General features: G+C 68.9%; 45 protein-coding genes and 1 pseudogene (1 of these 46 running past the window's edge). 27 read left to right on the top strand and 19 right to left on the bottom strand.

Annotated features, from left to right (window positions below):
• The 3 genes in view from WC493_RS00280 to WC493_RS00290 are tightly spaced (at most 39 nt apart) and all read left to right on the top strand, a layout consistent with a single transcriptional unit that may run on beyond the window.
• Positions 1-922: the 3' portion of a potassium/proton antiporter gene (locus WC493_RS00280; RefSeq protein WP_373061297.1), read on the top strand. It extends 884 nt beyond the left edge of the window; 922 of the gene's 1806 nt are visible here — the last part of the coding sequence; its start codon lies off the left edge, out of view; its stop codon occupies positions 920-922.
• A gap of 39 nt (positions 923-961) precedes the next feature.
• A complete protein-coding gene (corA, locus tag WC493_RS00285) occupies positions 962-1936 on the top strand; it encodes a magnesium/cobalt transporter CorA (RefSeq protein ID WP_373061299.1) in 975 nt (324 codons plus the stop codon).
• Between the two features lie 4 nt (positions 1937-1940).
• Positions 1941-2744: an undecaprenyl-diphosphate phosphatase gene (locus tag WC493_RS00290; RefSeq protein WP_373061301.1), complete on the top strand. Its 804-nt coding sequence runs from the start codon at positions 1941-1943 to the stop codon at positions 2742-2744.
• A gap of 60 nt (positions 2745-2804) precedes the next feature.
• Here WC493_RS00290 and WC493_RS00295 read toward each other — a convergent pair whose 3' ends face one another.
• Complete coding sequence (locus WC493_RS00295) at positions 2805-4418, bottom strand: methyl-accepting chemotaxis protein (protein ID WP_373061303.1); 1614 nt, start codon at positions 4416-4418, stop codon at positions 2805-2807.
• Between the two features lie 112 nt (positions 4419-4530).
• Between WC493_RS00295 and WC493_RS00300 the strand changes: the two genes are divergently transcribed.
• Positions 4531-5460 (top strand): glutaminase, encoded by a 930-nt coding sequence (locus tag WC493_RS00300; protein WP_373061305.1) that lies wholly within the window; start codon positions 4531-4533, stop codon positions 5458-5460.
• 410 nt (positions 5461-5870) lie between these two features.
• Here the strand turns inward: WC493_RS00300 and WC493_RS00305 are convergent, their stop codons facing one another.
• The 7 genes from WC493_RS00305 to WC493_RS00335 all read right to left on the bottom strand — a co-directional run bounded on the left by WC493_RS00305 (position 5871) and on the right by WC493_RS00335 (position 11924).
• Complete coding sequence (locus WC493_RS00305; RefSeq protein ID WP_373061307.1) at positions 5871-6650, bottom strand: succinate dehydrogenase iron-sulfur subunit; 780 nt, start codon at positions 6648-6650, stop codon at positions 5871-5873.
• Positions 6651-6676: 26 nt separating this feature from the next.
• Positions 6677-8464 carry a succinate dehydrogenase flavoprotein subunit gene (gene sdhA / locus WC493_RS00310; RefSeq protein WP_373061309.1) on the bottom strand — a complete coding sequence of 596 codons (1788 nt, stop codon included), beginning with the start codon at positions 8462-8464 and terminating at the stop codon, positions 6677-6679.
• An 8-nt stretch (positions 8465-8472) separates the two neighbouring features.
• The gene (gene sdhD, locus WC493_RS00315; RefSeq protein WP_373061311.1) at positions 8473-8862 is read right to left on the bottom strand and encodes a succinate dehydrogenase, hydrophobic membrane anchor protein; all 390 of its coding nucleotides are present in this window, start codon (positions 8860-8862) and stop codon (positions 8473-8475) included.
• Between the two features lie 10 nt (positions 8863-8872).
• Complete coding sequence (gene sdhC, locus WC493_RS00320) at positions 8873-9253, bottom strand: succinate dehydrogenase, cytochrome b556 subunit (protein ID WP_373061313.1); 381 nt, start codon at positions 9251-9253, stop codon at positions 8873-8875.
• Positions 9254-9448: 195 nt separating this feature from the next.
• Complete coding sequence (locus tag WC493_RS00325; protein ID WP_373061315.1) at positions 9449-10486, bottom strand: MaoC family dehydratase; 1038 nt, start codon at positions 10484-10486, stop codon at positions 9449-9451.
• Positions 10487-10490: 4 nt separating this feature from the next.
• The gene (locus WC493_RS00330) at positions 10491-11360 is read right to left on the bottom strand and encodes a CoA ester lyase (protein WP_373061317.1); all 870 of its coding nucleotides are present in this window, start codon (positions 11358-11360) and stop codon (positions 10491-10493) included.
• A gap of 111 nt (positions 11361-11471) precedes the next feature.
• Entirely contained in the window at positions 11472-11924 is a 453-nt protein-coding gene (locus tag WC493_RS00335; protein ID WP_373061319.1) for a DUF29 domain-containing protein, read from the bottom strand.
• 38 nt (positions 11925-11962) lie between these two features.
• On the opposite strand from WC493_RS00335, the gene pdxY reads away from it, so the two are divergent.
• A complete protein-coding gene (gene pdxY, locus WC493_RS00340) occupies positions 11963-12808 on the top strand; it encodes a pyridoxal kinase (protein ID WP_373061321.1) in 846 nt (281 codons plus the stop codon).
• On the opposite strand, the gene WC493_RS00345 is transcribed toward pdxY, so the two are convergent.
• The 7 genes from WC493_RS00345 to htpX form a co-directional block, all read right to left on the bottom strand.
• Positions 12795-14003, bottom strand: a complete 1209-nt coding sequence (locus tag WC493_RS00345; protein WP_373061323.1) for a serine/threonine-protein kinase — start codon at positions 14001-14003, stop codon at positions 12795-12797. The genes pdxY and WC493_RS00345 overlap by 14 nt on opposite strands.
• Positions 14004-14048: 45 nt before the next feature.
• Positions 14049-15149 (bottom strand): alpha/beta hydrolase, encoded by a 1101-nt coding sequence (locus WC493_RS00350; RefSeq protein ID WP_373061325.1) that lies wholly within the window; start codon positions 15147-15149, stop codon positions 14049-14051.
• Positions 15150-15408: 259 nt separating this feature from the next.
• The gene (locus WC493_RS00355) at positions 15409-16437 is read right to left on the bottom strand and encodes an aspartate-semialdehyde dehydrogenase (RefSeq protein WP_373061327.1); all 1029 of its coding nucleotides are present in this window, start codon (positions 16435-16437) and stop codon (positions 15409-15411) included.
• Between the two features lie 129 nt (positions 16438-16566).
• A complete protein-coding gene (locus WC493_RS00360) occupies positions 16567-18321 on the bottom strand; it encodes a heparinase II/III family protein (protein ID WP_373061329.1) in 1755 nt (584 codons plus the stop codon).
• Between the two features lie 25 nt (positions 18322-18346).
• Positions 18347-19009 carry a ribulose-phosphate 3-epimerase gene (rpe, locus tag WC493_RS00365; protein WP_373061331.1) on the bottom strand — a complete coding sequence of 221 codons (663 nt, stop codon included), beginning with the start codon at positions 19007-19009 and terminating at the stop codon, positions 18347-18349.
• 39 nt (positions 19010-19048) lie between these two features.
• Entirely contained in the window at positions 19049-20371 is a 1323-nt protein-coding gene (locus WC493_RS00370) for an RsmB/NOP family class I SAM-dependent RNA methyltransferase (protein WP_373061333.1), read from the bottom strand.
• Positions 20368-21240 (bottom strand): zinc metalloprotease HtpX, encoded by an 873-nt coding sequence (htpX, locus tag WC493_RS00375; RefSeq protein WP_373061335.1) that lies wholly within the window; start codon positions 21238-21240, stop codon positions 20368-20370. The genes WC493_RS00370 and htpX overlap by 4 nt, the downstream gene beginning before the upstream one ends.
• A gap of 181 nt (positions 21241-21421) precedes the next feature.
• On the opposite strand from htpX, the gene WC493_RS00380 reads away from it, so the two are divergent.
• Positions 21422-22438: a YeiH family protein gene (locus tag WC493_RS00380; RefSeq protein WP_373061337.1), complete on the top strand. Its 1017-nt coding sequence runs from the start codon at positions 21422-21424 to the stop codon at positions 22436-22438.
• A 12-nt stretch (positions 22439-22450) separates the two neighbouring features.
• Here the strand turns inward: WC493_RS00380 and WC493_RS00385 are convergent, their stop codons facing one another.
• A complete protein-coding gene (locus tag WC493_RS00385; protein WP_373061340.1) occupies positions 22451-22963 on the bottom strand; it encodes a DUF2199 domain-containing protein in 513 nt (170 codons plus the stop codon).
• Positions 22964-23111: 148 nt separating this feature from the next.
• On the opposite strand from WC493_RS00385, the gene WC493_RS00390 reads away from it, so the two are divergent.
• Positions 23112-23978 (top strand): LysR substrate-binding domain-containing protein, encoded by an 867-nt coding sequence (locus WC493_RS00390; protein ID WP_373061342.1) that lies wholly within the window; start codon positions 23112-23114, stop codon positions 23976-23978.
• Here WC493_RS00390 and WC493_RS00395 read toward each other — a convergent pair.
• A complete protein-coding gene (locus tag WC493_RS00395; RefSeq protein ID WP_373061344.1) occupies positions 23975-24847 on the bottom strand; it encodes a LysR family transcriptional regulator in 873 nt (290 codons plus the stop codon). The two genes, WC493_RS00390 and WC493_RS00395, sit on opposite strands and share 4 nt — an antisense overlap.
• Before the next feature lie 96 nt (positions 24848-24943).
• On the opposite strand from WC493_RS00395, the gene WC493_RS00400 reads away from it, so the two are divergent.
• Together WC493_RS00400 and WC493_RS00405 are read left to right on the top strand one after the other, a co-directional pair.
• Positions 24944-25348 (top strand): CidA/LrgA family protein, encoded by a 405-nt coding sequence (locus WC493_RS00400; protein ID WP_373061346.1) that lies wholly within the window; start codon positions 24944-24946, stop codon positions 25346-25348.
• Complete coding sequence (locus WC493_RS00405; RefSeq protein ID WP_373061348.1) at positions 25338-26027, top strand: LrgB family protein; 690 nt, start codon at positions 25338-25340, stop codon at positions 26025-26027. The genes WC493_RS00400 and WC493_RS00405 overlap by 11 nt, the downstream gene beginning before the upstream one ends.
• 45 nt (positions 26028-26072) lie before the next feature.
• On the opposite strand, the gene WC493_RS00410 is transcribed toward WC493_RS00405, so the two are convergent.
• Both WC493_RS00410 and arfB read right to left on the bottom strand, forming a co-directional pair.
• Entirely contained in the window at positions 26073-26654 is a 582-nt protein-coding gene (locus tag WC493_RS00410) for a PadR family transcriptional regulator (RefSeq protein WP_373061350.1), read from the bottom strand.
• A gap of 68 nt (positions 26655-26722) precedes the next feature.
• On the bottom strand, positions 26723-27148 hold the full coding sequence (gene arfB / locus WC493_RS00415) for an alternative ribosome rescue aminoacyl-tRNA hydrolase ArfB (protein ID WP_373061352.1): 426 nt from the start codon (positions 27146-27148) through the stop codon (positions 26723-26725).
• 392 nt (positions 27149-27540) lie between these two features.
• On the opposite strand from arfB, the gene WC493_RS00420 reads away from it, so the two are divergent.
• The 18 genes and pseudogenes from WC493_RS00420 to WC493_RS00505 form a co-directional block, all read left to right on the top strand.
• Positions 27541-28017 carry a division/cell wall cluster transcriptional repressor MraZ gene (locus tag WC493_RS00420; RefSeq protein ID WP_373061354.1) on the top strand — a complete coding sequence of 159 codons (477 nt, stop codon included), beginning with the start codon at positions 27541-27543 and terminating at the stop codon, positions 28015-28017.
• Between the two features lie 8 nt (positions 28018-28025).
• The gene (rsmH, locus tag WC493_RS00425) at positions 28026-28997 is read left to right on the top strand and encodes a 16S rRNA (cytosine(1402)-N(4))-methyltransferase RsmH (RefSeq protein WP_373061384.1); all 972 of its coding nucleotides are present in this window, start codon (positions 28026-28028) and stop codon (positions 28995-28997) included.
• Positions 28994-29710, top strand: a complete 717-nt coding sequence (locus WC493_RS00430) for a hypothetical protein (protein WP_373061356.1) — start codon at positions 28994-28996, stop codon at positions 29708-29710. The genes rsmH and WC493_RS00430 overlap by 4 nt, the downstream gene beginning before the upstream one ends.
• Positions 29707-31476 carry a peptidoglycan D,D-transpeptidase FtsI family protein gene (locus tag WC493_RS00435; protein WP_373061358.1) on the top strand — a complete coding sequence of 590 codons (1770 nt, stop codon included), beginning with the start codon at positions 29707-29709 and terminating at the stop codon, positions 31474-31476. Before WC493_RS00430 ends, WC493_RS00435 begins: the two co-directional genes overlap by 4 nt.
• Before the next feature lie 10 nt (positions 31477-31486).
• Positions 31487-32956 carry a UDP-N-acetylmuramoyl-L-alanyl-D-glutamate--2,6-diaminopimelate ligase gene (locus tag WC493_RS00440; RefSeq protein WP_373061360.1) on the top strand — a complete coding sequence of 490 codons (1470 nt, stop codon included), beginning with the start codon at positions 31487-31489 and terminating at the stop codon, positions 32954-32956.
• On the top strand, positions 32953-34359 hold the full coding sequence (locus WC493_RS00445) for a UDP-N-acetylmuramoylalanyl-D-glutamyl-2,6-diaminopimelate--D-alanyl-D-alanine ligase (RefSeq protein ID WP_373061362.1): 1407 nt from the start codon (positions 32953-32955) through the stop codon (positions 34357-34359). The genes WC493_RS00440 and WC493_RS00445 overlap by 4 nt, the downstream gene beginning before the upstream one ends.
• A 26-nt stretch (positions 34360-34385) precedes the next feature.
• A complete protein-coding gene (gene mraY, locus WC493_RS00450) occupies positions 34386-35471 on the top strand; it encodes a phospho-N-acetylmuramoyl-pentapeptide-transferase (protein WP_373061364.1) in 1086 nt (361 codons plus the stop codon).
• 4 nt (positions 35472-35475) lie between these two features.
• Complete coding sequence (gene murD, locus WC493_RS00455; RefSeq protein WP_373061366.1) at positions 35476-36855, top strand: UDP-N-acetylmuramoyl-L-alanine--D-glutamate ligase; 1380 nt, start codon at positions 35476-35478, stop codon at positions 36853-36855.
• On the top strand, positions 36852-37991 hold the full coding sequence (gene ftsW, locus WC493_RS00460) for a putative lipid II flippase FtsW (protein WP_373061368.1): 1140 nt from the start codon (positions 36852-36854) through the stop codon (positions 37989-37991). Before murD ends, ftsW begins: the two co-directional genes overlap by 4 nt.
• Positions 37988-39118 (top strand): undecaprenyldiphospho-muramoylpentapeptide beta-N-acetylglucosaminyltransferase, encoded by a 1131-nt coding sequence (gene murG / locus WC493_RS00465; protein ID WP_373061370.1) that lies wholly within the window; start codon positions 37988-37990, stop codon positions 39116-39118. The genes ftsW and murG overlap by 4 nt, the downstream gene beginning before the upstream one ends.
• Positions 39115-40551 carry a UDP-N-acetylmuramate--L-alanine ligase gene (gene murC, locus WC493_RS00470; protein WP_373061372.1) on the top strand — a complete coding sequence of 479 codons (1437 nt, stop codon included), beginning with the start codon at positions 39115-39117 and terminating at the stop codon, positions 40549-40551. The genes murG and murC overlap by 4 nt, the downstream gene beginning before the upstream one ends.
• Positions 40551-41495, top strand: coding sequence for a UDP-N-acetylmuramate dehydrogenase (murB, locus tag WC493_RS00475; RefSeq protein WP_373061386.1), 945 nt, complete (start codon positions 40551-40553; stop codon positions 41493-41495). Before murC ends, murB begins: the two co-directional genes overlap by 1 nt.
• Positions 41492-42412: a D-alanine--D-alanine ligase gene (locus tag WC493_RS00480; protein WP_373061374.1), complete on the top strand. Its 921-nt coding sequence runs from the start codon at positions 41492-41494 to the stop codon at positions 42410-42412. Before murB ends, WC493_RS00480 begins: the two co-directional genes overlap by 4 nt.
• Entirely contained in the window at positions 42400-43308 is a 909-nt protein-coding gene (locus WC493_RS00485; RefSeq protein ID WP_373061376.1) for a cell division protein FtsQ/DivIB, read from the top strand. The genes WC493_RS00480 and WC493_RS00485 overlap by 13 nt, the downstream gene beginning before the upstream one ends.
• Positions 43309-43333: 25 nt before the next feature.
• A complete protein-coding gene (gene ftsA, locus WC493_RS00490; RefSeq protein ID WP_373061378.1) occupies positions 43334-44575 on the top strand; it encodes a cell division protein FtsA in 1242 nt (413 codons plus the stop codon).
• Between the two features lie 56 nt (positions 44576-44631).
• Positions 44632-46371 (top strand): cell division protein FtsZ, encoded by a 1740-nt coding sequence (ftsZ, locus tag WC493_RS00495; RefSeq protein ID WP_373061380.1) that lies wholly within the window; start codon positions 44632-44634, stop codon positions 46369-46371.
• Between the two features lie 192 nt (positions 46372-46563).
• Positions 46564-47496, top strand: a complete 933-nt coding sequence (lpxC, locus tag WC493_RS00500; protein WP_373061382.1) for a UDP-3-O-acyl-N-acetylglucosamine deacetylase — start codon at positions 46564-46566, stop codon at positions 47494-47496.
• 136 nt (positions 47497-47632) lie between these two features.
• Positions 47633-48195, top strand: a pseudogene (locus tag WC493_RS00505) (hypothetical protein); the annotation flags it as partial.

Raw genomic sequence — 48195 nt, forward strand, 5'->3', positions numbered from 1 at the left:
CGTGCTGCTGCCGGCGCTCGGCGTCGCTGCCGTGCTCATGCTGGTGGCGCGGCCGCTCGCCGTCTTCCTGTGTCTCTGGCCCTTTCGCTTCACCATGCGCGAGAGGGCCTTCGCCGCCTGGGTGGGACTGCGCGGGGCGGTACCGATCTACCTCGCCCTGCCGCCGATCATCGAGCATATGCCGGGGAGCGAGGCTTTGTTCGGCGTGGCCTTCGTCGTCGTGCTGACCTCGCTCATGCTCCAAGGCTGGACCGTGGCGCCCTCCGCCCGTTTCCTGGCCCTGGCCCTGCCGCCCAGCGAAACCCGGGCGGAGCGGCGCGACGTCGACGTGCCGCTGGGGGCCGACCGGGACATCGTCGGCTATACCGTGCTGCCCGGCTCGGTGGTGGCGGCCGAGGCCTTCGCCGAAATCCGCTTCCCCGAGGGGGTGCATGTCCTTTCCGTACTGCGCGCCGGTGCGGTGGTGCGGCCGGGCGATCTCGACCACCTTTCGCCGCGCGACTATGTCCTGCTGGTCGCCGATCCCGAGCGTGTCCACGCCCTCGACCGGCTGTTCGCCTCGCGCCGGACCGACCGGGGACAGGCGCTCGCCACGATCGGCGAATTCCTGGTCGACGGCCAGCAGGCGATGGACGACCTGTGCCGTGCCTATGGCCTCGCGTTGCGGGCGCAGGACCAGGGGCGCACCATCGCCGCCGTGGTTACCGCCGCTTTCGCCGGCAAGCCGGTGGAGGGCGACCGGATGCCCTATGGGCCGGTCGAACTGGTGGTTCGCGCGCTCGACGAGAGGGGTGCTGTCACCGCCGTTGGCCTCGCCCTGGAGCCCGAGGCGGAACGGCCGTCGCTGGCCCGGGCGGCGCGGGCGTTGCGGCGGCTCCGCGGCCGCCTGGGGCGGCTTGCAGCGCGGGGCCGGCGCGCCTAAAAGGGTCCGCCACGGTCGGAGCGGGAGGAGAGCGGCGGCATGGTGACGCTTTACCACATCGCCGACGGCCGGCTGATCCGCACGCCCTGGACGCTGGGCGCGCCCCTGCCCGAACGCCTGGTCTGGGCCGACATCCTGGAGCCGACGCGGGACGAAGAGCATTCCCTCGAGGCCCTGCTCGGGCTCGATCTGCCGACAAGGGCGGAGATGCGCGAGATCGAAGTGTCGTCCCGCCTCTACGAGGTCGACGGGGCGCGCTTCATGACTGCAACCGTGGTCTCCAAGGCCGATACGCCGACCGCGGAGGCGAGCGCCATCACCTTCGTCATGGCGAACCACGTCCTCGTCTCGCTGCGCTATTCCGATCCGCTCGCCTTTACCATTTTCTCGGCGCGGGCGCTCAAGCTGCCGGGCCTCTGCGACAATGGCGAGGGCGCGCTGGCCGGCCTGATCGAGGCGATCATCGATCGCGCCGCCGACGTGCTCGAAAATGTCGCGACCGAGATGGACACCTTGTCCCGCCAGGTGTTCCGCGCCCGGACAGGGGGCAATGTCGAATCCGCCGATCTCGAGGAGGCGCTGCTCTCCCTCGGCCGCTTCGACGACCTGACCGGCAAGGTGCGCGAGAGTCTGGCCTCGATCGAGCGGGTGGTGACCTTCCTGTCGCAGGCCTTGGCGAGTGAGGTGAAGAAGGATTACCGCGCCCGCCTGAAGACCATGGCGCGCGACGTGCGCTCGATCACGGAACATGCAGCGGCTCTGGCCCAGAAGGTGAATTTCCTGCTCGACGCCACCCTGGGCTTGATCAACATCGAGCAGACACGGGTGATCAAGATCCTTTCGGTCGCGGCGACCGTGTTCCTGCCGCCCACGCTGATCGCCTCGATCTACGGCATGAATTTCGACGTCATTCCCGAACTGCATTGGGAATTCGGCTATCCCCTGGCCGTTGCGATGATGGTCGTCTCGGCCGTGCTGCCCTACCTCTATTTCAAACGCAAAGGCTGGTTGTGACGCGATGGATCTCTTCCTGCTGCTGTCCGTGATCGCCATCGGTACCCTCGAGGGGTTGACCGAATTCCTGCCCGTGTCTTCGACCGGCCATCTGATCGTGTTGAAGGAGGCCTTGGGCGTGGAACTGCCTGCCGCCTTCCTGATCGCGATCCAGCTCGGTGCCATCCTGGCGGTCTGCTTCGTCTATCTGCGCCGGTTGACCGATACGGCGATCGGCCTCGTCCGGCGTGATCCGCAGGCCTGGCATTTCACCATCAACATCCTGCTGGGTTTCCTGCCGGCGGCGGTGGTCGGCATCTTCGCCTATGGCTTCATCAAGTCGGTGTTGCTGGAGAGTCCGGCGACGGTCGGCGTCGCGCTGATCGTCGGCGGTATCGCCATCATCGTGATCGAGCGTCTGCTGGAGCGGACGACGGTCGCCACCGTCGACGCCATGACGCCACTGCTCGCCTTCAAGATCGGCTGCGCGCAGTGTCTCGCCATGATCCCCGGCGTGTCGCGGTCCGGCGCCACCATCATGGGCGGTCTCACCTTCGGCCTGGGCCGCAAGGCGGCGACGGAATTCTCTTTCTTCCTGGCGATTCCCACGATGGTCGCGGCGACCGGCTATGACATCTACAAGACGGCCCATACGCTGACCAATACCGGGGCGGCGGCCATCGCCATCGGCTTTGCCGTGGCCTTCGTGGTCGCGGCCCTTGTCGTCAGGGGCGTGGTCGGCTTCATCGAGCGCCACGGCTTCTACCCCTTCGCCTGGTATCGCATCGCTGCCGGCAGCCTGATCCTGGTCTGGCTGGCGCTCCGCTGAAAGCGACGCGGCCGCCCCGGGGGGAGGGCGGCCGCACTCTGGTCGGGCTCCGAGAGGGGGTCAGAGCTTTTTTACTTCGACCAGGAATTTCTCGACTTCTTCCCGCATCAAGGCGGCCTGATCGGCGAGCGACGAGGCGCCCATGGCGACCTTGGCCACGGCGGCACCGGATTCGCTGGTCGCCTGGCTCATGGCGCCGACGTTGTGGGTCACTTCGCGCGTGCCGTCGGCGGCTTGCTGGACGTTGCGGCTGATCTCCTGCACGGCGCTGCCTTGCTGCTCGACCGAGGCGGCGATGGCCCCGGCAATCTCGTTGATCTGGCCGATGGTCTGGGTGATCGCCGTGATGGCACCGACAGCGTCGTGGGTGGCGGTCTGGATCGAGGTGATCTGACCCGAGATGTCCTCTGTCGCCTTGGCGGTCTGGGTCGCCAGGTTCTTCACTTCCGAGGCGACCACGGCGAAACCCTTGCCCGCCTCGCCGGCCCGCGCCGCTTCGATCGTGGCGTTGAGGGCGAGAAGATTGGTCTGGCCCGCGATGTCGTTGATCAGCTTGACCACGGCGCCGATCTTCTCGGAAGCCTCGGCGAGGCCCTTCACGGTCTGATTGGTCTTCTCGGCCTGGGCCACGGCGGCCTGGGCGACGGTCGAGGACTGCGACGCCTGGCGCCCGATCTCGGCGACGGAGGCGGCCAATTCTTCGGTCGCGGCGGCCACGGTCTGGACATTGCCCGAGGCTTCGTCGGCGTTGGTGGCGATGGTTTCGGCCTGGGCCACGGTTTCCTGCACGACCGAGGACATCACTTCGGCGGCGGCGCGCATCTCGTTGGCCGAGCCGGCGACCGATTCGACGGCGGTCTTCACGTTGCGCTCGAAGGTGTCGATGACATGCACGGTCTTGGTCGCCAGCGACCAGGTCACCATCGGGCCGATATAGGAGCCGTCGTCGTCCAGGATGGCGGAAACGCGGAGGTCCAGGGTCTCGGGGCCCAGCTTGATCTTGGCGCTGTGGGGCAGGTGGCTCGGGTCGGCCAGCATGCGGCGCTGGTGCGCCGGGTTCTTGTGGAAGATGTCGATGCAGGTGCCGAGTGCCTTCTCCGCCTTGATCGGCAGCAGGTGCTCGACCGCCTTCAGGGTGTTGATCGACGTCCGGTTGATATAGTTGATTTCCAGCGTGTCCTTGTCGGCGGTCATGACGTTGATCGGCATGTCGTCGAGCATGCGCATCAGGCGCTTGGTCTCTTTTTCCTGGCGCACGAAATCGGTGATGATCGACCAGGTGAGCATCGGGCCGATATATTCGTTCCGCTCGTTGTAAATGGGCGAGACCTGGAGGTCGAGGATTTCGGGGCCGAGCTGGATGCGCGCACGGTGCGGCAGGTTGCGCGGATCGGCCAGCAGGCGGCGCTGATGCGCCGGATTCTTGTGGAAGATGTCGATCGAACGGCCGAGCAACTGGTCGGCCTTCACCGGCAGCAGGTGCTCGAGCTTGCGCAGCGTGTCGATCGACGTCTTGTTGAGATAGGTGATGGCGAACTCCTTCGGCTCGCACATCATGACGTTGACCGGCATGGCGTCGAGCATCTGCTTCAGGGCCAGGAGTTCGCCCTTCACGCCGTTCAGTTCGGAGGTGGCTGCCGCCTCGGCCTCCCGCTTGCGCATCGCGAACATCATTTGCCCTTCGATTAAGTTGCCTGCCGTTGTGGGACTATCTCTCGCCAATCCTAACGAAATGTAACTGACCGCCGAATGCCGATCGATTGTGCCGAAACCGCCGGGGGCTGCGTTGCGCGAACTCAAGACCGTCATCGATGAAATAGCCGCGGAATACAGGGCTTGCGAAGAACGCGGCCAGGTGGCGACCTATATTCCGGAACTCGCCAAGGTCGACATCGGATCTTTCGGCATTTGCGCCGTGACTGCCGACGGTGCCGTGGCAAGCGCCGGCGACGCCGAAATTCCTTTTTCGATTCAAAGCGTTTCCAAGGTCTTCACGCTCACCCTGGCGCTCGGCAAGATCGGCGATGCCCTGTGGCGCCGGGTCGGGCGGGAACCCTCGGGCAACAGCTTCAACTCGATCGTCCAGCTCGAATACGAGAAGGGGATACCGCGCAATCCCTTCATCAATGCCGGGGCGTTGGCCGTCGCCGACGTCGTCCTGGCCGGCCATGCGCCGAAGGTAGCGCTGGGCGAAATCCTGCGTTTCCTGCATTTCGTGGCCGACGACGACTCGATCCAGATCGACGAGGCGGTGGCGCGCTCGGAACAGGCGACCGGCTATCGCAATGTGGCGCTGGCCAACTACATGCGCGCCTTCGGCAATCTGAGCAACCCGGTCGAAATGGTGCTGGGCGTCTATTTCCACCATTGCGCCATCGCCATGAACTGCGTCCAGCTCGCCATGGCGGGGCGCTACCTGGCCTTCTCCGGCCGCCATCCGACTACGGGCGCCCGCGTCGTCTCGCCCGAACGGGCACGTCGCATCAATGCGCTCATGCTGACCTGCGGCCATTACGACGGCTCGGGCGACTTCGCCTATCGGGTCGGCCTGCCGAGCAAGAGCGGGGTCGGCGGCGGCATCCTGGCGATCGTGCCCGGCAAGGCCTCGATCGCCGTCTGGTCGCCGGGGCTCGACGGCCAGGGCAATTCGGTGCTGGGCTCCCTGGCCCTCGAAATGCTCGCCAAGCGCATGGGCTGGTCGATCTTCGGGGCGTGACGTCCGACCGTCATGCCCGGGCTCGTCTCACGGCTGTCCGGTTGAGGAAATCGGATAGCAACAACGCTGATAGAGACAGCCTTTGGTCGTCATGGCCGGGCTCGACCCGGCGATCCACGCCTCTCCGCCCGGCTCGGTGTTCTCGTGGATGGCCGTGTCAAGCACGGCCATGACGATAGAGGGGTGTATTCCGGTCGATGCGCGGGGACAAATCCCGCCCGCTTCCTGGCCTGCCACAGTGATTTTCAGCTCAACCGGACAGCCGTGGGCTCGTCCCGGGCATCAGCGCGAACGCCGTCGCCGACGAGAGATCGTAGATGGCCGGGTCAAGCCCGGCCATGACGAGTTGTATGGAAAACGAAAACGGCCGGGACTGGCCCGGCCGTTCGAGAGTGCTTGTGCTGCGCCGGTCAGCCGCGGCGTTCGACCATCATCTGCTTGATGCCGGCGATCGCCTTGGCGGGGTTCAGGCCCTTGGGGCAGGTGTTGGCGCAGTTCATGATGGTGTGGCAGCGATAGAGGCGGAACGGGTCCTCGAGATCGTCGAGGCGCTCGCCCGTGCCTTCGTCGCGGCTGTCGACCAGCCAGCGATAGGCCTGGAGCAGGATCGCCGGGCCGAGGTAGCGGTCGCCGTTCCACCAGTAGCTGGGGCAGGAGGTGGAGCAGCAGGCGCACAGGATGCATTCGTAGAGACCGTCGAGCTTCTCGCGCTCTTCCATCGACTGCAGGCGCTCGCGCGTCGGCGCCGGGGTCTGCGTCTGCATCCACGGCTTGATCGAGGCATATTGCGCGTAGAAGTGGGTGAGGTCGGGCACCAGATCCTTCACCACCGGCATATGCGGCAGCGGATAGATCTTCACATCGCCCTTCACGTCTTCGATCGCCTTGGTGCAGGCGAGCGTGTTGCCCCCGTCGATATTCATCGCGCAGGAGCCGCACACGCCTTCGCGGCAGGAGCGCCGGAAGGTGAGGGACGGATCGACCTCGTTCTTGATCTTGATCAGCGCGTCGAGAACCATCGGCCCGCACTGGTCCAGATCCACCTCGAAGGTATCGAGGCTGGGGTTCTGGCCCTTGTCCGGGTCGTAGCGATAGACCTTGAACGCCTTCACGCGCTTGGCGCCCGTCTTGGCCTTCACCGTCTTGCCGGTGCCGACCTTCGAATTCTTGGGCAGTGCAAATTCGACCATTGGCCTTGCCTTTCTATCCCGCCGCGTCAGTACACGCGCGGACGCGGCGTGATGTATTCGATCTCGTCGGTGAGCGTATAGGTGTGCACCGGACGGTAATCGAGCGTAACCTGACCCTTCTCGTCGGCCCAGGCGAGCGTGTGCTTCATCCAGGTCTCGTCGTCGCGGTTCGGGAAGTCCTCGCGGGCGTGGGCGCCGCGGCTCTCCTGGCGATTGGCAGCACCGTGCATGGTGACCATGGCCTGGCGCAGCAGGTTGTCCAGCTCCAGCGTCTCCTGCAGGTCGGTGTTGTAGATCATGGAGCGGTCGGTCACGCCGACGTCATGCCACAGGTTCCAAACTTCGCCGATCAGGGCCTTGCCTTCTTCCAGCACCTCGCCGGTGCGGAAGACGGCGCAGTTGTTCTGCATCACGCGCTGCATCTTGGCGCGTACCGCCGCGGTCGGCGCGGAACCCTTGGCATTGCGCAAACCGTCGAAGCGGTTGAGCGCGAAGTCGGCCGAATCCTTGGCCAGGTCCTTCTGCGCTTCGCCGGGCTTCACGATCTCGGCGGCGCGGATGGCGGCCGCGCGGCCGAACACCACGAGGTCGATCAGCGAGTTGGAGCCGAGGCGGTTGGCGCCGTGGACCGAGACGCAGGCCGCCTCGCCGATTGCCATCAGGCCCGGGATCACCGCATCCGGATTGCCGTCCTTCAGGGTCACCACTTCGCCGAAGTGGTTGGTCGGGATGCCGCCCATGTTGTAGTGCACGGTCGGGATCACGGGGATCGGCTGCTTGGTCACGTCGACGCCGGCGAAGATCTTGGCGCTTTCCGAGATGCCGGGCAGGCGCTCGTGCAGGATCTTCGGGTCGAGATGTTCGAGGTGCAGGTAGATGTGGTCCTTGTTCGGACCGACGCCGCGGCCTTCGCGGATCTCGATCGTCATGGCGCGCGAGACGACGTCACGCGACGCGAGGTCCTTGGCCGAGGGCGCATAGCGCTCCATGAAGCGCTCGCCCTCGGAATTGCGGAGGATGCCGCCTTCGCCGCGCGAACCTTCGGTGATCAGGCAGCCCGAGCCATAGATGCCGGTCGGGTGGAACTGCACGAATTCCATGTCCTGCAGGGCATGGCCAGCGCGCAGCACCATGCCGCCGCCGTCGCCGGTGCAGGTATGGGCCGAGGTCGCAGAGAAGAAGGCGCGGCCATAGCCGCCGGTCGCCAGCACCACGATCTTCGCCCGGAAGCGATGGATCGAGCCGTCTTCCAGGCACCAGGCGATCACGCCCCGGCACTCACCGTTCTCCATGATCAGGTCGAGCACGAAATACTCGATGAAGAACTGGGCGTCGAAGCGCAGCGACTGCTGGTAGAGCGTGTGCAGGATGGCGTGGCCGGTGCGGTCGGCCGCGGCGCAGGTGCGCTGGGCCTGGCCCTTGCCGTAATGGGTGGTCATACCGCCGAAGGCGCGCTGGTAGATCTTGCCCTCGGGCGTGCGCGAGAAGGGCACGCCGTAGTGTTCGAGCTCGATCACCGCGGCCGGCGCGTTGCGGCACATGTATTCGATGGCGTCCTGGTCGCCCAGCCAGTCCGACCCCTTGACGGTGTCGTACATGTGGAAGCGCCAATCGTCCTCGCCCATGTTGCCGAGGGCGGCGGAGATGCCGCCCTGGGCCGCGACGGTATGGGAGCGGGTCGGGAAGACCTTGGTGATGCAGGCGGTCTTCAGGCCGCGCTCGGCCATGCCGAAGGTGGCGCGCAGGCCGGCGCCGCCGGCACCCACGACCACGACGTCGTAGGTATGGTCTGTGATGGGATAAGCCTGGGGCATGGGAATACTCAGATCGCGATTTTGAGGATCGAGAAGATGGCCGCAGCGCCAAGCACGACGGTCGCGAAATTGACCAGCATCTGAACCAGGATCTTGGTCGACTCGGTGTGGACGTAGTCTTCGACCACGACCTGCACACCGAGCTTCAGATGCCAGAAGCCGACGGCGACGAAGAGGCCGAGCAGCACCGCCACCAGCGGCTGTCCGACCCAGGCCGCGAAGGCTTCGAGCGGCGCGCCGGCGAGCACCACGAGGCTGGCCACGAACCAGATGGTGAGGGGCACCAGGGCGATCGCGGTGACGCGCTGCAGCCACCAATGGTGGGTGCCGTCCTTGGCCGAGCCGAGGCCGCGAACGGCGCCCAGCGGCGAACGAAGGGAAGAACGGGGGGAAGCCATGTCTTGGTCCTCAGATCAGCGCCGCGATCCAGATGATCACGGTCAAGCCCACCGCACCGGCGGCGACGGCGAGCGACGCCTTGTGCGCCAGGACCTTGTCGAAGCCCCAGCCGGCGTCCCAGAACAGGTGGCGGATGCCGTTCAGCAGGTGAAGCGACAAAGCCAGGGTGAAGCCGAACAGGATCAGCAGGCCCAGGATCGAGCCGGCGAACCACTGGAAGTGGCCATAGGCTTCGGGGCCGCTGGCGGCGGCGACCAGCCACCACGTCAGCATCAGGGTGCCGAGGCCGAGGCCGACACCGGTGATGCGGTGCAGGATCGACAGGACGGCGGTCAACGGCAGGCGGTAGACCTGGAGGTGTGGCGAAAGCGGACGCTCGACTTGAGCCATCGCTGGTCCTCATTCTCTTGAAGGTCGAACCCCCGCCCGACCTCGAACGCCCGTGAGCCGGGCAGATGCGTTCGGGACATTGCGTCCCGCGCGCGGCCGATACTAAAGGCGGATCACCGCCAGTCAACGAAACCTAAGTCAAATCCAGACCCCGGCCCGCGCTTCGTCCCGCGGGATGAGAGCCTTCAGCAGGCACTAGCGCCGTGGGATGAGCGCCCAGTAGTCGAAGTCCAGCACGACGTTCTCGCCCGACTCGGGGAATTCGGCGGCCGGCAGGTTCTTGGTGGCGACCAGGCGGATGCGCAGCGCGCCGACGTCACGGTGCCCCGGGATTTCCGCCTTGTCCTTGATCTCGGACCAGGCGAACAGCGTGTCACCGGCGAAAGTGGGGGCGGCATGGCGCCCGCCGTTGATCGCCGAGACGAAGACCGCATTGCCGAGCCCGTTGAACGAAAGGGCGCGGGCGAGCGAGATGACATGGCCGCCATACATCAGGCGCCGGCCGAAGCGGCCGTCCTTCTCGGTCCACTGGTTGAAGTGGACCCGGGCGGTGTTCTGGTAGAGGCGGGTCGCCATCATATGCTCGGCTTCCTCGATCGTCATGCCATCGACATGATCGATCTTCTCGCCCACCGCGTAATCGTCCCAGAGATGAGCCGAGCCGGAGAGGGCGGTCGAGAAATGCGCGAAATTCAGGCCTTTGGGCACCACCAGGCTGGACGGTTCGACCACCGGCGGCAGGTCGGGCACCACCGCGGCCGGCGCGGGCGAGGCCTTGTCGCGCTTCCGCACCATGACCCAGCGGCAATAGTCCAGCACCAGGTCGCCTTCGTCGTCGCGGCCGACCGAGCGGACGTAGACCGTGCCCGTCTCCTTGTTGGAATTCTCCTTGAGGCCGATCACGGTCGAGACGGTGGAGAGCGTGGCGCCCGGCGCGACCAGCTTGTGGAAGCGGCCCTGGGCATAGCCGAGATTGGCCACGGCATTGAGCGAGACGTCCGGCACCGTCTTGCCGAAGACGACGTGGAAGGTCAGCAGGTCGTCAACCGGGGCGCCCGAAAGCCCGATTGAACGCGCGAAGGCGGCCGAGGACTGGGGCACGAAGCGGCTGCCGGTCAGCGCGCAGTAAAGCGCGACATCGCCTTCGGTCACGGTGCGCGGCGTGGCGTGCACCAATTCCTGCCCGACGGTGAAATCCTCGAAGAAATTGCCCTTGGCCGTCTTGCTGCTCATCGCCTCACCCCCGGGCCGCGATGGCGTCGGCCATGCCCACGATCCGCTTGGCGTTCTCGACATGCAGGTTCTCGATCAGCTTGCCGTCGACCAGCACTACACCCTTGCCCTCGGCCTCGGCCGCGGCGAAGGCCTCGATGATCTTGCGCGACCAGGCGATTTCGGCTTCCGACGGCGCGAAGACTTCGTTGGCGCCCTCGATCTGATTGGGGTGGATCAGGGTCTTGCCGTCGAAGCCGAGTTCGACGCCCTGCAGGCAGGAGGCGCGATAGCCTTCCTCGTCCTTGAGGTCGAGATAGACGCCGTCGAGGATGAACAGCCCGTAAGCCCGGGCCGCCAGCATGGTGATGCCGAGCGAGGTCAGCATGGGCAGGCGCATCGGCGTGTGGCGCGAATGCAGGTCCTTGGTCAGGTCGGAGGTGCCCATGACGAAGCAGGTCAGGCGCTTCGACGAAGCCGCGATCTCGGCCGCGCGGAGGATGCCGAGCGGCGTCTCCATCATCGCCCAGATGGTGGTCGACGCCGGCGCGCCGACCTCGTTCAGCAGGGCTTCGGCCTTCAGGATGGTCGCCGGATCCTCGACCTTGGGCAGCAGGATGGCGTCGGGGCCGAGCGGGGCCAGGGCCTTGATGTCGTCCACACCCCAGGGCGTCTCCAGCCCGTTGGTGCGCACGATCACCTCGCGGAAGCCATAGCCGCCGGTCTTCAGGGCATCGCCGATCTGGCCGCGGGCCAGTTCCTTGGCATCCGGGCTGACCGCGTCTTCGAGGTCCAGGATCAGGCCGTCGGCGGGCAGGCTGCGCGCCTTGTCCAGCGCCCGGGCGTTCGCCCCCGGCATGTAGAGGACGCTGCGACGTGGCCGAACGATGCTCATGTATTCCCGCCCGATCAGAAAATGATGCAATGACCGGGACTATAGCGGCGCGACGACGACAGGCAAGGTCGCAACGCAGCAAATTTGCGGCGATGCGTCGAGAGGTGCTCTTCAGGCGGCCGGCGGCTCCTCCGGCCAGAACGCCTCGTCCATCACCTGCTCGAAGCTCCAGGGGCAGGCGGCGGGGAAGTTGTGGCGCGGCAAGCCTGTTTCTCGTTCCGCTTCGATCAGGGCGAGCCGGTAGGCATCGGCCGTCGCGGGCGCGATCACGGATTTCAGGCTGGGATTGTCGGCGATATGGGCTTCGAGGCGGTAGCGCTGTTCCTCGACCGTCAGTCGCCAGCTCGTACCCCGGAAACCCGGCTGGTACTGCCATTTCAGGAGATGGAGCAGGAGGACGGCCAAGCGATTGATCAACTCGCGCTTCTCGCTCCGCCCCATGCTCTCGATCTCCTCGGCGATATGCTCGATATCGGCGGCGGCGAGTTTGCCCTCGCGCAGCAGGCGCGCCTGTTCGTTCGCCCAGGCGTAGAAATCGCGCTCGTAGAGGCCGGACTTCGTCATAAGGTCACGCTACCACAATTGCTCTTCCGGTTGGACTCATGCCCGCCCCTCTCGTGCTCTCGATCCAGTCGCGCGTCGCCTTCGGCCATGTCGGCAATTCGGCGGCGGCCTTCCTGCTGCAGCGGCAGGGTTTCGAGGTCGTCGAACTGCCGACCGTGCTGCTCTCGGCGCACCCCGGGCACGGGCGGCCGGGGGGCGGGGCGATCTCGGCAGATATGCTGGCCTCGATGCTGGACGGGCTCGACCGCATCGGCGTTTTGGAGCGGGTCGCCGGGGTGATCGTCGGCTATCTGGGCACGCCGGCCAATGGTGTGGTGGCGGCGGAGGCGGTCCGGCGGGTGAAGGCGGTCCATCCGGCGGCGCCGGTGCTGGTCGATCCGGTGATCGGCGACCGCGACGGCGGGGCCTATGTCGCCGACGGCATTCTGGAGTGCTTCCGTGATCGCCTGATCCCGCTCGCCGACATCGTGAAGCCCAATCATTTCGAGCTGGAAGCCCTGGCCGGCCGGCCGCTGGCCACGCCGGCGGAGGCCCTGGCGGCGCTGGACGCCCTCGGCCCCGGGCTTTCCGTCGTGACCTCCTTCGAGGCGGGCGACGGGCTGCTCACCACCCTGCTCCGGATGGGCGGCAGGGCGCATGTCGCCCGCACCTGGCCGGTGGCGGAGCCGCCCCATGGCCTGGGCGATTCGCTCGGCGCCCTGCTGCTGGCCGGGCTGCTCTCCGGTCTGGCGCCCGCGGCTGCATTGGGTAAGGCGCTCGGCGTCGTCGAAGCGCTGATCGCCGAGGCGGCGCGCCTCGGCCTCGACGAATTGCCCCTGATCGAGGCGCAGCATCTGATCGACAGCGCGCCGCCGGTGGTCCTGGAACCGCTCAGTTCTTCTTGATCTGGCCGCCCAGGAAGCCGCTGGACGGCGGCGCGGCCGCGGGCGGTTCGGGCGCGGGCGGGGCGGCCGGTGCTGGTGCTGCGGGCGTAGCGGAGGCGGGGGCTGCGGGCACCGGCGCCGTGGGCGTCGGCCCGCCACCGGCGAAGAGCCCGGCGATCTCGTGTCGATAGACCAGGCCGGCGAAGGTGAGGCCACCGGCCAAGGCAGCGACCGCGGCCCAGAGGGCGAGGGCCTTGGCCAGGTTGTGCCGGCGCGGTGACGCGGGCTTAGGGGCCGGCGTCACCGGGATCGCGGTCTCGGGCGGCGGCGGGGGCAGGCTGGTGCGGAGCGAGCCCGGGGTATAGAGGCGCAGGATCACTTCCGACATCGACTGCGGCCGCCGCTCCGGATCGGGCTCCAGCATGGTGGCGATCAGGGGGTGCATCGCCTCCGGGATGGCGGAAAGGTCGGGCACCGCCTGGCGTGCCGCCAGTGCCGTCTCGACCGTGCGGCCCATGTCGAGCTTGCGGCCGAGCAGGGCGGCGGCCATCACCAGACCCAGGCTGTAGACATCGGTCCTGGCGTCCACCTGGCCGTCGAATCGGCCGAGCTGTTCGGGGGCGACATAGGAGAGCTTGCCAGCGATCTGGCCGCCCAGCACGGTGCTCTCCCCCGCACTCTCGACCCGGGCGATGCCGAAATCGATGATCTTGGGGCGCATCAGGTCGCCCCCTTCGAAGATGATGTTGTCGGGCGACAGGTCGCGGTGCAGCACGCCCTTCTCATGGGCGCTCTCGAGGCCGGCGGCGACATTGATCGCCATGCGCCGGACCTCCTCGACGCCAAGCGGCTTGACCGAGATCAGGCGGGCGAGCGACGGCCCGTCGACATATTCCATCACCAGATAGGTGCGGCCCCGCTCGTCCCTGAACAGCCCGTCATAGGCGACGATCGCATCGGACCTGAGCTGGCGCAGCGCCATCGCCTCGCGCCGAAACAGCTCCACCATGGTGGAGGAACCGGCGAGGTCCGAACGGATGATCTTCAGGGCGTGCAGCGTGCCCAGCGTCTCGTTCCGGACCCGATAGACTTCGCCCATGCCGCCGCGGGCGATCAGCGCCTCGATTCGATAGGTATTGCCGAGAAGTGTCTCGGGCGGCAGCGTCGTTTCTTCGTCCATCGCCATCATCGCGGGTCCTGCATCGGGGGCGAGCATGGCCGCCCCCGATGGCGGGCGCAATGAATTCGGCCACAGGCGGGCTCAGGCCTCGCCAGGCAGCAGGATGGTGCGCGCGCGGCCCTTGCCGTAGCCGAGCGCCTGCCCGGCCCAGAGCGCGCGGCGGAGCGCGTGGATGCCCTCATCCAGCGCCGCCCTGGTGCGCGGAATGGCGCCGGTGAAGGTCAGGAAGCCGTGCAGCATGTCCGGATGGTCCTGCACCTCGACCGGAACGCCGGCATCGCGCAGCTTCTCGACATAGCCGACGCCCTCGTCATAGAGCGGGTCGAAGCCGGCGACCACCACCGTGGCGGGGGCGAGGCCGTCGAAGCGCTCGGCATTGATCGGGGTCAGGCGGGCCATGTCCTGGTCCGACATTTCGCCGGCACAGAGCTTGCGGAACCAGTCGGTCAGCTTCTTTTCCAGGATGAAGCCCTTGGCATAGAGCTGGGCCGAGCGGGTGTTCATGCGCCCGTCGGTCGCCGGATAGATCAGCAACTGGTGGCAGGGCGGCTGGATATCGGCGTCGCGCGCCATATGGGTGACCATGGCGGAAAGCAGGCCGCCCGCGGAATCGCCGGCAACGGCCATGCGCCTGGGATCGATGCCCATCGCGGCGGCATGGGCGACCAGGAAGCGCCACACCGCCCCGGCATCGATCACGGCGGCCGGCATCGGCGCCTCGGGCGCCAGGCGGTAGTCGATCGAGAGGACGGCGCAACGCGCCTTGTCGGCGATGTAGCGGCAGGTCGAATCGTAACCGTCCAGGTCACCCAGGACGAAGCCGCCGCCATGGAAATAAACGGTCAGCGGCAAGGGTGTGGAGAGCCCGCGCGGGACATAGAGGCGGGCGCGAATGGCGCCCAACTCGCCCGGGATGACCAGTTCTTCGATCAGCGCCATCGGCCGCGGCGCCAGCGCGAAGGCGGCCATGCCCATGCGATAGGCGCCGCGCGCCTGCTCGACCGTCATGCGGTGGATCGGGAACAGCTTGCGCTGGAGGGCGGCGAAGGCCTGGAGCTGCGGGTTCAACCGCTTGCCCTCGATCACCGCGGGCGCGATCGCCGCGGCCCCTGCCAGCAGCGGCCCGGTGATGCTCGAAAGGCCGGTCTTGGCCAAATGCTGAAGGGTCATCGCGAGAGGCATGAAGCACCGCTTTCCCGTAACCGGCCCCTGCAACGGCAGGGTTCCTGGACGCCGACACCGGCAACCGCGCCGATGACGCCAGCGTCACCTTGTCACACCTTCAAAAGGATTAATGGGGGTCGTCAAGCAGTGTTTCAATCGACCAAGAAGAATTTTCCGCCGGTGCGTGTGGAATGCACGATGACGCTACGTCATGCTGCAAAAGCGAAACGGCCCGCCACCAGGGCGGGCCGTTCCTGTTCTTGTCCGAGTCTGTCGCTCAGGCGGCCTGCTTCAGGTGCCGGGCGATCAGGATTTCCGCGATCTGGACGGCGTTGAGCGCCGCACCCTTGCGCAGGTTGTCGGAGACGCACCAGAGGGCGAGGCCCTTGCCGTCCGGCACCGTCGGGTCGCGGCGGATGCGGGAGACGAAGGTGGCGTAGTCGCCCACGCATTCGAGCGGGGTGATGTAGCCGCCGTCTTCGCGCTTGTCGACGACCATGAGGCCGGGCCCCTGGCGCAGGATTTCGCGGGCCTGGTCGACGGTGATCGGGTTGTCGAACTCGATGTTCACCGATTCAGAATGGCCGACGAAGACCGGCACGCGGACACAGGTGGCGGTCAGGGCGATGTCCGGGTCCAGGATCTTCCTGGTCTCCGCGGTCATCTTCCATTCTTCCTTGGTGTAGCCGTCGTCCATGAAGACGTCGATATGCGGGATCACGTTGAAGGCGATCTGCTTCGGGAACTTCTTCGGCTCGACCGCGTCGTTCACGAAGAGCGCGCGGGTCTGGTTGAAGAGCTCGTCCATGCCCTTGTTGCCCGCGCCCGAGACCGACTGATAGGTCGAGACGACGACGCGCTTGATCTTGGCGAAGTCGTGCAGCGGCTTCAGGGCGACGACGAGCTGGGCGGTCGAACAGTTGGGATTGGCGATGATGCCCCGCTTGGTATAGCCCGCGACGGCCTGCGCGTTCACTTCGGGAACGATCAGGGGGACGTCCGGCTCCATCCGGAAATGCGAGGAATTGTCGACCACCACGGCGCCCGCGGCCGCCACCTTGGGCGCCCACTTGGCCGAGACCGAACCGCCGGCCGAGAACAGCGCGATGTCGGTGCCGCGGAAATCGTAATCCTCGAGCGCTTTGACCTTCAGGGTAGTCTCGCCGAAAGTGACCTCGGTGCCGATCGATTTGGGTGACGCCAGCGCCACCACTTCGTCAGCGGGAAACTGACGTTCGGCAAGGATGTTCAACATTTCGCGGCCGACCTGCCCGGTCGCCCCGACAACGGCGACTTTCCAACCCATCGCTCTAGGATCCTCAAAAAGGGGTTCGCGCACGCAAGGACGACGGTCCTCGTGCGAAGGCGCACAATACGTGAATACGCGCCGCTCGCAAGCGGCGAAGACGCGGGGTGGTCATGACTTTGGGCGGACTCAGGCCGGCTTGGCGTCGATCCGCTTCAGGCCCCAGCGGAGCACGGTGCGGCCGGCGTCGAGCGAGCCGCTGACCACGATCTGTTCCGAGCGGCGCGGCGGGCCGTAGTCGGCGATCGAGACGGATTCTTCGAGGGCGACATGGCCGCCGAGCGCCCGGAACTGCCAGCCGTCGCCGCCGGGCGTGCGGAGCAACACGCCGGAGGAATCCGTGGTCAGGCTGGCGCGCACGCCGGGCGCCAGGTGGAAGCGCAGCGCGAAGGGCAGGCTCCGCCCCGGCACGCGGCCGCGCGGTTCGACCCGGTCCTCGCCGCGGAGGTCGCCGCCCTCGGCATCGAGCCAGAGCGAGCGGCGATGCACGAGGCCGAGCCGCGGGCCATAGCCCGAATGGCTCGCCTCGATCCAGACCTGGCCGTCGGCCTCGTTCCTCGTCGCCGTGGTGGCCATGGCGGGCAGGGCCGGGCGGAAGCCGAGTTCCGGATCCTCGACCGAGATCCAGGCGTTCTGGTCGTCCAGCGTCATCGTCGAATGGGCGGCGGTGGCGCGGCCGACGTGGCGCCATTCCGCGTCCAGCCCCGGGGCGGCGCCGCAGGAGACGATGAGCCGGTCGCGCCCCGAACTCATCTCGAAGGCGAGAGGGGCGATATGGCAGGCGTCGGAACAGCCGGGCGGCGGCGGCGCGCCGACATCGAACAGGAGGACGAGGCGGCGCGCCTCGATCCGCTCGAAGCCGATGTGGGGCAGGCGCGCGGGCGCCTTGCCCTTGGGCACGGCGAGGGCGAGGACCTGCTCGATATGGCCGGCCTCGCCCTGGCGGGCGCCGTGGAAGGTGGCGAGCCTGCCGTCGCCCAGCCGGAAGAAGCGGACGGCCGGGGCCAGGCGGTCGATCGCCCGGGTCAGCGGCACGCTCGGCACCTGGCCGGCCGAGACCAGGGCGGTGCGCAGCCGGGCCAGCGCTTCGAGGGCGGCCAGATGGTCGCCCGGATTGCGCGAGGGCAGGCCGCCGTCGGGCAGGATCTGTTGGCTCAGGGTCTCGTCCAGCCGGTGCAGGGCGCGGGCCAGCGGCCGGCCCCATTGGCCGAGCGCCAGATGGCCGAGGGCGAGGCCGCAATAGGCTTCGATCCGGCCCGAACCCGGCGGCAGCGAGCCGGTCGCCCGGGCGATGTAGCGGAGCTGCCGCATCAGGGCTTCGAGCAGGCCTTCGCGGAGGGGCAGATCCGCCCCGTCGAGCAGCAGGGGCAGGTGGCCGACCCAGGCGGTGATGCGCCGGCCGGCGAGATCCGGCCGCCACCAATGGGCGTCGAAACGGCCGTAGCGCTTCAGCCAGCCGTCCAGCAGGGCGCGGGCCTGGCGTTTGGCCGCTTCGCCCCCGGCGGCCGAGAAATGGCGCAGCCAATGGAAATCATGCAGCGCCTCGAACCAGGCGGGGCCGGCGCCGACCATGGTCCAGGGCGTCTGGTTGGGCGAGAGCAGGAGTTCGCCGGCGAAGCGGTAGCGGCCCTGGAACAGGGCATTGGCCTCGTCGACCGAGCCCGGGAACGGGTCGGTCTGGACATTGAGGGCGAAGACCGAGGGGGCGCGCCCCAGAGTGGCGATCGAGAGGCGCGAGGCCGCGAGCCCGGCGCGCAGGCGGCGGCCCAGGGCGGCAGCCTTGGCCTTGGCCAGGCTGCCCTTGGTCCAGGCCGGCGGCAGGCCGGGCAGGGTGGCGTGGGTGGTCGGGCCGACAACCTCGGTCCTGGGGTCCGGTGCCTGCATGCCCGTCGCCCCCATCACCGCCCCCTCAGGCGCCGCGGAGGCGTTCGATGTTGGCTGCATAGGCGGCAGGCCCGCCGGCGAAACTGGCGGTGCCGGCGACCAGCACGTCGGCCCCGGCCGCGATCGCCCGGGGCGCGGTCTCCAAATTGATGCCGCCGTCGACTTCGAGGTCGATCGCGCGGCCCGTCCCGTCGATCAGGCCGCGGAGCGCGGCGATCTTGGCGAGCTGGCTCTCGATGAAGCTCTGGCCGCCGAAGCCCGGGTTGACCGACATGACCAGGATCAGGTCGACCATGTCGATCACCGTCTCGACCGCCGAAATCGGCGTCGCCGGGTTCAGCACCACGCCCGCCTTGCAGCCGTGGACCTTGATCGTCTGCAGCGTGCGGTGCAGATGCGGCCCGGCTTCGGGATGGAGCGAGATGATGTCGGCGCCCGCCTTGGCGAAGCCCTCGATGAAGGGATCGACCGGCGCGATCATCAGGTGGACGTCGAAGACCTTGCGCGTATGGGGGCGCAGCGCCGCGACCACGGAAGGACCGATGGTGATGTTGGGCACGAAATGGCCGTCCATCACGTCGACATGGATGTAGTCCGCCCCGGCCGCGTCCATGGCGCGCACTTCCTCGCCGAGCTTGGCGAAGTCGGCCGAGAGAATCGACGGAGCGATGCGAATCGATTGCTGCATGAATTGCTCGTAACAGTTAGCGGCCCTGATGCCAACCGGTCAGATGCGGACGAGGCGGGCGGCGTAGAAACCATCGACGCCGCCGAGCGCTTCGAGATGACACGGTAGGGTGCGGAGATCGCCGGCCGCGGTCAGGGCGTCTTCGAGCCCCGGCACTTCGGCTGCTTCGACTGGGACCCGGCGCCAGTCCGGGCTGGCGGCCAGGAAGGCGTCCACCAGGTCCGGCCCCTCGCGCGGTTCGATCGAACAGGTGCAGAAGACCAACGTTCCGCCCGGCGCCACCAGGGCGGCGGCGGCCCCCAGCAGCTTGGCCTGGACCCGGCCCAGGCTGCGGATCTCGTCGGCCGTGCGGTGCAGGGCGATGTCGGGATTGCGGCGGAGCGTGCCGGTCGCCGAACAGGGGGCGTCGAGCAGCACGAAGGGGAAGGGCTCGGCCGGTCGGTAGGCGGCGACATCGGCCGTCACCGTCTCGGCTCGCAAGTGCAGGCGCTCCAGATTCTCGCGCAGGCGATCGAGCCGGCCGCGCGCCTGGTCGACCGCGGTGACCTCGGCCCCGGCGGCGGCGAGTTGGGCCGTCTTGCCGCCCGGGGCGGCGCAGAGGTCGAGCACGCGGGCACCCGCCACGGCACCCAGCAGGCGGGCGGGCAGGGCGGCGGCGGCGTCCTGCACCCACCAGTCGCCGGTGTCGTAACCCGGCAGTTCGGTCACCTTGCCCGGCCGGGCGAGGCGGAGGCTGCCGGTCGGCAGCAGGGTGGCGCCCAGCTTCCCGGCCCAGGCGGCGGCATCGAGGCCCGGCTTCAGGGTGAGGTCGAGGGGGGCTTCACGCTGGTTGGCGGCGGCGATCCTGGCCGCCGTCTCCGGCCCGTAAGCCTTGACCCAGCCGGTCCACAGGAAATCGGGGGTCGAGCTGCGGGCGCGGTCGATCGATGCGTCGATCGCCTTCCGCTCGCGGTCGATCCGGCGCAGCACGGCATTGGCGAGGCCTTTCAGTCGGGCCAGCTTGCCGTCCACCAGTTCGACCGTGGCGCCGACCGCGGCATGGGGCGGCACCTCGAGGATCAGGAGCTGGGCGGCGCCGAGCGCCAGCACGGCGCGCAGCCGGTCCGGCAGATGGCCGTCCGGCCGGTCCAGGCAGCGCCCGACGACGGCCAGGAGATAACCCCAGGAGCGCACGCAGGCGGCGGCCAGGGCATGGGCGAAGGCGCGATCACGCGGCTCCAGCTTGGCCAGCGCCCCGGCATGGTCCAGTGCCTCGTCGAGCGGCACACCCCGCGCCACCACCGCTTCCACGAGGCCGAGGGCGGCGAAACGCGCGGCGACGCCGGCATGACCGGCATCGGCCGGCGTATCGGTCAAACTCAATTCCAGGGTCCTGCCTGACCCATCTCGACCGCCATGCGACGCAGGCGCTCGATCCGGTTTTCCATCCGCGGATGGGTGGTGAACAACCCATCCATAGCACGTCCGTGCAGCGGATTGACGATGAAGAGATGGGCCGTGGCCGGATTGGCTTCGGCGCCGCGGTTCTCGATCGCCTCGGCGCCCTGGGAGAGTTTGTTCAGGGCGGAGGCGAGCCAGAGCGGGCGGCCGCAGATCTCGGCGCCCATCCGGTCCGCCTCGTATTCGCGGCTGCGCGAGATGGCGAATTGCACCAGGGCGGCGGCGACCGGCGCCAGCAGGGCGACCAATATGCCAGCGATCGGTCCCAGCGGGTTGTTTCGCTCGTCGTTCGAGGAGCCGCCGAAGAAGAAGGCGAAATTGGCCAACATGCCGATGGCGCCGGCGATGGTCGCGGTCACCGTCATGGTCAGGGTGTCGCGGTTCCGCACATGGGCGAGCTCATGCGCCATCACGCCCGCGATCTCCTCTTCCGAGAGGAGGCGGAGCAGGCCGGTGGTCGCCGCGACCGCGGCATGGTCCGGATTGCGGCCGGTGGCGAAGGCATTGGGCTGTGCGCTGTCGACGATATAGACGCGCGGCATGGGCAGACCGGCGTTGTCGGCCAGGCGGGCGACGATGCCATGAAGGCGCGGTGCCTCGTTCGGGCCCACTTCCCGCGCGCCATACATGGAAAGCACCATGCGGTCGGCGTTCCAATAGGTGAAGGCATTCATCGCCGCAGCCACCACGAAGGCGATGACCAAGCCCTGCTGGCCGGCGATCAGCCAGCCGACAGCGAGAAACAGGCCGGTCATGGCGGCGAGAAGCAGGGCGGTACGGGCGTAACCCACGGGTGTCTCCCACAGTGGACTGGAACCGCCGGGACAGCCCGGCACGCAACAGATGTGGGATCTCCCCGCGCCGGGTCAAGCCGCGCATACGTTCGATGAAATCGAACGATTCGACAAATACAATGAGTTTTTGTGAATAGTCGGCGACTGCCAGGATCGTCCCGCAAGCAAGGAGACGATCGTGACCGTCGCAGCCGCAACGCCCGTGGGGCGCTTTTCCCTTCCCGCCCTGGTGCCGGGCCTGCTGCTGACCGGGGGGATCGCCGGGGGGGCCTTCGCCCTCCGCCAGTTGCCCGGGCTCGGCATCTTCAGCCCGATGATCCTGGCGATCGTGATCGGCATCGGCTTCCACAACCTGCTGGGCACGCCGCGCGCGGCCAAGGCCGGCATCAGTTTCGCCCTGAAGCGGGTGCTGCGCTTCGCCATCATCCTGCTCGGCCTGCAACTGACCGCGGCCCAGGTGGCGGAGGTCGGCATCGGCGGCATCGCGGTGATCGCGGCCACCCTGGCCGCCACCTTCGGCTTCACCCTCTGGCTCGGCAAAGAGCTGGGGGTCGAGCGCAAGCTGGCGGAACTGATCGCCGCCGGCACCTCGATCTGTGGCGCTTCCGCCGTCTTCGCTGCCAATACGGTGACCGAGGCGAGCGACGAGGATGCCGCCTATGCCGTCGCCTGCGTCACCATTTTCGGCACTCTCGCCATGTTCCTCTATCCGCTGGTGCCGGGCCTCCTGCACCTCTCGCCCCATGCTTACGGCCTGTGGAGCGGCGCCTCGATCCACGAGATCGCCCAGGTGGTCGCCGCCGCCTATCAGGACGGGCAGGAAGCGGGCGAATTCGGCACCATCGCCAAGCTCTCCCGCGTCGCCATGCTGGCCCCGGTCGTCCTGCTGCTCGGCCTCGCCGCGCGGCGCGGGCGGCCCGGCCATGTCAGCCGGAAGAAGGCGCCCATGCCGTGGTTCGTGCTCGGCTTCATCGCCATGGTCGGGCTGAACAGCGTCGTCACCGTGCCGGCCGAGGCCAAGTCCTGGATCGTCTCGGCGACCGCCTTCCTGCTCTCGATGGCGCTCGCCGCCATGGGGCTGGAGACCAGCGTCGCCAAGCTGCGCGCCAAGGGACCGCGGCCCCTGCTGCTCGGCTTCCTGGCCTTTCTCTTCATCGCGGGTTTCGCGCTGACGGCGGTCGAACTGACCGCCTGACCGCGCCCGGGCTCAGGCGGCGCCGGATCGGACGGCCCGCGCCGCGGTGGCGATTTCCTCCACCCGGTGCCAGTCGATGCCCTGGTGCTGTTCGAGCGCGAGCGGATAATCCCCCGGTGCCAGCAGGATCAGCGGGCGCAGGTTGCCGTCGCGGAGCACGAGTTGGCATGCGACATGCTCGGGCTTCGGATAGCCGTCGAGCCAGGAGGCCAGTTCGCCGTCGAGCGGGGGATCGCCCGCCGGGATCGGATCGTTCCAATGGTCGAGGACATGGCCGAAGTCCGCCGCGCCGACGGCGACCCAGATGCCCCAGGTCAGGCATGCGCCGCTGCCGGCGATCGGGATTTCGAGGCAGCCCCGGACATAGAAGGATTTGCGGTCGATCATGCAGAGGTCTTCGGAGAGCCTCGCCCGCGCTTCCCGCACAGCCTCAGGCAGGGCGAACCAGTCACTCGGCGCCGAGGTGCCGTAATCCAGGGGCAGGCCTTCGAAACTCCGACCGCAGCAGGCACAGGTCCAGGCCATGGCGGCCCTCCCTTCGTCTCTTTGCCGGCGAGGGTAGTGCCGAAGAAATCGGTTTTCAGCCGGCAAGTGTGTCGCAGTCCGGTATCCGGGCCTATGCTTTCGTCGAAGCTTCCGCTCTGATGGCGGCCGGAATCAGCGCCCGGCCGACATGACCCTCGAACAATTGCGCATCTTCGTCGCAGTCGCCGCCCGGGAGCATCTGACCCGGGCCGCGGCCGAACTCAACCTGACCCAGTCGGCGGTCAGTGCCGCCGTCGCGGCGCTGGAGGCGCGCCATGCCACGCGGCTGTTCAACCGGGTCGGCCGGCGCATCGAGCTGACCGCGGCCGGCCGCCTGTTCCTGGCCGAAGCGCGCGCGGTGCTGGCGCGCGCCGCCCAGGCCGAGGCGGTGCTGAACGACCTGGCCGGGCTGCAACGCGGCAGCCTCGCCGTCGCGGCCAGCCAGACGGTGGGCAATTACTGGCTGCCGGCGCTGCTGCATCGGTTTCGCCGCGCCCATCCGGCGGTCACCGTCGGCCTCTCGATCGGCAATACCGAACAGGTCGCCCGCCTGGTGCTGGAAGGGGCGGCGGAACTCGGCGTGGTCGAAGGGGCGGTCGACGAGCCGGCCCTGCTCGCCCTGCCGGTCGCGGAGGACGAATTGGTCCTGGTGGCGAGCCCGGGTCTGGCGCCGGCTGGGCCGCCGACGGCGGCGGTCTTGAAGACATTGCCCTTCGTCCTGCGCGAAGCAGGTTCGGCGACCCGCACGCTGGGCCTCGAAGCCCTGGGCCTCGCGATCGAAGACTTGCAGGTGATCCTGGAACTGCCGTCGAACGAGGCGGTCCGGGCCGCGGTCGAGGATGGCGCCGGTCTCGCCGTGCTGTCGCGCCAGGTGGTGGCCGGGGCGCTGGAGGCCGGCACTCTGGTCCGCCTCGACCGCGAGGTCGGCCGGCGGCGCTTCTATGCCCTGCATCACAAGGAACGCCGGCCCGAAGCGGCTGCCGCGGCCCTGCTCGAGCTGATGCAGGGGGCCTAGGCGCCCTTGGCCAGCGCCAGCCAGGCCCGAGCGGCGTGGGAGAGATAGCCGCCGCGCCGCCAAGCCAGGGCCATGTCCCAATCGGTATCCGGCTCGTCCAGGGCGGCCAGGTGGATGCCCGGGCGCTTTTGTTGCTCGGCGATCATGCGGGGCAGGAAGGCGACGCCGAGGCCGGCGGCGACCAGGGCGGCGATGAAATCGATCTGGCCGCTGCGCGCCGCCTCGACCGGCGTGAAGCCGCTGCGCTGGCAGGCGCCGATGATCACCGCGTTCAGGGCGAAGCCGCCCTCGAACAGGATGAAGGGCGTCTCGCGGAGCTGGGCCAGCGTCACCCTCGCGGCGCCGTTCAGGGCGTGGCCCGGCGGGATCAGGGCATAGAGCGGTTCGCGCCGCGCCGGCTGCCAGTCGAAATCGGGGCGGAGGGGCAGGAGGGTGGCGATCAGCTCGACCTCGCCCGCCATCAGCAATTCTTCGAGCCGCTTGGAGCCGTGTTCGACCAGGCGGATGGCGACGCCCGGATAGCGCTGGCGGAAACTCGCGAAGAGCGGCGCGAAGAGCACGCTGGAGCCGAGCGGCGGCAGGCCCAGGCGGAGTTCGCCGCGCCTGAGCCCGCGCAGGTCGTCGATCTCGCGCAGCATGTCGTCCCGCTCCGTCAGCAGGGTGAGGGCGCGGCGATAGACGATCTCACCCGCCGCGGTCAGCACCGGGCGGTGGCCGGCGCGGTCCAGCAGCACGACGCCCAGCTCGTCCTCGAGCTGCTTCACTGCCTTGGAGACGGTCGGCTGGGTGGCGAAGACGATCTTGGCGGCCTGGGAGAAGCCGCCCTGGCGGACCACTTCGACGAAGGCGCGGAGCGTGCGGAGTTGCATGGCTGAATTCCAGAACGGAATGAAAATCATTCCAACAATTCATTTTATCTATAGCGTTCGACGCCCAAAATGAAGGGGATCCGAAGGAACCCCGTCATGACCGCCCATCGCCTGCCTCTCCGCCTCCGTGCCCTGCTGCGGCAAAGCCGCCTGGTGCAGCTCGCCTTGATCGGCGGCTTCTGGTGGCTCGGCACGCTGGTGGCGGGTTGGTCCGGCCTGCCGGTGCCGGGCGGGGTGATCGGCATGATCGCCGTGCTCGTCCTGCTGCTGGCCAAGGGGATCCGCCCGGGTACGATCCGGCGCGGCGCCGATCTGCTGCTCGCCGACATGCTGCTGTTCTTCGTCCCCGCCGTGATGGGGCTGCTGGACCACCGCGAATTCCTCGGCCCCCTCGGCCTCGAACTGCTGGGCGCCATCTTGCTCGGCACCCTGCTGGTCATGGCCGGCACGGCCTTGGCGGTCGAGGCGGTCCAGCGTCTGCAGGTGCGCCATGAGCGCTGAATTCGCCCTGTTCTTCTGGCCGGCGGCAACCATTGCCGCCTATCTCGCCTGCCGGGCCGCCTATCGGCGCCGGGCGGCCTGGTATCTCTCGCCGCTGTTGACCGCGCCGGTGCTGCTGATCGCCCTCGCGGTCGGGCTCCATGCTTCCTACGGCGATTATCTGGCCGGCAGCCATGTCCTGATGGCCATGGTCGGGCCGCTCACCGTCGCCTTCGCCCTGCCGATCTACGACCAGCGGGCGGTGATCCGGCGGAACTGGCTGGCGCTTTCGGTCGGCGTCGGGGTCGGCAGCCTGATCGCCATCGGCTCGGGCTACGGCCTCGCCCGGCTGCTCGATTTCGCACCGGAGCTGCGCCAGAGCCTGCTGCCCCGTTCCGTCACCATGCCCTTTGCCATGAATGTTTCCGGCCATGTCGGCGGCATTCCGGAACTGACCGCGGTCTTCGTCATGATCACCGGGATCGCCGGGGCGGCGATGGGCGATGTTCTGCTGAAGCTGCTGCCGCTCCGTTCCGCCATGGCGCGGGGCGCGCTGTTCGGCATGGGCGCGCATGGCGCCGGCGTCGCCAAGGCGCGCGAGGTCGGCGCCGAGGAAGGCTCGGTCGCCGGTCTGGTCATGATCATGGCGGGCCTCGCCAATGTGGCGCTCGGCCCGCTGATCATCCACCTGTTCGCTTGAATTGGGCGGCATCGATTCAGGCTTTCGCCTGCATCGGTGCCTCCTTCAAGCCCGTTCCACCGCTTGTGCCGCGGCGTCGATCGCTTCGGCCATGGTGCGGATCGCCGCCTCGTCCGGCCGGCCGCGGCCGAGCTTCAGGCGGAGCGCCAGCTTCAGGTTCTCCATGGCGCGCAGGATCGGGGCGGGCGGGCCGTCGCCGTGGATCGCCCGGACCTCGCCCATGCGGGCGAAGAGGGCATCGACCATGCCCTTGTTGGCGGCCAGGAACGCCTGCCCGGCCGGGGTGATGGCATAGAGCTTCTTGCCCTCGGCACTTTCGGCGACCGTGGCATGGCCCAGTTCCTCGAGCAGCGTCAGGGTCGGATAGACCACGCCCGGGCTCGGGCTGTATTGGCCGCCCAGGGCTTCCTCGATCGCCTTGATCAATTCGTAGCCGTGGCGCGGCTTTTCCGCGATCAGGCCGAGCACGACGAGGCGCAGGTCGCCGTGGCCGAAGAAGCGCCGGCCGCCCCGGCCGCCACCCCCGAAGCCGCCGCCGTGGCGCCCCTCGAAATCGCCCCGGCCGAAGCCGCCGCGGGCGAAGCGCCGGCCTTCGTGCCGGCATTCCTTCATCTTGTGAAACATCATTCCTCTTTCCGACATGATTTCGTTATGTCGAAAATTAGATATATCTAAATGCAGTCGATTGCAAGGGGTCAATCGAGCACGGGCTTGCCCCGCGCCTTCTTGACCGCCGAGCGGCCGGACTTGGCTTCCAGCCGGCGCTGCTTGCTGCCCAGGGTGGGCTTGGTCGGCCGCCGCGGCTTGGGCGCCACGGTGGCGGCACGGATCAGCTCGACCAGGCGGGCGCGGGCATCGGCGCGGTTGCGTTCCTGGGTCCGGTGCTGGCGCGCGAAGAGGACGAGGACGCCGTCCTGCGTCAGGCGCCGCCCGGCGAGCTGGACCAGCCGGTGCCGCACCGGATCCGGCAGGGAGGGGGAGTTGGCGACGTCGAAGCGGAGTTCGACTGCGGTCGCCACCTTGTTCACATTCTGCCCGCCGGGGCCGGAAGCCTGGATGAAACTCTCGACGATCTCGCTCTCGTCGATCGAGAGGCGGGGGGTGACGCGGATCCGGGGCATGTCAGCGGCGCCCGACGGCCATCGGGGCCGGCTGCCACATTGTTGCCGCGCCGTCCGGGCAGCGTCCCGCACCTCGGGAGGCGGAGTCGCCGCACAAGGCTTTGCCGCCGCGGCATCGGACCTGGCCGGACGGCATTCGTCGTTCCTTCATCATTCTCTTCTCCGCCCGTGCCGGACCGGCGCGCACCGGCCGATTTCACCATTCCGGCCCCCCTTGCGGCGAGCCCGAAATCAGGACCGTCGGACAGGCGCCGGCCCATGTCCGACCCACGTATTTACCCTGTCCGCCCATTGACCGCCCATCTCTGCCCATGGTATCCCAAGAAATCCCATCCCGTGGGCGCGCCGAGCCCCCATTTGCCGCGCGGTGCGGGGTGGTGCGGGGGCGTTCGATGCTGGCGTTGTTCACGTCGACATACACCAACAAGGTGGACAAGAAGGGCCGGGTCTCCGTGCCCGCCCCCTTCCGCACGCTCGCCGCCAGCCAGGGCTTCAGCGGGATTTTCGTCTATCCGTCGCTGGACTATCCGGCGATCGACGGCTGCGGCGCCCAGTATTTCGACCGCTTGGCCGCCGCGGTGGACGAGCTGCCGCCCTTCTCGGAAGAGCGGGAAGCCTTCTCGACCGCCATTTTCGGCGCCTCGCACCAGCTCGCCTTCGACCCCGAGGGCCGCATCAGCCTGCCCGAGCCGCTGCTCAGCCACGCCGGGATTTCCGAGGCGGTGGTCTTCGTCGGCCTGGGCCAGCAGTTCCGCATCTGGGAACCCGCCGCCTTCGCCGCCATGAACGCCAAGGCGGCCGAGATCACCCGTGCCAACCGCGCCCGCCTGAACTGGCCGGGCCGCCCCACCAGCGGGGGTGCGGCATGACGGCGATGATCAATACCGAAGGCCCCCACGTCTCGGTGCTCGGCCGCGAAGTGGTCGCGGTGCTGGCGCCCCAGGCGGGCGAGCTGATCGTCGACGGCACCTTCGGCGCCGGCGGCTATTGCCGGGCCTTCCTGGAAACCCCGGCGGGTCATGTCTACGGCATAGACCGCGATCCTTCCGCGGTCGAGACCGGCCGCGCCCTCGAGGCCGAGGCGGCCGGGCGCTTCACCATGCTGGCCGGGCGTTTCGGCGACATGGAAGCCCTGCTCGCCGCCAGCGGCATCACGGCGGTCGACGGCATCGCCCTCGACCTCGGCATTTCCTCGATGCAGGTCGACCAGGCGGAGCGCGGCTTCTCCTTCCGCGAGGACGGCCCGCTCGACATGCGCATGGGCGGCGAGGGGCCGACCGCGGCCGACATCGTGAACGGCACGGCCGAGGCCGAACTGGCCGATCTCATCTATGCCTACGGCGAGGAACATGCCTCGCGCCGGATCGCGCGCGCCATCGTCGCCGCGCGGACGGACGCCCCGATCACCCGGACCAAGGCGCTGGCCGACCTGGTCGCCCGCACCATCGGCCGCGGCCAGGCCGACCGCATCCATCCCGCGACCCGCACCTTCCAGGCGCTGCGTATCGCGGTGAACGACGAATTGGGCGAACTCGACCGCGGGCTCCATGCCGCCGAACGGCTGCTGCGCCCCGGCGGGCGGCTCGCCGTCGTCTCGTTCCACAGCCTCGAGGATCGCGCCGTGAAGCGCTTCCTGACCCGACGCGCGGGGGCAGAGGGTGGCCCCTCGCGTCACGCGCCCGTCCGTGCCGGCGGACGGGCGCCCAGTTTCGAACTCCTGTTCCGCGGCACCGAAAAGCCGACGGAAGAGGAGATCCGTGTCAATCCCAGGGCCCGGTCGGCCAGGCTGCGCGCGGCCAGGCGCACAGCGGCCCCGGCCTGGGGACGAGCCGAGGAGGGGCGTCAATGAGCCGGATCCTGACAGTGGCCGCGATCGGCCTTGCGATCGGTACCGCCGCGACACTCTACCAGGTGAAGTTCCAGGTCCGCCTGCTGGAGCGCCAGGCCCGCGAGCTGCACCAGAACGTCACCCGCGAGCGCGAGGCGATCCAGGTGCTGGACGCCGAATGGGCCTATCTGAACCAGCCCGCCCGCATCCAGGACCTGGCCGAGCGCTATCTCGATCTGAAGCCGATGAAGCCGAGCCAGATCACCACGGTCGACCGCCTGCCGATGCGCCCGGTCGCCCCGGTGCCGGAAGGCGAGACGCCCGGTGCCCAGGCCCCGGCGCCCCTGCTGTCGAGTGCGACGCCGGCACCGGCGACACGGCCCGCGGCCGCCGCTTCGAAGCCCGCCACGGCCAAGCCGGCCACGGTGCCGGCGGCAGCACCCGCCCGCCGCGATCCGGCGCCGGTCGCGGCCCAGCCCGTGCGCGCCCCGGCGCCCGCGCCGGCCCGGCCGACCGCGCCCCAGCCGGTCGCCGCTCCCGCTGCCCGCCCGGCGGCGCCCGCCCCGGCGCGTGCCGTTCCCGTGGCGCCGTCGGCGCCGACCCGGAGCGCTTCGGCCCCCGCCCCGCATCGAGCCACGCCGGCACCCGAAGTGGCTTCCAGCGACGACTTGCTCGACGGCGTCGCCCGTATCTTCGCCAGCGGCGAGGCCGTCTATCCGACGGGGCGGCAATGACGGGCTACGACGATCCCCGCGACTACGGCACGCCGCCCCGGCTGCCGCCGGTCCATATCCCGGAGGGGGCGCCGGTTTTCGTCGGCCGCCGGCCGCGCGAGACCGTGCTGCTGGACGGCCAGACCAAGCAGGCGATCGAGACCGGCCGCAGCCGGCTGACCATGCTCGGCATTTTCTTCGCCGGCTGCTTCACCCTGTTGGCCGGCCGCCTGGTCGATATTTCCGTGCTGCGCCAGCCCGACGACGCCCGCGGCACCGGCACGACCGAGGCGGTCGCCGAACGGGCGGCGATCACCGACCGCAACGGCGTCGTGCTGGCGACCAACCTGACCACCGCCTCGCTCTATGCCGACACGACGAAGCTGATCGACATCGACGAGGCGGTCTCCAAGCTGATCCGCGTGCTGCCCGACCTTTCGCGCGTCGAACTCGACGCCAAGCTCCGTTCGGGCAAGAGCTTCGTCTGGCTGAAGCGCAACCTGACGCCGCGCCAGGAATACGAGGTGAACAGCCTCGGCCTGCCCGGCCTCGCCTTCCAGCGCGAGGAGCGCCGGGTCTATCCCTTCGGCCGCCTGGCCGCCCATGTGCTCGGCTTCGTCGACATCGACAGCAAGGGCATCTCCGGGGTCGAGGCCCGTTTCGACGAGGAATTGCGCGATCCCGCCCGCGCCGCCCAGCCCCTGAAGCTGACCCTCGACATCCGGGTGCAGCACGCCGTGACCGACGAGCTGTCGCGCGCGATCGAGACTTTCCACGCCATCGGCGGTGCCGCCATCGTGCAGGACGTGCGCACGGGCGAAGTGATCGCCATGGTCTCGATGCCCGATTTCGACCCCAACAACCCGCGCGAGGCGACGCCCGAGAACCGCTTCAACCGGGCGACGCTGGGCACCTACGAAATGGGCTCGACCTTCAAGACCTTCAACACGGCGATGGCGCTGGACAGCGGCGTCGCCAAGCTGGGGTCGAGCTATGACGCCACCCACCCGATCAAGATCGCCCGCTTCACAATCAAGGACGACCATCCCCAGGCCCGCTGGCTCTCGGTGCCGGAGATCCTGATCTATTCCTCGAATATCGGCTCGGCCAAGATGGCGCTCGACTGCGGCGTCGACCGCCAGCGCGAATTCATGACCCGCATGGGCATGACCCGCCGAGTCTCGATCGAGCTGCCCGAGGCGGGCACGCCCCAGGTGCCCAATCCCTGGCGCGAAATCAATACGATGACCATCGCCTTCGGCCACGGCATGGCGGTGACGCCGCTGCATCTCGCGACCGGCGTCGCGGCTCTGGTCAACGGCGGCATCTATTTCCAGCCCACCCTGCTGCTGCCCGACCCGGCCCATCCGCCGGCCGGCGAGCGGGTGGTCTCGTCCCAGACCTCGGCCTCGATGCGCAAGCTGATGCGCCTCGTCGTCACCATAGGCACGGGCAAGAAGGCCGATGTGCCCGGCTATTGGATCGGCGGCAAGACCGGCACCGCCGAAAAGGCGGAAGGCGGCGGCTATGCCCGCAAGGCCCTGCTGTCCTCCTTCGTCTCGGCCTTCCCGATGACCGAGCCGCGCTATGCCGTGCTGGTCATGATCGACGAACCCAAGGGCACCAAGGAGACCTACGGCTTTGCCACCGGCGGCTGGACGGCGGCGCCCACCGTCGGCCGCATCGTCGAGCGGATCGCCCCTCTGCTGGGTGTCATGCCGACCGAAGGCCCGGACCCGGCGACCGCCGGTGGCGTGCTGATCGCCAAGGCGAGCGGCGAGGATTGAGGCCGGAGCCATGGCAGCGCACGAACTGGCCGACCTGATCCCCGAAGACGGCGTCGCCGCGCCGCTGGCCGCTACGGTGATCACCGCCGTGACCGCGGACAGCCGCAAGGTGGTGCCCGGGGCCCTGTTCTTCGCCCTCTCGGGCAGCCGGGACGACGGCCGGCGCTATATCGCCGATGCCGTGGCCAAGGGAGCGGCTGCCGTCGTCGTCCAGGCGGGCGAGACGGTGGAGGAGGCGCCGGTGCCGGTGATCGCGGTCCGCGACGCCCGCCGGGCGCTCGCGCTCGCCGCGGCGCGCTTCCATGCCGGTCAGCCGGCCACCGTCGTCGCAGTGACCGGGACCAACGGCAAGACCTCGATCGCCAGTTTCACCCGCCAGATCTGGGCCGGTCTCGGCCTGTCCGCCGCCGCCATCGGTACCCTCGGCGTCACCACTGATGAAGGCGATACGCCGCTCGGCGCCACCACGCCCGATCCCGTGGTGCTGCATCAGGTGCTGAGCGGGCTCGCCGCCCGCGGCATCGATCATGCCGCGATGGAAGCCTCCAGCCATGGCCTCGACCAGCGCCGGCTGGACGGTGTCCGCCTGACCGCCGGTGCCTTCACCAATCTGACCCGCGACCATCTCGACTATCACCCGGATTTCGCCGCTTATCTCGCGGCCAAGCGGCGCCTGTTCGACACTTTGCTGCCCAAGGGCGCGCCCGCCGTCGTGGTGCGCGGCGGCGAGCCGGCCGAGGCGATCCTGAAGGCGGCGCGAGAGGCCGGCCTGAAGCCCGTCACCGTGGGCGGCGAGGGGGCGGACATCGCCCTGCTGCGCCGCCGACCGACCGCTGCGGGCCAGGCCCTGACGCTCTCCCTCTTCGGCGCGGCGCATCAGGTCGAACTGCCGCTGGCGGGTGATTTCCAGGCATCCAACGCCCTGGTGGCGCTCGGCCTGGCGGTCGCCACGGGAACCGCGGCGGGCGCCGCCGTCGCCCAGCTCGGCCAGCTCCGGGGTGTGCCGGGGCGGCTCGAACTCGCCGGGATCCATCCGTCCGGCGCGCCGGTCTTCGTCGACTATGCCCATACGCCGGATGCGCTGGCCCGCGTGCTGGCGGCGCTGCGCCCCCATGTCGAGCGGCGCCTGGTGGTGGTCTTCGGCTGCGGCGGCGACCGTGATCCCGGCAAGCGGCCCGAGATGGGGCGCATCGCGACCGAGACGGCCGACCGGGTGATCGTCACCGACGACAATCCGCGCAGCGAGGAACCCAAGGCGATCCGTGCCCAGATCCTGGCGGCGGCCCCCCGGGCGATCGAGATCGGCGACCGTGCAGCGGCGATCGCCGCCGCCCTGTCCGATCTTGCAGCGGGCGACGTCGTCGTGGTGGCCGGCAAGGGCCACGAACAGGGCCAGATCGTGAAGGGCGAAACCCGTCCCTTCGACGATCGCGCCATGGTGCGCAGCGTGCTCCGCGTCATCAAGGGAGGCGCCGCATGACCGCGCTCTGGACGGCCGCCGAAATCGCCGCCGCGACCGGCGGCAGTGCCACCCGCGACTTCGCCGTGACCGGCGTCGTCTTCGATTCCCGCAAGGTCGAGCCGGGCGATCTCTTCGTCGCCCTGCCCGGCAGCCAGGTGGACGGCCACGCCTTCGTTGCCAAGGCGCTGGCGGCAGGGGCTGCCGGCGCCCTGGTCGCCCAGGTGCCGGAAGGCGTCAGCGAAGCCGACCCGCTGGTCATCGTGCCGGAGACCATGGCCGGGCTAGAGGATCTGGCGCGGGCGGCGCGCGGCCGGGTCGACGCCGCGGTGATCGGCGTCACCGGCTCGGTCGGCAAGACCGGCACCAAGGAGGCGCTCAAGGTGGCGCTGGGCGCCAGCGGGCCGACCCATGCCTCGGTCGGCAGCTTCAACAACCATGTCGGCGTGCCGCTGAGCCTGGCGCGGATGCCGGCCGACACGCGCTACGGCGTGTTCGAGATGGGCATGAACCATCCGGGCGAGCTGACGCCGTTGTCGCGCCTGGTACGGCCTCATATCGCGGTGATCACCACGGTCGAGCCGGCCCATATGGAATTCTTCCCCTCGATCGAGGCGATCGCCGACGCCAAGGCGGAGATTTTCGCCGGCGTGCCGGCGGGCGGCGCCGCCATCCTGAACCGCGACAACGGCCAGTTCGAGCGGCTGGCGGCGGCGGCCAAGGCGCGCGGCATCCATGTCGCCAGCTTCGGCACCGCGGAGGGCTGCCACGTCCGCCTGCTCGACGTCGCCCTGAAGCCCGATATGACGCTGGTCGACGCCATGATCGGCAGCCGCCACATGACCTATAAGATCGGCGCCCCGGGCCGGCACTGGGCGATGAATTCGCTCGCCGTCATGGCCGCGGTCGAGCTGGCGGGTGCCGACATCAGCCTGGGCGCCCTGGCGCTGGCCGAACTCTCGGCCCCGGCGGGACGCGGCCTGCGCCACGAAATCCCGCTCGAAGGCGGCTCCTTCACCCTGGTCGACGAGAGCTACAACGCCAGCCCCGCCTCGATGCGGGCGGCCTTCGCCAATCTGGCGGTGGCCCAGCCGGGCCCCCGCGGCCGGCGCATCGCCGTCCTCGGCGACATGCGCGAACTGGGGACGGAGGCCGATGCCCTGCACGCAGGGCTCGCCGGTCCCCTGGTCGCCTCCGGCGTCGACCTGGTCTTTACCTGCGGCCGCCATATGCAGGCGCTCCACGACGCCCTGCCGGCCCGGATCCAAGGCTGTCACAAATCCGACTCGAAGGCTTTGGCGCCGATCGTGCGCGATGCCGTTCGTCAAGGAGATGTTGTGGTGGTGAAGGGATCTTTGGGCAGTTATATGGCCGTGATCATCGATACACTACTACTGCTTGATTCGGCTGATTCGTCCCGCTGAGGGGCGAACGGCATTCAGGAAGCGTCATGCTCTTCAATCTCTTGGCCCCGCTGGCCGACGAGTTCGGCTTTTTCAATCTGTTCCGGTACCTGACCTTCAGGACCGGCGGGGCGCTGCTGACTGCGCTTCTGGTCGCCTTCGTGCTGGGCCCGCGCCTGATCGACTGGCTGAAGCTCAAACAGAAGAAGGGCCAGCCGATCCGCAGCGACGGACCGAAGACCCATCTCTCCAAGGCCGGCACGCCGACCATGGGCGGCTTCCTCATTCTGGCCGGCCTCCTGGTCTCGGTCCTGCTCTGGGCCGATCTCACCTCGGGCTATGTCTGGGCGGTCACCGTGGTCACGCTGGGCTTCGGCCTGATCGGCTTCGCCGACGACTATCTCAAGGTCACCAAGGTCAATCCCAAGGGCGTGCCGGGCAAGCTGAAGCTCCTGCTCGAAGTCGTGGTCGGCACCGGGGCGGTGATCTGGATCGTGGCGATCACGACGCCCGAACATTCGACGGCGCTGGCCATTCCCTTCTTCAAGAACCTCCTGGTCCAACTCGGCTGGTTCTTCGTGCCGGTCGCAGTCTTCGTCATCGTCGGCGCCGGCAATGCGGTCAACCTGACCGACGGGCTCGACGGCCTCGCCATCGTGCCGGTGATGATCGCGGCGGGCGCCTTCGCCATCATCGCCTATCTGGTCGGCAACTTCCGCTTCGCCGACTATCTGCAGATCCACCATGTGGCCGGGGCTGGCGAACTGGCGGTGTTCTGCGGTGCCCTGGTCGGCGCCGGGCTCGGCTTCCTCTGGTACAACGCGCCGCCGGCCATGGTGTTCATGGGCGACACCGGCTCCTTGGCGCTGGGAGGAGCCCTCGGTGCCATCGCCGTCGCGGTCAAGCACGAGCTGGTGCTGGCCATCATCGGCGGCCTCTTCGTGCTCGAAACCGTGTCTGTCGTGGTCCAGGTGATCTCCTTCAAGACGACGGGCAAGCGGGTCTTCCGCATGGCGCCGCTGCACCATCACTTCGAACAGAAGGGCTGGTCGGAGCCGACGGTAGTGATCCGCTTCTGGATCATCGCCGTGGTGCTGGCGCTGGTCGGCCTTTCCACCCTGAAGCTGAGGTGAGGCCATGATCGTCGCCGACAGCTTCAAGAGCCGCCGCGTCGCCGTCTTCGGACTGGCGCGCACCGGCGTTTCCGCGGCCAAGTCCCTGCTCGCCGGGGGCGCCGAAGTGGCCGCCTGGGACGACAAGCCGGCCGCCCGCGACAAGGCGGCTGCGGAAGGCGTGCCCCTGGTCGACCTCCGCGCCGCCGACTGGACCACGTTCGCCGCCCTGGTGCTGGCGCCCGGCGTGCCGCTGACCCATCCGGTGCCGCACGACGTGGTCACGCTGGCCAAAGCCGCCGGTGTGCCCGTGATCGGCGACATGGAGTTGTTCGCCCGTTCGAGCCAGCGTCTGCCCGGCACCCGCGTCGTCATGATCACCGGGACCAACGGCAAGTCGACCACCACGGCCCTGATCGCCCATCTGCTGGAAGCGGCGGGTGTGCCGGTCGCGGTCGGCGGCAACCTGGGCACGGCGGTGCTCGACCTCGATCCGGTGCCGGCCGGCGGCGTTTACGTCTTCGAAGTCTCGTCCTATCAGATCGATCTTCTGGATAGGCTGACGCCGGATGTCGGCATCCTGTTGAACATCACGCCGGACCATCTCGACCGTCACGGCGGCATGGACGGCTATATCGCGGTCAAGGAACGGCTGTTCCGCGACCAGTCGGCGGCCCAGGTGGCGGTGGTCGGACTCGACGACGCGGCTTCGGCCGGCATCGCCGACCGGCTACGCGCCAAGGCACGAAGGGTCACCGGGCTCGCCGTCGGCCGTGTGCTGGGCCAGGGTGTCTCGGCCAAGGACGGCACGCTCTTTGAGAACGGCGAGGCGGTCTATGACCTGACGACGCTGGACCGGCTGCGCGGGGCGCATAATTGGCAGAATGCGGCGGCGGCTTTCGCGGCGCTGCGCGGCCTGGGCCTGCCGCGCGCCGCGGCCTTGGCCGGGCTCGCCAGCTTCCCGGGCCTCGCCCATCGCATGGAACTGGTCGCGGTCCGGGGCGGCATCCGCTTCGTCAACGACAGCAAGGCGACCAATGCCGATGCCGCGGCCAAGGCACTGGCGGCCTATGACCACATCTATTGGATCGCGGGCGGCAAGCCCAAGGCGGGCGGCATCACCAGCCTCGGCGAGTTCTGGCCGAAGATTTCCCGCGCCTATCTGATCGGCGAGGCAGCCCAGGATTTCGCCGCGACGCTGGACGGCCATGTGCGCCATGCGATCGTCGGCACGCTCGAGGCCGCGGTCGCGACCGCGGCGCGCGATGCCGCGGCCGACGGGGCGGCGGCACCGGTCGTGCTGCTCTCGCCCGCCTGCGCCTCCTTCGACCAGTTCAGCGATTTCGAAGCGCGGGGCGAGCGCTTCCGCAGCCTGGTGCAGGCCCTCGGGGAGGCGGCGGCATGACCACCTTCACCTTCGCCCGCACGGACAATTCGGTCGTCGGCCGCTGGTGGTGGACCGTCGACCGCTGGGCCATCCTGGCGCTCACCGTGCTCATCGTCATGGGCATGGTGCTGACGCTGGCGGCGAGCCCGGCGGTGGCCGAGCGGATCCACGTCGATCCGTTCCATTTCGTGCGCCGGCAGGTGATCTTCCTGGTGCCTTCCGTCATCGTCATGTTCGGCATTTCCCTGATGAGCCCGGAGCAGGTCCGGCGCTTCGCCGCGCTGGCCTTCCTGGGGGCCTTGGCGGCGCTGGCGGCGACCCTGGTGATCGGGGCCGAGATCAAGGGCTCGCGCCGCTGGATCGGCGTCGGCGCGCTCTCGGTGCAGCCGTCCGAATTCGTCAAGCCCACCTTCGTCGTCGTCTCCGGCTGGCTGCTGGCCGAACGCCAGCGCCATCCGGGCTTTCCTGGTGGCATCCTGTCGGCCGGGGCTTATCTCGTCGTGGTCGCGATCCTGTTGATGCAGCCCGATTTCGGCCAGACCATGCTGCTCTCCATGATGTGGGGCGTGCAGCTTTTCGTCGCCGGGCTGCCCATCGTGATCGTGCTGGCGCTCGCCGCCGCGGGCACCGTCGGCGCCGTGGGTGCCTATTTCCTGCTGCCTCACGTGGCCTCGCGCATCGACCGCTTCCTCAACCCCGAAGCGGGCGACAACTACCAGACCGAACGCGCCTTCGACGCCTTCGTCTCGGGCGGGGTCTGGGGCCGGGGCCCGGGCGAGGGGACGGTGAAGCGCATCCTGCCCGACGCCCATACCGACTTCATCTTCGCCGTCGCGGGCGAGGAATTCGGCATGGTCGCCTGCCTCGTGTTGGTCGGCATCTTCGCCTTCATCGTGCTGCGCCTGCTGTCCCGCCTGTTCAAGGAGAACGATCCCTTCGTGCTCTATGCCGGCGTCGGCCTGGTCGCCCAGTTCGGCCTGCAGGCCTTCATCAACATCGGCGTCAACCTGAACCTGCTGCCGGCCAAGGGCATGACGCTCCCCTTCATCTCCTACGGCGGCTCGTCCATGGTGGCGCTCGCCTTCGGCATGGGCATGCTGCTCGCCCTGACCCGCAGCCGGCCCGGCGTCGGCGGCTTCGGAGGCTACCGATGAGCCGGGCGGGGACCTTCGTGCTCGCCGCCGGCGGTACCGGTGGCCATGTCATGCCGGCCCAGGCGCTGGCGGCCGAGCTGCGCCGCCGCGGCCATGCCGTCGCGGTGATGACCGACGTGCGCGGTGCCAAGTTCCGCGCCGGCTTCGGCGATGCGCCCTTCGCCGTGCTGCCGGCCGGCGCTTTCGCCGGGCGGAGCCCGATGGCGCGCCTCCGGGCCGTGGCCGACATCCTGCGCGGCGTGCTCCAGGCCCGGCGCCTGTTGAAGCAGTGGAACGCCGCGGTGGTGGTCGGCTTCGGCGGCTATCCTTCGCTGCCGCCCATGCTGGCGGCACTGAGCCGGCGCGTGCCGACCTGCCTCCATGAACAGAATGCAGTGCTCGGCCGGGTCAACCGGCTGATCGCGCCGCGGCTGTCGGCCCTCGCCATCTCCTTCTCGGCGACCCGGGGGCTCGGTGCCGGCGACAAGGCCCGCGCGGTCGTGACCGGCAACCCGGTCCGGCCGGAGATCCTGGGCATCGCGCCTTACGCCGCACCGTCCGAGGACGGGCCGTTCCGCCTCCTGGTGCTGGGCGGCAGCCTGGGCGCCCGGATCATGAGCGAGGTGGTGCCGGCGGCGCTCGCCCTGTTGCCGCCCGCGCTGAAGTCGCGCCTTCAGGTGACCCAGCAGGCGCGCGCGGAAGAGGCGGGGCCGGTCGCCGCCGCCTATGAGGCCGAAGGCATCGCCGCCGAACTGGCCCCCTTCTTCGCCGACGTGCCGGCCAGGCTCGACCGCGCGCATCTGGTGATCGCCCGCGCCGGCGCCTCGACCGTGGCCGAACTGGCGGCGGCGGGGCGGCCCTCGATCCTGGTGCCGCTGCCCAGTGCCGCCGACGACCACCAGACGGTGAACGCCGCAGCCCTGGCCGATGCCGGCGCCGCCTTCAGCGTGCCCCAGAGCGACTTCACCCCGGCGGAACTGGCCAAGCGCCTGCAAAGGCTGGCACTGGCCCCCGCCCGCCTGGCCGAAGCGGCGGTCGCCGCCCGCGGTCAGGCCCGCGTCGACGCGGCCTCGCGCCTCGCCGATCTCGTCGAAGCCCTGGCCGCGGCACCGCGGCGCGGGCGTATTGCAGAAAGGGTTGCCGCATGAGGGCGCTCCCGCTCGACATCGGGCCCATCCATTTCGTCGGCATCGGCGGCATCGGCATGTCCGGCATCGCCGAGGTCATGTACAACCTCGGCTACCGCGTGCAGGGCTCGGACCAGGCCGACAACGCCAATGTGAAGCGGCTGCGCGAGGCGGGCATTCCCGTCGCCGTCGGCCATGCCCCGGAAAACCTGGGCGAGGCGCAGATCGTCGTCATTTCCTCCGCCGTGAAGCCCGGCAATCCGGAGCTGGACGCGGCGCGCGAGCGCTTCATCCCGGTCGTGCGCCGGGCCGAGATGCTGGCCGAGCTGATGCGCCTTCGCTGGTGCGTCGCGGTCGCCGGCACCCACGGGAAGACCACGACGACCTCCATGGTCGCCGCCATGTTCGATGCCGCCGGCCTCGATCCGACCGTGATCAACGGCGGCATCATCAACGCCTATGGCACCAACGCCCGGCTCGGCGCCGGCGACTGGATGGTGGTCGAGGCGGACGAGAGCGACGGTACCTTCACCAGGCTGCCGGCCACGATCGCGGTCGTGACCAACATCGACCCCGAACATCTCGACTTCTACGGCACTTTCGACAAGGTGCGCGAGGCGTTCCACCAGTTCGTCGACAATGTGCCCTTCTACGGCTGCGCGGTGCTCTGCGTCGACCATCCCGATGTGCAGGCCCTGATCTCGGCCGTGCCGGACCGCCGCATCATCACCTATGGGCTGAGCCCGCAGGCCGACATCCGGGCGATCAACGTTCGCTTCGCCGCCGGTGGTGCGACCTATGACGTCCAGATCACCGAACGGGCGACGGGCGCGAAGCGGATCATCCGCGAGCTGCGCCTGCCCATGCCGGGCCAGCACAATGTGCTGAACAGCCTGACCACCATCGCGATCGCCCGCGAAATGGGCTTCGACGACGACGTGGTGCGCAAGGCACTGGCCACCTTCGCGGGCGTGAAGCGGCGCTTCACCAAGACCGGCGAAGCCTATGGCATCACCGTGATCGACGATTACGGCCACCACCCGGTCGAAATCGCCGCCGTGCTGCGCGCCGCCCGTACCGCCTATGCGGGCCGGGTGATCGCGGTCGTGCAGCCGCATCGCTACAGCCGGCTGCAGAGCCTGTTCAACGACTTCTGCACCTGTTTCAACGATTCCGACACGGTGATCGTGGCCGACGTCTATGCCGCCGGCGAACAGCCGATCGAGGGGGTCGACCGCGACCATCTGGTGGCCGGCCTGCGCGACCATGGGCATCGCCATGTCATCCCACTCTCCGGCCCCGACAAGCTCGCCGAAGTGGTGGCGGGTGTGGCGCGGCCGGGCGACCTCGTGGTCTGCCTCGGTGCCGGCAACATCACCCAATGGGCGGCGGCCCTGCCGGGCCAGCTCGAAGCCCTGATCGCGGCCAAGCCGCGGGCGGCGGAGCGGGGATGATGATGACCGAGACCCGCCCCCTCGACCTCGCCGAACGCCTGCCGCCCCTGCGCGGCCGGGTCAGCCCCGGCGCGTCGCTGGCGGGCGTCACCTGGTTCCAGGTCGGCGGCCCGGCCGAGGTCATGGTGCGGCCGAAGGACCTCGACGATCTGGTCGCCCTGCTGAAGGGGCGGCCGGCCGGCGTGCCGCTTCTGGTGATCGGCGTCGGTTCCAACCTCCTGGTCCGCGACGGCGGGCTCGACGGCATCGTGGTGCGCCTCGGCCGGGGCTTCGCCGGCATCGCCGCCGAACCGGGCGAGCGGCTCCGCGTCGGCGCTGCGGCGCTCGACCTCAACGTCTCGCTCGCCGCCCGCGATGCCGGCATCGCCGGGCTCGAATTCCTGCGCGGCATCCCGGGCACCGTCGGCGGCGCCTTCAGGACCAATGCCGGCGCCTATCAGGGCGAACTGGCGCAGGTCCTGGTCGAAGCCACGGTGGTCGACGGGCAGGGCCAAGTCCGCGTCGTGAAACCCGAGGAATTCCGTTTCTCCTATCGCCATTCCGATTTCCCCGCAGACTGGATCGTGGTCGAGGCCGTGCTCCAGGGCCGCAAGGGCGATCCCGCGGCGATCGGCGCCCGCATGGACGAAATCGCCGCGGCGCGCGAGGAATCGCAGCCGGTGCGCAGCCGCACGGGCGGCTCGACCTTCAAGAATCCGCCCGGCGCCCGGGCCTGGGAACTGATCGATGCCGCCGGCTGCCGGGGCCTTTCGCGCGGCCCCGCCGTGGTCTCGGCCCGGCACTGCAACTTCCTGATCAACGAGGGCGGCGCTTCCGCCGCCGACATCGAAGGCCTGGGCGAGGAAGTGCGCCGCCGGGTGTTCGAGAAGTCGGGTGTTACTTTGGAGTGGGAAATCATGCGTATCGGGCGCTTCGCGGCCCCCGCGCGGGAGGTGACGCCATGAGCGGCAAGCCTCATGTCGCGGTGCTGATGGGCGGGCTCTCGACCGAGCGCGAGGTCAGCCTGAATTCGGGGGCGGCCTGCGCCAAGGCGCTGCGCAACGCCGGTTACACGGTGACCGAGGTCGACGTCGGCCGCGACGTGGCGCTCCGCCTCGCGGAAGTGAAGCCCGACGTCGCCTTCAACGCGCTGCATGGCCGCTTCGGCGAGGATGGCTGCGTTCAGGGCGTGCTCGAACTGATGCAGATCCCCTATACCCATTCGGGCGTGCGCGCCTCCGCCGTGGCGATGGACAAGCCGGCGGCCAAGGTGGTTTTCGCCGCGGCCGGCATCCCGGTGGTCGACGGCGTCGTCTCGACCGCGGGCGAGGCGGCGGAACGCCACCTGATGAAGCCGCCCTATGTCGTGAAGCCGACCAACGAGGGCTCCTCGGTCGGCGTTCATATCGTGCGCCCGGGCGACAATCACTATCCCCGGGGTCTCACCGAATATTGGGTGGCGACGAAGCCCGTGCTGCTCGAGCGTTTCGTGCCGGGTCGCGAGCTCACCGTCGCCGTGATGGGCGACCGGGCGCTGGCCGTGACCGAGATCCTGCCGAGCACGGAATTCTATGATTACGAGGCCAAATATGCCGCCGGTGGCTCGCGCCACGTGGTGCCGGCGCCCCTGCCCGAAGCGGTGACGGAGAAGGCCAAGGCACTCGCCGTCGCGACCCACAAGGCGCTCGGCTGCCGCGGCGTCAGCCGGACCGACTTCCGTTACGACGACACGGAAGGCAAGGGCGGTCTCTTCGTTCTCGAACTCAATTCCCAGCCGGGCATGACCGCGACCTCCCTGGTTCCGGAACAGGCGGCGCACCTGGGCATGAGCTTCGAGGAACTGGTCACCTGGATGGTGGAGGATGCGTCATGCGATCGCTGAGCGGCATCTTTGGCGGCCCCAAGGGCAAGCGGGCGCGCAAGCGCCGGGTGGTCGAACCGAAGCGCCGGCCGTTCGGCGAGGCGATGGCGCGCGGCCTGCCCGGCCTCGTCAACATGGGAACCAGGGGCAAGGTCCTGCTGGGCGGTGCCGGCGTCACTGTCGCGGTGGTCGCCCTGCTCGGCATCACCGGCAAGCTCGCCGATATTCGCGACAATGTGGCGATCGGTTTCGCCCGCCTCGCCCATGACGAGGGCTTCGTGGTGCAGAGCGTGACGGTCTCCGGCCGCAGCGTTGTCAAGGCATCGGACGTGCTCGCCGCCCTCGACATTTCGCGCGGCGACGACATTCTCTCGATCGACCTCGAAGCGGCGCGCGAGCGGCTCATGAGCCTCTCTTGGGTGCAGGCCGCCTCGGTCGAGCGGCGCCTGCCCGATGCGATCCATGTGACGCTGGTGGAACGCCGGCCGATGGCACTCTGGCAGATCGACGGCAAGATGCACCTGGTCGATCAGAACGGCATCGCCATCGAAGGCGAGGGGGCGCAGCTCGCCCTCTATTCCAAGCTGCCGCTGATCGTCGGCGACGATGCGCCGCGCTATGCCGCCGAACTGATCGACCTGATGGCGCGCGAGCCGGTGATCGGCTCCCACGTCCAGGCGGCGGTGCGCGTCTCCAAGCGGCGCTGGAACCTACAACTGGACAACGGGGTCGAGATCCGCTTGCCGGAGGACGGCATGGCCGTTGCCTTCGAGCGGCTCGCCTCGCTCGAGAAGACGGAACGCCTGCTGTCGCGCGACATCACCATGGTCGACCTGCGCCAGCCGGACCGCCTGGTCGTTCGCCTGTCGGACGGGGCCGTCCAGCAGCGCGCCGCGGCTCCGGCCAAGAACACCTGAGCCCGCGCAGAGGAGGGGATAACGCATGGCCGCCGCCCGAAACGCCCTGGTCGCCGCACTCGATGTCGGCTCGACCAAGGTCGCCTGCTTCATCGGCCGCATCGATGCGACCGGACAGGTGCGCGTGGTCGGCATCGGGCATCATGCGAGCCGCGGGATGCGCGCCGGCACCGTGACCGACATGGAGGCGACGGAACATGCGATCCGCGCCGCGGTCGAGACGGCGGAACGCATGGCGGGCGAGACCATCCGCGACGTCTTCGTCTCCTTCTCGGGCGGGCTGCCGCAGTCCCACACGATCGGGGTCGAGGTTTCGATCGCCGGCCACGAGGTGGGTGACGGCGACATCCGCCGAGTCCTCGAACAGGGCAACCGCGTGCGGGCCGAGGCGCCCGACCGCGAGCTGATCCACGCGATCCCGGTCGGTTACACGATCGACGGTTCGCGCGGGATCCGCGATCCGCGCGGCATGTTCGGCGAACGCCTCGGCGTCAACATCCACGTGGTCACGGCACAGTCCGGCCCGATCCGCAATCTCTCGGTCTGCATCAGCCGGGCCCATCTGGGCGTCTCCGGCATCGTGCTGGCGCCCTACGCCTCGGCGCTGGCCTGCCTGGTCGAAGACGAGATGGACCTCGGTATCACACTGATCGACATGGGCGGCGGCGCCACCTCGATCGCGGTCTTCTACGACGGCAGCCTGGTCCATACCGCGGTGCTGCCGGTCGGCGGCTCCCATGTGACGAACGACATCGCCCGCGGCCTGCTCACGCCGACCGCTCATGCGGAACGCATGAAGACCCTGTTCGGCAGCGCCGTTCCAGGTGCCAATGACGACCGCGAAGTGATCGACGTGCCGCAGATGGGCGAGAGCGACCACGGCGCCGCCAATCATGTGCCGCGTTCCGTGCTGAACGGCATCATCCGCCCGCGCATCGAGGAGACCTTCGAACTCGTGCGCAACCACCTGCGCGAGAGCGGCTTCGACAGGGTCGGTGGGCGCAAGGTGGTGCTGACCGGCGGCGCCTCGCAGCTCCAGGGGGTGCGCGAACTGGCCGCCTCGGTGCTCGACAAGCAGGTCCGCATGGGCCGGCCGATCCGCATCCAGGGCCTGGCGGAGGCGACCGGGGGGCCGTCCTTCTCGACCGCGGCCGGACTTCTTTCCTATGCCGCCAAGGCGCCGATCGAGGCCGTGCTCGGCGCCGGCGAAGACAGCGGCGCCAAGCGTATCAAGCGCATCGGCCGCTGGCTGAAACAGAACTTTTGAGTTTGTAACCATTCAAGGATCACCGGCCCGAGGGCCATTTGGTTAAGGAGAGCACCATGACGATCTCGCTGGGCGTGCCCGAGTCGACCGAGCTGAAGCCCCGCATCACCGTCTTCGGCGTTGGCGGGGCCGGTGGTAATGCGGTCAACAACATGATCGAGGCCCGGCTGGAGGGCGTCGAATTCGTGGTCGCCAATACCGATGCGCAGGCGCTGTCCAACAACAAGGCGCCGCGCAAGATCCAGCTCGGTGCGGCGGTGACGCGCGGCCTGGGCGCCGGCTCCAAGCCGGAAGTCGGCCGCATGGCGGCGGAAGAGACCATCGACCAGATCGTCGACGCGCTGGCTGGTTCGAACATGGTGTTCATCACCTGCGGCATGGGCGGCGGAACGGGCACGGGGGCAGCCCCGGTCGTGGCGCGGGCCGCGCGCGAGCAGGGCATGTTGACCGTCGGCGTGGTCACCAAGCCGTTCCAGTTCGAGGGCAGCCACCGGATGCGCACGGCGGAGACCGGCATCGAGGAACTGCATCAGTATGTCGACACGCTGATCATCATCCCGAACCAGAACCTGTTCCGTCTCGCCAACGAGAAGACCACTTTCGCCCAGGCCTTCGCCATGGCGGACAACGTGCTGCATTCGGGCGTGCGCGGCGTCACCGACCTGATGATCATGCCGGGCCTGATCAACCTCGACTTTGCCGACGTGCGCACGGTGATGAGCGAGATGGGCAAGGCCATGATGGGCACGGGCGAGGCTTCGGGCGACAAGCGAGCGATCGAGGCGGCCGAAGCGGCGATCTCCAACCCGCTGCTCGACGACGTCTCGATGAAGGGCGCGCGCGGCGTGCTGATCAACATCACCGGCGGCATGGACATGACCCTGTTCGAGGTCGACGAGGCGGCGAACCGGATCCGTTCCGAAGTCGATCCCGATGCCAACATCATCGTCGGCTCGACCTTCGACATGGAGATGGAAGGCCGCATGCGCGTCTCGGTCGTGGCGACCGGCATCGAGTCCGAATCGGCGATCCAGCGCCTGACCCAGCCGGCCATGACCAACATCAGCCGGCCGCAGCAGCCGGCGCAGGCGCCGTCGGCCGCGACTTCGCCCGTGCTCCGTCCCGCCGCGGTGGCGGCGGCGACGGCGGCGGCGACGGCCCCCGGCTTCACGCCGCAGCCGATGACGGCCCCGGCCGCCGCGGTGGCCCAGGCCCAGCCGATCGAGGTTCCCGTGCAGCAGCCGATGGCGGCGGTCGCGGAAGCGCCGATGCCGGCGGTCGCCCCGGCGCCGGCCCCGGCGCCCTATGGCCAGATGGACCAGCAGCGCGTTTCCCTCGGCGGCGCCCAGCCGATCCGCGAGACGATGGAACCGGCGCCGGCCCGGCGCAGCGGCTTCAAGTCGCTGATCGACCGGGTCACCGGCGCCCGCGCCTCCCATGCCCAGCCGGAACGCGTCGCGGCACCGACCCTGCAGTCGCCCCAGGCGGTCTATGGCCAGTATGGCCAGCGTCCGGCTTACGGCGTGGCCCCGCAGGGCCAGGCCGCGGCCGTCTCGGTCGGCCATGCTCAGGCCCCGATGGCGCCGGCACCGATGATGCAGGCGCCGGCACCCCAGGCGATGCAGGCTCAACCCATGCTGCAACAGGTGACCCAGCCCGCGCCGGCGCCTCAGCCGCCGCAGGCCCAGAACCCGAACCTGCTCGGCCGCATGGAAGGAACCGAGCGTGCGGCGCAGCAGCGCAACACCGACGATCAGCTCGAAATCCCCGCCTTCCTGCGTCGCCAGGCCAACTGAGGGATTGTCGCAAAGTTGCGGAAGGTTCTGAAAAATCCATTAAAATCAATGGGTTGGCCTTGTAACCTTCCGTAACAAAGAGTGATTTGAGAAGACCGGTGCCAGCCCTTAAATCTGGCACCGGATCTTTTTTGCGGATGCACAGAGTCCGTCCCGACTCGATGTTCCGTTGCTTGGGCGATGAGGTTTCCCGTGATCGTACTCGAGGCACAGAAAACGGTGGCCAGGCCGGTGTCGCTCGACGGTGTCGGGCTGCACTCGGGCCGCCCCGTCCGGGTCACGATCCTGCCGGCGCCGAGCGATCACGGCATCCTGTTCCGCCGCGTCGACGTCACCGACCGCGACAATGTGATCCCCGCTCGTTTCGAACAAGTCTGCGACACCATGCTGTGCACCGAGCTGGTGAACGGCGCGGGCGTCCATCTGCGTACGGTCGAACATCTGATGGCGGCTCTGGCCGGCCTGCACATCGACAATGCGGTGATCGAGGTCGACGGCCCCGAACTGCCTATCCTGGACGGTTCGGCCGCCCCCTTCGTCGCCATGATCGAGCGGGTCGGTACGGTCGACCAGCGGCCGCCGCGCCGCGCCATCAAGATCCTGAAGCGGGTCGAATACCGGGTCGACGGCAAGATGGCCGCGCTGGAGCCGGCCGACGGCTTCACCATCGATTTCGAGATCGAGTTCCCCTCGAAGGCGATCGCGCGGCGCAACGGCTCCTATTCGATCGATCCGGCCGATTTCGCCGGCCTGCTGTCGGGCGCGCGGACCTTCGGCTTCCTGCAGGAAGTCGAATATCTGCGCTCCAAGGGCTTGGCCCTGGGCGGTAGCCTGGACAATGCGGTGGTGGTCGACGGTGACGCCATCCTCAATCCCGAGGGCCTGCGCTTCGAGGACGAATTCGTCCGCCACAAGGCGCTGGACGCCCTGGGCGACCTCTATCTGGCGGGCGCGCCGATCATCGGCCGTTTCGTCGGCTACAAGTCGGGTCATGCGCTGAACAACAAGCTGCTGCATATGCTCTTCGCGGACCGTACCGCCTGGACCTATGTCGCGGCGGTCGAAGAGGTCGAGGGCCGGCTGGGTGCCGCCTGGACCGAGGCCAGCGTGGCCGCACCTCTCTGATCCTGGTCTGCTGATCTTCCGCGGCGGCCCTCCGGCCGCTGCACCCGGGATGGCGACAACGGCGGTTGCGGCAACGCGACCGCCGCTTGCATTCTGGCCCCGCGCGACCCCGAAAATGGGGCGGCCGGGGGGAAGCATGGACAGGGCGAAGGGGCGGGGCCGGCCGGGCCTCGCGGTGGCGGCCGGCATTGTCGGGGGCGGCGTGCTCGCGCTCTGCCTGGCGGTCGGCCAGGCGCAGCAATACAGCGGACAGCAGATCTTTTCGGCCTCGGACGCCGATATAGGCAAGACCCAGGGCGCGCTCGACCAGATGTTCCTGGGTCTCAACCGCGGCACCGGCCTCGAAGCCTTCGATTCCGCGAAATATTACGAAGGCCGCTTCTCGAACGGCATCACCTATGCCGAGATCCTGCCCGGCAAACTCGGCTATGCCTATGATCCGGCGACCAATTACGCCTGGGGCGGGGCAGCCACCGGGCCCTATGCGCTGGCCCTGCCGGTTGCCAACGACAATAATGTGGCGAGCCTCGAAGCCCTGCTGGCCAATCCGACGGTGGAGGGCCTGACCGCCCTGATCCAGACCATGGTGACCGAGGTGCCGGAACTGGGCGAGGATCCGACCACGGTGCCGGAAGCCGTCGTCTTCCAGCTCGTGCCCGGCCAGCATTCGATGACGACTCAGGTCGACGACTATCTGGC

Origin of the sequence: Zavarzinia sp., from assembly GCF_041650655.1 — a bacterium.
In the GTDB taxonomy this organism is placed as follows: Bacteria; Pseudomonadota; Alphaproteobacteria; order Zavarziniales; family Zavarziniaceae; genus Zavarzinia.

Bases quoted from the DNA above. Each gene is read 5' to 3' on its own strand.
- corA (WP_373061299.1), top strand. From the start codon at position 962: ATGGTGACGCTTTACCACATCGCCGACGGCCGGCTGATCCGCACGCCC.
- WC493_RS00290 (WP_373061301.1), top strand. From the start codon at position 1,941: ATGGATCTCTTCCTGCTGCTGTCCGTGATCGCCATCGGTACCCTCGAG.
- WC493_RS00295 (WP_373061303.1), bottom strand. From the start codon at position 4,418: ATGATGTTCGCGATGCGCAAGCGGGAGGCCGAGGCGGCAGCCACCTCC.
- WC493_RS00305 (WP_373061307.1), bottom strand. From the start codon at position 6,650: ATGGTCGAATTTGCACTGCCCAAGAATTCGAAGGTCGGCACCGGCAAG.
- sdhA (WP_373061309.1), bottom strand. From the start codon at position 8,464: ATGCCCCAGGCTTATCCCATCACAGACCATACCTACGACGTCGTGGTC.
- sdhD (WP_373061311.1), bottom strand. From the start codon at position 8,862: ATGGCTTCCCCCCGTTCTTCCCTTCGTTCGCCGCTGGGCGCCGTTCGC.
- sdhC (WP_373061313.1), bottom strand. From the start codon at position 9,253: ATGGCTCAAGTCGAGCGTCCGCTTTCGCCACACCTCCAGGTCTACCGC.
- WC493_RS00325 (WP_373061315.1), bottom strand. From the start codon at position 10,486: ATGAGCAGCAAGACGGCCAAGGGCAATTTCTTCGAGGATTTCACCGTC.
- WC493_RS00330 (WP_373061317.1), bottom strand. From the start codon at position 11,360: ATGAGCATCGTTCGGCCACGTCGCAGCGTCCTCTACATGCCGGGGGCG.
- WC493_RS00335 (WP_373061319.1), bottom strand. From the start codon at position 11,924: ATGACGAAGTCCGGCCTCTACGAGCGCGATTTCTACGCCTGGGCGAAC.
- pdxY (WP_373061321.1), top strand. From the start codon at position 11,963: ATGCCCGCCCCTCTCGTGCTCTCGATCCAGTCGCGCGTCGCCTTCGGC.
- WC493_RS00345 (WP_373061323.1), bottom strand. From the start codon at position 14,003: ATGCTCGCCCCCGATGCAGGACCCGCGATGATGGCGATGGACGAAGAA.
- WC493_RS00350 (WP_373061325.1), bottom strand. From the start codon at position 15,149: ATGCCTCTCGCGATGACCCTTCAGCATTTGGCCAAGACCGGCCTTTCG.
- WC493_RS00355 (WP_373061327.1), bottom strand. From the start codon at position 16,437: ATGGGTTGGAAAGTCGCCGTTGTCGGGGCGACCGGGCAGGTCGGCCGC.
- WC493_RS00360 (WP_373061329.1), bottom strand. From the start codon at position 18,321: ATGCAGGCACCGGACCCCAGGACCGAGGTTGTCGGCCCGACCACCCAC.
- rpe (WP_373061331.1), bottom strand. From the start codon at position 19,009: ATGCAGCAATCGATTCGCATCGCTCCGTCGATTCTCTCGGCCGACTTC.
- WC493_RS00385 (WP_373061340.1), bottom strand. From the start codon at position 22,963: ATGGCCTGGACCTGTGCCTGCTGCGGTCGGAGTTTCGAAGGCCTGCCC.
- WC493_RS00390 (WP_373061342.1), top strand. From the start codon at position 23,112: ATGACCCTCGAACAATTGCGCATCTTCGTCGCAGTCGCCGCCCGGGAG.
- WC493_RS00395 (WP_373061344.1), bottom strand. From the start codon at position 24,847: ATGCAACTCCGCACGCTCCGCGCCTTCGTCGAAGTGGTCCGCCAGGGC.
- WC493_RS00400 (WP_373061346.1), top strand. From the start codon at position 24,944: ATGACCGCCCATCGCCTGCCTCTCCGCCTCCGTGCCCTGCTGCGGCAA.
- WC493_RS00405 (WP_373061348.1), top strand. From the start codon at position 25,338: ATGAGCGCTGAATTCGCCCTGTTCTTCTGGCCGGCGGCAACCATTGCC.
- WC493_RS00410 (WP_373061350.1), bottom strand. From the start codon at position 26,654: ATGATGTTTCACAAGATGAAGGAATGCCGGCACGAAGGCCGGCGCTTC.
- arfB (WP_373061352.1), bottom strand. From the start codon at position 27,148: ATGCCCCGGATCCGCGTCACCCCCCGCCTCTCGATCGACGAGAGCGAG.
- WC493_RS00420 (WP_373061354.1), top strand. From the start codon at position 27,541: ATGCTGGCGTTGTTCACGTCGACATACACCAACAAGGTGGACAAGAAG.
- WC493_RS00430 (WP_373061356.1), top strand. From the start codon at position 28,994: ATGAGCCGGATCCTGACAGTGGCCGCGATCGGCCTTGCGATCGGTACC.
- WC493_RS00435 (WP_373061358.1), top strand. From the start codon at position 29,707: ATGACGGGCTACGACGATCCCCGCGACTACGGCACGCCGCCCCGGCTG.
- WC493_RS00440 (WP_373061360.1), top strand. From the start codon at position 31,487: ATGGCAGCGCACGAACTGGCCGACCTGATCCCCGAAGACGGCGTCGCC.
- WC493_RS00445 (WP_373061362.1), top strand. From the start codon at position 32,953: ATGACCGCGCTCTGGACGGCCGCCGAAATCGCCGCCGCGACCGGCGGC.
- mraY (WP_373061364.1), top strand. From the start codon at position 34,386: ATGCTCTTCAATCTCTTGGCCCCGCTGGCCGACGAGTTCGGCTTTTTC.
- murD (WP_373061366.1), top strand. From the start codon at position 35,476: ATGATCGTCGCCGACAGCTTCAAGAGCCGCCGCGTCGCCGTCTTCGGA.
- ftsW (WP_373061368.1), top strand. From the start codon at position 36,852: ATGACCACCTTCACCTTCGCCCGCACGGACAATTCGGTCGTCGGCCGC.
- murG (WP_373061370.1), top strand. From the start codon at position 37,988: ATGAGCCGGGCGGGGACCTTCGTGCTCGCCGCCGGCGGTACCGGTGGC.
- murC (WP_373061372.1), top strand. From the start codon at position 39,115: ATGAGGGCGCTCCCGCTCGACATCGGGCCCATCCATTTCGTCGGCATC.
- murB (WP_373061386.1), top strand. From the start codon at position 40,551: ATGATGACCGAGACCCGCCCCCTCGACCTCGCCGAACGCCTGCCGCCC.
- WC493_RS00480 (WP_373061374.1), top strand. From the start codon at position 41,492: ATGAGCGGCAAGCCTCATGTCGCGGTGCTGATGGGCGGGCTCTCGACC.
- WC493_RS00485 (WP_373061376.1), top strand. From the start codon at position 42,400: ATGCGATCGCTGAGCGGCATCTTTGGCGGCCCCAAGGGCAAGCGGGCG.
- ftsA (WP_373061378.1), top strand. From the start codon at position 43,334: ATGGCCGCCGCCCGAAACGCCCTGGTCGCCGCACTCGATGTCGGCTCG.
- ftsZ (WP_373061380.1), top strand. From the start codon at position 44,632: ATGACGATCTCGCTGGGCGTGCCCGAGTCGACCGAGCTGAAGCCCCGC.